Genomic DNA, 57,671 nt, shown 5'->3' with positions numbered 1-57,671 from the left:
ATAAATTAATCAGGAAATACCCTAATGATTAATAAAAATCTTTTAACTCTTTTAAGAAATCTTTAGAAATTTAGGCACAAAGAGAGTTATGCCTAATTTTTAGTCAGATGTGTTTAAGTGTTTGAACTTTGAACACTCCCCTTATTTATCTAATGAAATATATGGTAAAAGGTTATATTATAGATTTAAAGGAAGTTAGAGTTATTTTTAAAACTTACACTTAGTAAATAAAATCTTATATTCATAAGATTATAACTTATTAATCAAGGATTGATTTAAAAAGGGCTAAGATTTGTTTTGAAAACTTATAGCTAGTTTTAAGAAAGAAGGGGATTTTATGAAACTTAAAACACATGATGACAGACTTACTTTAACAAATGGAAGCTATCATGCATTAGTACACGCTAGAAAACCTAAAGGAATTGAAAATAAAAGTGCATATTTAATTGGTACTGGAATAGGTGCATTAGCAGCAGGATGTTTTTTAATTAGAGATGCACATATGGATGGTAGCAAAATAACATTTTTTGAACAATTAGATCTTCCAGGAGGCTCTTTAGATGGAGAAGTACTTCAAAATCTAGGTTATGTAGCTCGTGGTGGACGTGAAATGGGACATCACTTTGAAGTTTTATGGGGTTTATTTAGTTCACTTCCATCTACTGAAGATCCAAATATGACAGTATTAGATCATTTCTTCTACACAAATTATGATGATCCAAACTATAGTAATTGTCGTATAACCCATAAAAATGGAGAAAGATATGACAATGCTAAATTTAATTTAGGACAAGATTTAGCTAAGGAATTAGCAGAGTTTGTTCTTATACCAGATGAAGAACTTCAAGATAAATCAATTGATGAAATATTCTCTGAAGAACTTTTAAATACAGACTTTTGGACATTATGGAGAACTATGTTTGCCTTTGAAAACTGGCATAGTGCTTTAGAAATGAAATTATATATGAATAGATTTATACACCATGTTGGTGGATTACCAACACTTTCAGCACTGCAATTCTCAAGACATGATCAATATACATCTTTTGTAAAACCAATGGTTAAATTCTTAAAAGAAAATGGGGCTAGGTTTGAATATGGAGTACATGTTGAAAATGTAGAATTTGACATAAGCGATGATAAAAAAGTGGCTAAAAAAATAGTTGCTAAGGATAAAAACGGAAAAGATATTTCTGTAAACTTAACTGAAAATGATTTAGTATTCATAACTAATGGTTCTATGACAGAAGGTTCAGGATATGGTGATGATAATACTCCTGCTCCATTTAATAAAGAACCACAAGGATGCTGGGAATTATGGAGAAATATTGCTAAACAATCAGATGAATTTGGACATCCAGATAAATTCTGTACTGACACTGAAAAATCAAACTGGGAATCTTGTACAGTAACTTGTCATGATGAACGTGTACCAAAATACATTGAAAAAATAACTAAACGTTCACCATATGGAGGAAAGACTGTAACAGGAGGAATAGTTACAGCTGTGGATTCTTCATGGCTAATGAGTTGGACTATAAATCGTCAAGAACAATATTATGGCCAACCAGAAAAAGATGTAGTAGTTTGGGTATATGGACTATTCTCAGATGTTGAGGGTGATTATATTAAGAAACCTATGAGAGATTGTACTGGTAAGGAAATTACAAAGGAATGGTTATTCCATATAGGCGTTCCAGTTGATGAAATTGAAGAACTTGCTGAGTCTTGTACAGCAATTCCTGTAATGATGCCATTTATAACTTCACAATTTATGCCTCGTGAATTTGGAGACAGACCTTATGTTGTTCCTAAGAATGCAGTTAACTTTGCTTTCCTTGGACAATTTGCAGAAACTTTAGACGATCCAGGAAGAGATACAGTATTTACTATTGAATACTCAGGACGTACAGCTATGGAAGCAGTATATGTATTAACTGGAGTTGAAAAGGGAGTACCAGAGGTATATGCATCAAGATATGACATTCGTTACTTATTAAATGCTGGAGTATGTTTATTAGATGGTGAAAAACCAAAACTTGATTTACCACCTTTAGCAAAGAGAAAAGTAATGAAACAAATAGCAGGAACTGACATAGAAAAATTATTAAAAGAATATGGAATTATCTAAGTAAAAAGTGCTTATGATTAAAAGCATAATAATCTTAGATTAAAATAAAAATATAGTAAGTATATTTAATAGACCATGATAAATAGCAACCTCTTAAAAGTTGGGGGCAGTTATTATGGTCTATTTTTATTTTAGTATTTTAAATATTTTTAAAATATAATACAAATCAATATTGATAGAATTTAAAATATTATACTATAAATATTAAAAATATATTTTTAGTATAATAATATTTAATAGAACTTATAAATTGAAGATTAAATATATTAATTAAAGAATATGAAAAAAATTAACATATAAATAACTAAAAATACACTTATGAGAAAGAGTTAGTTTTGGTATAATTAATAATTACATTATAAAAATTTTGAGAAAGGGAGGGGTATATAGCAATGAAACTAATACTAAAATATTTAAAGAACTACAAATCAATTTTTATCTTAAATGTTATATCAGTATTTGGGTTTGCTTTAGTTGAGCTTGGAATTCCAACTATTATGGCAAAAGTTATAGATATTGGAATAATAAATAATGATATTTCTTATATCAAAAAAATGGGCCTAGTAATAGTAGTTATTTCTATAGTTGGTGTTATGGGAACAATATTACTTGGATATTGTTCATCTAAGATTTCAACGGGAATAACTAAGGATATTAGAAATGATATATTTAAAAAAGCTCAAGAGTTTTCCCATACAGAGTATGATGAGTTTGGAGTTTCTTCTATGATAACAAGAACTACAAACGATCCTTTTGTTATTTTACAATTTACAAACACACTTCTAAAAATGGCTTTAATCACACCAGTTATGTTTACTATAAGTTTAGTAATGATACTTAAAACAAGCCTTTCCTTATCTTTAGTTTTAGCAGTGGTAATCCCTATAATAATTTTAGGGGTTATATTAATAGCTAAAACTTCTGAACCTTTATCAGAAAAGTTACAAAAAAGGTTAGATAAGTTAAATAGAATATCTAGAGAAAATTTAACTGGTATAAGGGTAATAAGAGCCTTTGGAAATGAAAAGTATGAGGAGAAGAGATTTGATGAAACAAATGAATCCTATGCAGAGGTGGCTAAAAAGTTAAATAAACTTATGGCAATATCTCAACCACTTTTCTTTTTCCTACTTAATATCGCTATTATAGTTATCTTTTGGATATCTAGTAAGATGATAAATGTAGGAACACTTCAAGTTGGTCAATTAGTTGCCTTTATTGAATATCTATTCCATGCAATGTTTTCAATAATGCTATTTTCTATGGTTTTTGTAATGTATCCAAAAGCACAGGTTTCTGCTAATAGAATTATGGAAGTTTTAAATACAGAACCAATAATAAAAAGTCCTAAAAATGGAATAAAGGATACAGAAAACAAGGGAACAATAGAGTTTGAAAATGTATCTTTTACTTATCCAAATGGAGAGGAGCCTGTAATTAAAGATGTATCCTTTAGTGGTAAAAAGGGAGAAGTTATTGCCTTTATAGGAAGTACAGGTAGTGGTAAGAGTACACTTATAAACTTAATTCCAAGATTTTATGATGTTACTAAGGGAAGTATAAAAATAGATGGAGTAGATGTAAGAGATTATGATTTAAAATATCTACGTAAAAAAATAGGTTTCATTCCTCAAAAGACTCTTTTATTTACTGGTAGCATAGCAAATAATATAAAGTTTGGTAAGAAAGATGCAGAGTATAAAGAGGTTGAGGATTCAGCTAAAATTGCACAGGCCTATGAATTTATTTCAAATAAGCCTAACAAATTTGATGAGATAATAACAGAGGGTGGTTCTAACGTATCTGGTGGACAAAAGCAAAGACTTTCCATAGCTAGAGCAATAGTTAGAAAGCCTGATATATATATTTTTGATGATAGTTTCTCAGCTTTAGACTTCAAAACAGATGCAATCTTAAGAAAAGAACTTAGATCTGAAACAAAGGATGCCATTGTATTAATAGTGGCTCAGAGAATAGGTTCTATAATGGATGCAGATAAGATTATAGTTCTAAATGAAGGGGAAGTAGTTGGAATAGGAACTCACAAGGAATTAATAAAAAATTGTCCTATTTATCATGAAATAGCAACATCACAACTTACAGAGGAGGAGTTAGCAAATGAATAAATTTAAATCAGTAGTAAAAAAGATTTCTCCTTTTGTTGGTAAGTATAAGTGGGCTTTTTTAGGAGCTATTTTATTTATAATTTCAGCAGCTGTTTTCACTGCTATAGCACCAAGAACAGAAGGATTAATAATAACTCAATTAACTAAGGATTTTGAGGGAATTATAAGAGGAGTTTCTGGAGCTTCAGTTAACTTTAATTATATTTTTAAGGTATTAATCTTATTATTTTTAGTTTATGCAGGTGGTACAGGATCAACTCTTATAGCAAGTTTCTTATTAACTAATGCAATTCAAAATACCATGAAAAATATTAGAAATGAAGTTGAGAAAAAAATAAATAGACTTCCAATAAGATATTTTGATGGTAATAGTTATGGAGATGTACTAAGTAGAATCACTAATGATGTAGATACCATTTCTAATGCATTGCAGCAAAGTTTTGTACAGGTAATAAATGCATTTTTATCTGTAGGATTAGCTTTGATAATGATGTATTCAATAAATATTAAGCTAGCATTAATTGCAACATTAATAATACCTTTAAGTATTTTAATTACAAAGATAATAGTTTCTAAATCTCAGAAATTATTTAATAGTCAACAAAAGGCCTTAGGAAATCTTAATGGAAAAGTACAAGAAATGTACACAGGCTTTAATGAATTAAAGTTATATGGAAAAGAAGATGATGCCTTAAATGAATTTGTAAAGGTAAATGAAGAGTTAAGAGAAACAGGGTTTAAAGCTCAATTTATATCAGGTATAATGTCACCTTTAATAAGTCTTGTTACTTATTTAGGAATAGCTGTGGTAGGGGTAGTAGGTTCTATAATAGCTATAGGTGGTGGAATTACCGTTGGTAATCTTCAAGCATTTATACGTTATATTTGGCAAATAAATCAGCCTTTATCTCAAGTAACTCAATTATCATCAGCAATACAATCAGCAGTGGCTGCCGCTAATAGGGTTTTTGAATTCTTAGAGGAAGAAGAAGAGGTTAAAGATCCTAATAATGCTATAAAAATTGAGAAGCCAAAGGGAGATGTAACTTTTGACCATGTTAAATTTGGATATAAGGAAGATAAGCCACTTATAAAAGATTTAAGCGTAGATGTCAAAAGTGGTCAGATGGTTGCCATTGTTGGAAAAACTGGAGCAGGTAAAACTACTCTTATTAATCTTTTAATGAGATTTTATGATGTTCAAGGGGGTTCAATTAAAATAGATGGTGTTGATATTAGAGATATGAAACGTGAAGATTTAAGATCTATGTTTGGTATGGTTCTTCAAGATACATGGCTATTTAATGGAACTATTTATGATAATATTAGGTATGGTAGATTTGATGCCACTAAAGAAGAAATAATAGAGGCAGCAAAGGTTGCAAATGTTCATCATTTTATAAAAACATTACCTGGCGGATACAATATGTTATTAAATGAAGAGGCTTCAAATGTATCTCAGGGAGAAAAGCAACTTTTAACTATAGCTAGAGCAATTTTAAAAGATCCAGCTATATTAATACTAGATGAGGCCACAAGTTCAGTTGATACTAGATTAGAATTATTACTTCAAAAGGCCATGAGAAATATAATGAAGGATAGAACTAGCTTTGTTATAGCTCACAGACTTTCAACTATAAGAAGTGCAGATTTAATATTAGTAATGAATGATGGTAATATAATTGAACAGGGAACTCATGAAGAGTTAATGAAGCAAGGTGGTTATTACGAAAGTCTTTATAATAGTCAGTTTGCTAGTAAAGAAGTAAATTAAATAAACTTTAAATACTAGGCTGTATTTTAGGGATATTTATTCTAGATATATATTTAACACTATAGAAAAAGCAATCTAAATTAGTTTAGATTGCTTTTTCCTATTAATACTTTTAATAAATTACCATGTTTTATTTCATCCTTAGCTATTTCTTTAAGTCTAGGGAATTCTTCTCCAAGTTTTTCATATACTGGGCCACCATTAATTTCAGCATTTATAAGCATTTCAAAAACTTTCTCTTTACCTAAGTTTTTATAAGCAGCTTCTATTTCTTCAGATGATTTATTGCAAGGTTTTAAAATCTCTTTTGAATATTCTCTTATTATTGAGGCATGTCTTCCTTCATCTGCTGCTATGCTTAATAAAACATTTTTTTCTTCTTCAGAACTAGCAAGTTCAGCAAGTTTTCTATAAACAAGAACTGCATCTAATTCTCCTTGTTGTAATTTTAATAAAACTTCATTTTCATTTTGTTTCATAATAAAATCCTCCTAAATCTGTTTTGTTAAATTTAATTGTATACAATTAAATTGTATAAATTAATTTTATATCTTTTATAAGCTTCTGTCAAATAATTTTTAAAAATAAAATATAAGTTTACAAATTTTAAGTGACTCACTTTTTATATTATGAAGATAGGGTTTAATAAATAAAAACTTAAAAAGAATAATTAAAGTTATGTAGCTTTAGTAAAGAAAATCATAGAATGTAATATAAAAAAATATACAAAAGAAGGAGTAATTTATGGAAGGAAGAAATAGTAATAATTTAAATGGAATTGATGTGTCAAATTGGCAAGGTAATATAAATTTTAAAAGTGTAAAAAATGAGGGGATTGAAGTAGTTTATATTAAGGCAACAGAGGGAGACTATTTTAAGGATTCATATGCAAAACAAAATTATGAAAGAGCAAAAGCTGAGGGCTTAAAGGTTGGTTTTTATCATTTCTTTAAGCCTAATAAAAATGCAAAAAGACAAGCTAAATATTTTATTGATTATTTAAATGAGATAGGGGCTACTGATTATGATTGTAAATTAGCCTTAGATGTTGAAACTACAGAGGGTAGAAGTGCGTATGAACTAACCACCTTGTGTATAGAATTCTTAGAAGAAGTAAGAAAGATAACAAATAGAGAGGTTGTTGTTTACACTTATACAAGCTTTGCAAATAATAATTTAGATAATAGATTAGGAGTTTATCCCCTTTGGATAGCTGAATATGGAGTAAAAGCACCAAAGGATAATAGAGTTTGGAGTAGTTGGATTGGGTTTCAATATTCAGATAAAGGGAATGTAGCTGGTGTATCAGGAAATTGTGATATGAATGAATTTAAAGAAGAAATATTAGATGTAAAAAATAATTTTAAATTGTATAATGCAACCACTAAGAATGTATCAACTTATCTTAATACAAGAGAAAAAGGGGAGATAGACTCTAAGATTATAGGGAAGATACCAGCCGGAGAGAAATTTATGATAAAGTGGGTAGATTCTAATTATTTAGGATGGTACCTTATTGAATACAAAAATATTACTGGATATGTAAGTTCTAAATATGTAGAAAAATTTCAAATGGCTACCACCTACAATGTAAGTGATTTCTTAAATGTAAGGGAGAGAGGAACTACAGATTCAAAAGTAGTTGCAATTATAGATGATGGAGAAATATTTAGAATTGATTGGGTAGACTCAGATTATATTGGATGGTATAGAATAACAACTAAGTATGGTAAAAACGGTTTTGTTAAGGCTGACTTTGTTAAAAAGATTTAGTTATAGTTCTTATATTAAGAGAAGATGAATCAATAAATATTTAGGGAATTTGATATAAATTTTATGTATTTTTTTGGTATAAGTTCTATTAAGGTGAGAATTAATTAAACTCTTTTAAAAATTTTAAAATGTGATTATGAATTAAATATTATTAGTGAAAGTATATTTGAAAAATAAGGACAATTAAAGAGAATTATAAATATTATATATTGATATAGGTAACAAAAGTTAAATTAAGTTTAAGAGGTATAGTTCTTATGGAGAATATAATAAATTATATAAAGTGGGGGATTGTATCCTTAGGAACTTTATTCACTTGGATATTTGGTGCATGGGATATTCCACTAATAACTTTATTAGTATTTATTTTTTTAGATTATTTAACTGGGGTAATTAAGGGGTGTAAAAGTAAGGAATTATGTTCGAATATAGGATTAAGGGGAATAACTAAGAAGGGTCTTATATTAGTTGTTCTTTTAGTTGCTGTTATGCTAGATAGATTACTAGATAATGGAACTTGGATGTTTAGAACACTTATAGCTTATTTCTATATAATGAATGAGGGTATAAGTATATTAGAAAATTGTGCAGCCTTAGGAGTACCTATACCTGAAAAATTAAAACAAGCGTTGAAACAGTTAAATAATAAAAAATGATATTAAATAAATTATTTTTTAGAAGCTGTATAAATACAGCTTCTTTACTTTTTACTTGAAATTATACTTATACTTTGCAATCTACTTTTTAGAACAATCTTACGTAAAAATCTATTGTACATAAAAGGACATTTAAATAACTTTGAAAATATTTTAAGCCTAATTTTAAAAGTTTTAAATCTATATTTTTTATTAGGGTTTTTACTATTGGAATTTAAAATTTCACTTAGGTAATTTGCGCTATTTATTGCTGAACTTATTCCTTCTAAGGAACTTGGACTAATAAAACCAGCAGATTCACCAATTAAGAAGGCGTTATCTTTTCCACAACAGAAATCAGAATATTTAGAAGGTCTTAAAACTAAACAAGCTTCTGTTTTTAATGGTTCACCAAATTTGAAACCAAGCTTTTCTAACTTTTTCTTTTGGTTTTCAAATTTCTCCCTAGGATTATTTAAAGGATAGGCACCACCAAAAATAAATTGATTATCCTTAGAAATTGACCAAGAACAACAATCAGTATTTTCTTCATCAAATATACAGGAGTAGAAAGGATTTTCATGTTCTTCTGCAAACCATTGTTGGATAGACATATAAGTTCGAATTTTCTTAGTTGGATAAATAGTACGGCGAACTATAGAGTTAGCACCATCAGCTCCAACTAAATATTTAGCTTTTATTATGTGTTCAGATCCATCTTCAAAAAAAGTAATTTTATAGCCATCAGTAACTTTTTCTATTTTTGAACAAGTAGAATTATTATGGATTTCAACATTGCTAGGAATTAAGGATTTTAACCATAAGTCAAATTTATGACGATTAAGATTTAAATAAAATCTTTGATAGTGACGAATTAAGTTACTATCTAAATCTATAGTTTTAACAGCAAAAATTTGAGGATCTACTAAAATATCTTTAGGGATAGTCATATCAAATTTTGCAAAGGCTTCTTGAGCATGGGAGGAAAGTAATCCACCACAAGGCTTTTGAAAACCATTGTTAATAGTATATTTTTTATCTATAGCAATAATCTTAAATTCTTTAGAAAGTAATCGTGCTAATGTAGAGCCTGCAGGGCCAAGTCCTATAATAGCAACATCATACATGGAATTCATAAAATTTTCCTTCCTTTTCATTATATATAATTTAACAATAATTTTTTTGTTTTAGGAAATAACTACTTATTAAATTTAGCATAGTATATCATCAAAAATAAAAATAATCAATAAATATTTATTGTTTTTCGATATAAAGTAATTAATGATTTGGATATAAAAAAGCTGTAACAAAGTTTAAATAATAAAATTTATAAATATACTATTTTAGATTATTTATAAATTTTATATTTAATTTATTTTGTTACAGCTTTAAAAAATTATCTACCAGTTAATCTACTTTCAAATTTTTGTAAGGAATCATTATTACTAACATAAATTCTATCCATGTTAAAATTATTGTCTTTTCTGTCAGTAAAGTTTCCATTTAAATTAAAACCTAATTTATATCCAGCTTTTTCTGCTGCAACTCTAGTACTAGAGTTATATCTTCCAAAAGGATAAGCAACAAAATCTACAGGTTTTCCAATGATTTTTTCTAAAGCTACTTTAGAATCTTTTAGAGTTTCAAGTTGTTTAGCTTCATCTAATGTAGATAAGTCATCATGTTTAAAAGTATGGCTTTCTATTTCTATACCGTTATTAGATATTTCTTTTAATTGATCAGCAGTCATATAATCCTGTGCTCCAACATAATTTGAAATTACAAATATTGTAGCAGGAAATTTAAATTCCTTTAGTAAAGGATAAGCATATTCATAGTTTCCTTTATATCCATCATCAAGAGTTATAACAACAGATTTTTCAGGAATAGGTTTATTATTTCTTAGATAATCATAAAGTTCATCTAAAGTTATAGGTGTATAATTATTATCCTTTAAATATTGAAGTTGTTCTTTGAATTTTTCAGGGTTTACTAAAAGTTCATTATTATTTGGATTGTTTGGAGTTACATCATGGTAACATAAAACAGGAATATTCATATCTTCAGAAGTAGTTTTTAACCCTTCAAATCTATTCTTAGTAGCTTCAGCATTTGAATTTGATTTTTCACTAGTATTATCTGTAGGATTTTCCTTATTGCTAGAAGCTTCATCTTTTTGAGTATTATTTTCTAAATTAGCTTTTTCATTTTCTACATTGCTTTTGTTACCTTTCATGTCACAAGCAATGAAAGATGAACTTATAATTAGTGCAGAAACTAGAGCTATTAGAAATCCTTTGTGTTTTATTTTTTTCATCTTTTAAATCTCCTTACTAATAAATTTTGTTTACAATAATTTAGTATATCATAAAAAAAGTAAAATTTAGGTTACTTTATTATTACGATGACCCTTATTTATTCCTTAATCAATTACAAAAATTTTGGTTTTAATAAGTTTATAATTAAATAATTTAAAGTTTATTATTAGTCTAATTATAAGAAATATTCACTAACAAAAGAACTTTAATAAAGAGTTAAATTTTAAGATATGTTAGGGGGTAAATATTTATTATAAAAATGTACAAATTAGAGTAAATAACCCCTTTTAATAAGTGTTGACATTAGATTTATTAGAGTATATATTACTTAATAATATAATGGGTTTATTGGAGGTGAGTTGTTATTAAAAAATATAAATATATTTTTTAATAACAGAAGTTTATGAGTAAAATAATTGATGGAAGATTTAGTGACAAAGTAATGATTATTACAGGAGCAGCTGGAGGAATAGGAAAGGCTGTGGCTTTAAGAGCAGCTAAAGAAGGAGCTAAATTAGTTTTAGCAGATAGAAAAGAAGAGATGAGTAAAGAAACTCTAAAAGAAATTAGAGAAATAACTTCTAATGTTGAGTTTTTAATATGTGATTTAAGAGAAGGAGAAAATTGTAAGAAAGTAATAGATACTGCTATTAAAAAATTTGGTGGCTTAGATATTTTAATAAATAATGCTGGAATTACAGGAACACCAGCACCAGTACACGAGATGAGTGAAGAGATGTTTAGAAATGTTTTAGATTGCAATATAATGATAGCATTTCATTGTTCTCATTATGGAATTCAAGAGATGATAAAGCAAAATAAAGGAGGAGCTATTGTTAATGTTTCTTCTGTTGCAGGTTTAACTGGATTTCCAGGACATTCTGCTTATGTAACATCTAAACATGGATTAAATGGACTTACTAGAAATATGGCATTGGATTATGCTAGATATGGTATAAGAGTAAATGCAGTGAATCCAGGAACTACAGATACTCCAATGTATCATGAAGCTTTAGAATTTTTGAAAAATAAAAGGGAATCTGCTGAAAAGGCAGGAGTTAAAATTGAAAGGGGAATAGTATCAGGAAAAGTTACTTCTCCTCAAAATAGAGTGGCAAGAGCAGAAGAAGTTGCCGATGTCATATTATTCTTATCATCACCAGAAGCAAGTAATGTAACTGGAATATTTATGCCAGTAGATGGTGGTTTTACAGCATTTTAATAAAAATAAATCCTATGAAATATTATTTCATAGGATTTACTTTTAGGGTGCTGTGTTTCATTGGGAGATAATGCTTATTAAAAATAACTGGAAGTTCTGAATTAGAATATATAGCTTCCTCAATTAAATAAAATTGACTTTCATCTGGAATTGGGTGACGCTTAGTTACAAAGTTACCAGATGTAGTGAATTTAATAGTACTTTTTATCTTTGAGCATTCTTTATAAGATTCTTCTTCAATGAATTTCAACAAATTATTTTTATCTGATAGATCTATATTAAATTTTGAAATTGCTTCAATAGATATTATTGTGTAAGAATAAGCTAGGGCTAAATTATCATCTAAATACCATCTATCAATACAAACCGTTGCTACAGAATTATCTCCTAATATCTTTTTATAATAATCTGAGGGTGGATCTATTTTAAAATCTAATTCAATATTATTTGTCTCTACATCTAAACACTTATATACTGGATGTCCTATTTTTTCTAAACCTGTTGTATCAGTTTTATTTTCTTTAATTATGTAATTTCCTTTACCTCTAATGTTTTTTATTAATCCATCATCTTGAAGCAGGGCTAAAGCTTGTCTAAGTGTACTTCTACTAACACCTAATCTTTTAGCTAGTTCCGGTTCAGAAGGAAGTCTACTATTTTCAGGGAAAGTTCCTTCGTTAATCATCTTAAAAAGTTTATCGTATACGGTAACATATAATAGTTCTTTATGTTTATTTACAGTTAATATTTCCATTTATAATCACCTTCCTAAAAATAGACAAGTTACAAACAAGTTGGGGTAGGACAAAGTATTATTTACTTAAATTATAAAAGATTTTATATTAATAACCAACAAATAATTTAAAAAATTTTCTGTAAACGTTTGATAATTTCTAGAAAGTGTAGTATTATATAAATATAAAATAGACAACTAAGTAGACAAGTTTAAAATTGTTATAAGGAAACAAGTTATTAGGAGGAAATGTAAATGATTTATACACAAGGTTCAGACAAACAATTTCATATAGACGTAGCACCAGGAGAAGTTGGAAAATATGTAATAATGCCTGGAGATCCAAAAAGATGTGCTAAAATAGCAAAATACTTAGATAATGCTAAGTTAGTAGCAGATAAAAGAGAATATGTTACATATACTGGATATTTAGATGGAGAAAAAGTAAGCGTTACCTCAACTGGTATTGGTGGCCCATCAGCTGCAATAGCATTAGAAGAATTAGTTAAATGTGGAGCAGATACTTTCATCAGAGTAGGAACTTGTGGAGGAATAGATTTAAACGTTAAAGGTGGAGATCTTATAATAGCAACTGGATCTATAAGAGCAGAAGGTACTTCAAGAGAATATGCTCCAATAGAATTCCCAGCAGTAGCAAACTTAGATGTAATAAATGCTTTAGTTAAAGGAGCAAAAGAATTAAAAGTTCCTTACCACACTGGTGTAGTTCAATCAAAGGACTCTTTTTATGGACAACACTCACCAGAAACTAAACCTGTAAGCTATGATTTATTAAACAAATGGGAAGCATGGAAAAGATGTGGATGTTTAGGATCAGAAATGGAAGGTGCAGCATTATTTATAGTAGGAAGCTATTTAAGAGTAAGAGTTGGAGCTGTTTTCCTAACTATAGCTAACCAAGAAAGACAAAAAGAAGGACTTGATAATCCTCAAGTACATGATACAGAACTTGCAATAAAAGCAGGAATAGAAGGAATAAGAAACTTAATTAAAGAAGATAAAATGAAAAATAATGCATAGGAGCTTAAGGGACCTATAAATTTTAGTTAAATTTATCTAATAGCTTAGTAATTCTTAGTAAAATCTTTTTGATTTAGCTTTAGAATTACTAGTTATTAGCGAAATTAAAGCTTAATGCATAAGATAAAATCTTAAAAATTATAATAGATACGGAAATACACTTAGGGGGTTTTAACAATGAGCAAATATAAAAGAATTTTTACAATAGTAATAGATTCATTAGGAATAGGTGCAATGAATGATTCAGAAAAATATGGAGATGTTAATGTTGATACATTAGGACACATTGCTGAATCAGTAGACACATTTAATATACCTAATCTTCAAAAAATGGGTATAGCAAACTTACACCCAATAAAACACGTAGCTCCAGTTGAGAATCCAATAGGATACCAAGCTAAAATGGCTGAAGCAAGTGTTGGTAAAGATACAATGACAGGACACTGGGAAATGATGGGTTTACACATAACTAAGCCATTTAAAACTTTCACAGATACTGGATTCCCACAAGAATTATTAGATGAGTTAACAGCAAGAACTGGTCATAAAATAGTAGGAAACAAGAGTGCTAGTGGAACAGAAATCCTAGATGAATTAGGAGAACACCAAATTGCAACTGGAGATATGATAGTTTATACATCAGCAGATTCAGTTTTACAAATTTGTGGTCAAGAGGAAACTTTTGGGTTAGAAGAATTATATAGATGCTGTGAAATCGCAAGAGAATTAACTCTTAAAGATGAATGGAAAGTTGGAAGAATCATAGCAAGACCTTACTTAGGAACTAAAAAAGGTGAATTCAAAAGAACAAGCAATAGACATGACTATGCTCTTAAACCATATGGAAGAACAGTTCTTAATGAATTAAAAGATAACAACTTTGATGTTATTTCAGTTGGTAAAATAAAAGATATATTTGATGGAGAAGGAATAACAGAAGGAAATAAATCTAAGAGTTCAGTTCATGGTATGGAACAAACATTAGAAATAATGGATAGAGACTTTACTGGATTCTGCTTTATTAACTTAGTTGACTTTGATGCTTTATGGGGACATAGAAGAAATCCTCAAGGTTATGCAGAAGAATTAGAAAAATTCGATGTTAACTTAGGAAAAGTATTAGAAAAGTTACATGAAGATGATTTATTAATAATAACAGCTGACCATGGTAATGACCCAACATACACTGGAACAGATCACACTCGTGAGTATGTACCATTCTTAGCTTATTCACCATCAATGAAAGGTCATGGACAATTAGAAACTCCAAAAACATTTGCAACTATTGGAGCAACAATTGCTGATAACTTTGGATTAAAAATGCCAGAAGGAACAATTGGTGAATCAGTTCTAAATAAATTAGTTTAATAATTTGTAAGAATATATGAAAGCTATATCAAATTTTATATTTGATATAGCTTTTTAACGTACTATCTTCTACGTAATAATTTAAATTCTAAAGCTCATCTAGATATTCTCTTCATACTGTTTGTAAGGTTTATTGAAGGTTAAAAAAACACTTTTTTATAACTAATAAGAAGGCTAAAAAGACTTTGGTTCATTTTGAGATATTGATTTATTAATCAAGCTTCAAAATTCACCAAAGTCTTTTAAATTTTGGATAGGGTTTTGATATGTGAGTAGTTTACATAAATTTAAATAAATATACTAAGCCTATTAAGGCAAGTATTATCAAAACTATTGCAAAGTAACGTTCAACTTTAGTAAATTCTTTTTCATTAGGACTAGTTTCACGTCTAGCTTTTATGAATACAGGAATTCCTAAAGCATATATAACTATAGCTATAAGCATATAGTTGATTCCAGCAGCGTAAATTAACCAAACACCATAAATTGATCCCAATATTGCAGTAATCATTGCATATTTTCTTTTGGCAAATATATCTGTTGGATAGTTTTCGTTTTTATATGTTATCTTAAATAAATATAAGGTAGAAACAAGATAACAAGGAAGTGCCATAACACTTGTTATACTAAGCATCATATTCCATGCATTACCTGCAAAATGAACAAGTATTAATATTATTTGCATAATGATTGTTGATGCTAATAATGAAAATGAAGGTGATTCATTTTTATTTTCTTTAGCAAATATTTTTGGAAATGTTCCGCTTTGGGCTGCTGCAAAAGGCAATTGTGAAAGCATTACAGTCCAAATAAGCCAAGAACTCAATATTGCTATAATTACACCAAGGTTCATTATTACACTTCCCCAGTTTCCTATTAAATCCATTAATACTGCAGCTGTTGATGGTGGAGCCATTTTAGAAATTTCTCCTTGTGAATATACACCAAGTGGTAATAATGAAAGTAGTGTATAAATTAAAAGACAAGTAATAAATCCTAAAAATGTTGCTTTACTAACATCTTTTTGAGATTTAGCTCTTCCAGAAACAACAACGGCACCTTCAATACCAGTAAATACCCATAAGGTTACAAGCATTGTGCTTTTTACTTGAGGCAATATTCCTCCTAAGTTTGTATCATGAACTTTTACAACTGTTTTTAATCCCCAGAAGTCAGTAAAGAATGTAGAAAATTTAAATGAGAATAATAAAATTAGTAAGAAAATTGCTAAAGGTAATAATTTCCCTATTGTTCCTATTACATTTAAAGCACTTGCTTGTTTAACACCAGCCAATACTATAAAGAATATAATCCAAAGGACAAGAGATCCACATGCTATTGAAAGCCAGTTATTACCCCCTTTAAAGTAAGGTGGGAAAAAGTAATTTAGTGAATCCATTAAAAGTACGGCATAGCCAACATTTGCAAAAGAGTTACATATCCAATATCCCCAGGCCATTAAAAATCCTGTAAATTTTCCAAAACCAAGTTCACCATAGGTATATATACCTGTTGTGGCATCAGGTCTTGCAGCAGCAAGGATTCTAAAGGTGTTAGCTATGAACCAAATTCCTATCCCAGTTATTATCCAAGATATTAATATTGCACCTGCAGAAGCGGATTGGGCCATGTTTTGGGGAAGGTTATAAACACCTCCACCAAGCATAGCACTAATTACTACTCCAGCAAGAGCAATTACGCCTAATTTTTTATTATCATTCATAATAACTCCTCCTAGAATAATTTTATTTTAAGAAATTATTATTTATTATTTTTTACTAGGATTAACTAAAGAATCAAAATTCATATCATCTAACCATTGAGAAAGAGAAATTCTATTTAAACTTGGGAAACCTTCAGAAGGAATAGCATCTCTTGCTAAAGTTACATAAGGAGCGCAAGTTAAAGCGTTTCCAATTTCACCAGGTTTCATTATTACATAAGCAAAACCTATGTAAGTTCTTTCAAAAACAACATGAGAATCTCTACCACATTCAACTACTGACCAAGTTACAGCTTTTCTATGATCTTCTAAGAATTTCTTTAAATCTTCTGGATTATCATTTTTTGTCCAAAGTCCAGCATCTTCTATGAATAAATCAGCACAGTGATCTCTATCATTTGATAGTGATAAGGCTATAAACGACCATACACCATAAGCTTCTCCTTCTTTTAAAGGTCTATTTTCTTTTGGTCTATAAGCTGTAGCACTCTTATTTGCACATATTACATGGGCACCTGGAGCAGTTGTAAAACGTCTATTTTTTTCTGTACCAAAAAGTTCTATACCAGCGTCTAATAAAGGTTTAGCATCATAAACTTTAAGTGGAGTTCCATCAAATTGTTTTAATTCATATAAAGGTTTGATTTCATTATTAGAATTGAATCATGTATTGCTAAATCATGTCCCCAAACTTGTCCTGCAACCCCACAGAATGATGAAGCTGTAAGCATATTAATTTGTCCAACATAAGCATCATTTATTTCAGCTCTATCATAAGAAACTATACCATCTAATAAAATATCGTCAGTCTTTTTAACTGTACTAACGGAAACCTTAAGAACTGATATATATCCATTACCATAAGCCCCTGGCATTCCGTAGCCATCACAATAACGATCATAAGGACTTATAGCTGTTTTATCAATTTTAGGTGCTCTTACCTTTATATTTTTATGTATTCCTTTAGAAAGAGTCCTGTTTCTGTTTGCTTCAAGATTTTTATTCATTTAAATCACTCCTAAACAATATAAGTTTAACTATTAAATTTTTAGAATAAAAATATATTATTTGGCCAAATAATAATTTACCTTTCATTATGTAAAATTATAGCACTATAAATATTTGTTACAAATTTAATATTTATAGTATTTAAAAGTTTTCATATGAAATTTTTTTAGTTGTGTATAAAAGTGAGTCAAACTTTAAAATATTAACAGATAATGAATTTAATGTATACAAGGTTTATAAATTTCTTTATATTTTTATGAAAAAATTTTATGCTTATTTTAATTAAATATATTTAAAGACTTAAGTAATTATTTGTGATAGAATAAAAATATTTTATAAGATTATAAGTATATAAAATCTTAGAATTTTATAAATTAAAAATAATAAAGAGCCAAATTTAATAAAAATTAATAATATAAATAAAAATATTATTCTGAAATTAATTAAGAGTATAGGTGTGATATTATGGAGATTTTATTAGGCGCATTAGGTATAACCTTAGTAACAGGATTTTTTTATTATGAAAACAATGGAATAAGTACAACTAATTATGAAGTTGATTGTGGAATTGGGAAAGATATAAATGTGGTTCAGTTATCAGATCTTCATGGAAAAGAGTTTGGAAAAAATAATGAAAAACTTAAAATGTTAATATTAAAAGAAAAGCCGGACTTAGTTGTTGCCACTGGAGATATGATAGATTCAAGTCTTAAAAATATGGAGGGGGTAATAGATTTTTTAAGTGACTTAAGTAAGTGTGTTAAAGTTGTTTATATATCAGGAAACAATGAACAGAGGTGCAAAAAAGCTGAATATATCTTTGGAAGTCTAAAGTCAAAGGGAGTTATAGTTTTAAGAAATGAGATTATAACTTTAAGTTTAAGTGGAGTGAAAGTAAATATTTTAGGTATGTTTGAAAAGCCAAAGGGAGATTTACATTCCTCACTTAAAAAAATTAATGGAAGCTATGCATATGAGGATTCCCATAAACTTTTTAAAAGATTAGAAAGCTTAGAGGGATTAAAATTTGTTTTAAGTCATTATCCAGAACTTTTTGAGGCAGAATATTCAAAATATGATTTTCATATAATGTTTTCTGGTCATGCACATGGAGGTCAATTTAGAATTCCTATAGTAAAAAGAGGATTAGTTGCACCTGGACAAGGGTTCTTTCCTAAATACACTGAAGGAATGCACGGAAATAAAAATAAACTTATTATTAGTAGAGGCCTTGGAAACAGTACTAAAATAACAAGATTATTTAATAGACCTGAAATAGTGAATGTTAAGATTAAATAATAGATAATTTAAAAATTAAGTTTTGTTTAGGATATTCAACATAGCTATTTAAACTAGGATGATTTATTTTAAAGAATATATTAAAATTTATTATATATTATGAAATTAAAAGGAGAAATTTGTAATGAACAAGAACATGGAAATGATGAAAAAACTAATAGAAGAAAAAAAGAATAAAGGGAAGAATACTAAATCTAATGTTAGAGCTCAAAAAACTATTGGCTTTGCTCAAGGGGGAAGAAAGAGCAACAATGGTGGAGGCTTATTTGATAAATAAAGTCTAATTAAAGATGTTTTTATTGAAATCTTAAGAGAAATAGGCTGTATGGAAATATAATAATACAGCTTACAAACATATTCCGAGAATTACTAGATTTTAAGTGAAAGTCCAAATTTTAATTTGGAAACTTGAACTTATCCAATGGAACTTTAGTTACATTGGAGTCATTTAAATAATCATTACTTCGAAGATATCACTAAAGCTTCGAAACTTGCTACGCTTCAAACAGTCTCAGCTTTTTAACGTGATATCTTCTGCGTAATAATTTAAATTCTAAAGTTCATCTAGATATTCTCTTCATACTGTTTGTAAGCTGTATAAAAAGTTATTTAGATACACGCTCTTAGGTCTAGAATAAATATAATTATTTATTTTACTATGAAAGACTAAATGCAGGTTGTTATGGTATAGATAAAGTTTTTATAGCTAAATTAAGTGGATTTAATATTAGGAGGAAAGAGTTTATGAAGAAAATAGGTTTTATTGGTGTAGGAATAATGGGAAAATCAATGGTTCGTAACCTTATGAAAAATGACTTTGAGGTTTCTATTTTTGCTAGAAATAAAGAAAAAGTTTTAGATGTAATTTCAGAAGGAGCAAATTTTTATCCCACTATAAAAGAGTGTGTTTCTGGATGTGATGCAGTAATAACCATAGTAGGTTTTCCAAAGGATGTTGAAGAAGTTTATTTTGAAGAAAATGGAATACTTGAAAATGTTAAAGAAGGAACTTATGTTATTGATATGACAACATCAAGTCCAAAGTTAGCAGTTGAAATATTTGAAAAAGCAAAAGAAAAAGGGTTAAAAGCCTTAGATGCTCCCGTTACAGGTGGAGATATTGGAGCTAAAAATGGGACTTTAACTATTTTAGTTGGAGGAGAAGAAGAGGATTATAAAGCTTGTTTACCTATTTTTCAAGCAATGGGAACTAATATTCACTATGAGGGAAAAGCTGGCTTTGGTCAACATACTAAGTTAGCAAATCAAATAATGATAGCAGGGGCTATATCAGGGGTTTGTGAAGCTATGGCATATGCCAAGGATAAAGGATTAGATGTGAAAAAAATGCTTGATTCAGTATCTACTGGAGCTGCTGGAAGTAAGCAACTAGAATTAGTATCTCCTAAAATTTTAGAGGAGGATTTTGCACCAGGATTCTTTATAAAACATTTCATCAAAGATATGAAATTAGCTAAGGAGGAAGCTTTAGCTGATAATGTGAATTTAGATATTTTAAGTAAAGTTTTAGAGAATTATGAGGATCTAGAAAGAGAAGGTTTCGGGGACTTAGGAACTCAAGCTTTAATAAAGCATTATAATAAATAATTTAAGTTTATTTATAAGGATTGTATAAGAACTAAGAAATAAATTGCCTGTATCAAATATAATAATAAAACTTACAAACATATTTGGAGAATTATTAAATATTGTTTTTATAATGTTTGTAAGTTTTATCAAAAATTATTTTGGTATAGCTTCTTTATTTTTAAGGTGTTTTTATACAGTCTTTTTTATTATAATTAACAAAATGAAAACAATATATATATAATGTTAATGAATATTCGTATTTTATTGAAATTGTATAAATATGGTGATATTATAAATTAAAATACATAAATTGAGGGAGACAAAATGGATATAAGGAATGAAATATTAAAGTTAAAAAAAGAGAAGGGGGCTATCATATTAGCACATTATTATCAAATTCCTGAAATACAGGAAATTGCTGATTATGTAGGCGATTCATATTACTTAAGTAAAATAGCAAAGGATTGTGAAGAAAATATAATAGTTTTTTGTGGGGTTAAATTTATGGCAGAAAGTGCAAAGATACTTTCACCAGAAAAAACGGTTATATTACCAGTTATGGAAGCAGGCTGTGTTATGGCAGACATGGCTACAGCAGATGGACTAGCTAAATTGAAAGAGGAACATCCAAATGCCAAGGTTGTTTGCTATATAAATTCTTCAACTGAAGTAAAAGCATTATCTGATGTTTGCTGTACTTCATCTAATGCTGAAAACATAATAAATAATTTAGAAGAAAAAGAAATTATATTTTTACCTGATAGAAATTTAGGGTCTTATATTCAGGAAAAAACACCAGATAAAAAGTTTATATTATGGAATGGCTTTTGCATAGTTCATGAAGCTATTCAAAAAGAAGAAATTTTAAGATTAAAAAGTGAGCATGAAGGGATTTTAACAGTAGCTCATCCAGAGTGTAGCAAAGAAATAAGAGATATTTCGGATTTCATAGGAAGTACTAGTGAAATAATAAATTTTGTAAATAATTCTTCAAATAAAAAATTTATTATAATAACAGAAGAAGGGGTACTTCATCAGTTGAGAAAAAATGGAGAGGAAAAAGAATTTTATATTCCATATGGAAAGATGGTTTGTAGAAATATGAAAATGACTACCTTAAAGGATCTTTATGAAAGTCTTTTAAAAATGGAAAATAAAATTGAAATAGATGAGGATTTAAGATTAAAGGCATATAATTCATTAAAAAATATGCATAAACTTGGGGGCTAAAACTATGAAAAGGGTAGCTGATGTATTGATAGTTGGAAGTGGGGTAGCAGGACTATATGCCTCATTAAACTTAAGAGAAGATTTAGAAATAATTATGGTTTCAAAAAAGTCAGTTAATCTATGCAATTCTTCCCTAGCTCAGGGGGGAATTGCAGTAGCTAGAGGAAAAGAAGATTTTCAGTCATTCATTGAAGATACTTTAAAAGCTGGAAAGTATGAAAATAACATTGATTCTGTTAGGGTTTTAGTTGAAGAATCAATGGATAATATAAATAAACTTATTGATTTAGGGGCTAATTTTGAAAAGGATGAAAATGGAGTTCTTTTTACAAAAGAAGGGGCACATGAAATAAATAGAATTGTTTATCACAAAGACATCACTGGAAAGCATGTTGAAGATATTCTTTTAGAAAATGTTAAAAGAAGAAAAAATATAAAAATAATAGAAGATTGTGAAATGGTTGATATATATCATAGAGGTAATAGATGCATAGGAGCCTTATTCAATAAAGATGGACAGGATTTAAGTATTTATGCTAAAGTGGTGATTTTGGCTACAGGTGGAATTGGTGGTTTATTTAAAAAATCTACTAATGAAAGAATCATAACTGGAGATAGCATAGGGGTTGCAATTAGAAATAATATAGAAATCAAGGACCTTTCTTATATACAAATTCACCCTACTGCATTTTTCTCAAAAAAATCAGAGGAAAAAAGATTTTTAATTTCTGAATCTGTTAGGGGAGAAGGGGGAAAACTCCTAAACTGTAATGGAGAAAGATTTGTAGATGAGTTATTACCAAGGGATATAGTTTCTAAAAAAATATATGAAGAAATGAAAAAAACAAATTCTAATAATGTATTTTTAGATGTGTCCTTTATGGAAAAGAGTTTTTTACAAAATAGGTTCCCTAACATATACAATAAGTGCTTAGAGGAAGGAATTGATATAAGTAAGGAGCCAATACCTGTAGCCCCAGCCCAGCATTATTTCATGGGAGGAATTAAGGTTGATTTAAATGGAAAAACTTCTATGGAAAATTTATATGCTTTTGGTGAGACAAGCTGCACAGGAGTTCATGGTGCTAATAGACTTGCTAGTAATTCTTTATTAGAAGCTTTAGTCTTTTCAAGAAGAGGGTCCTTAGAAATTAATAGTAATATAGATAATTTAGAGCTTATTATAGAAGAGAGAGAATGTGAAGATTTAGATAAATACAGATTGTTAAACAGGAAAATATTAATTGATGAAATCTGTAGGCTGAGAGGAGATATTAAGGATGAATTGGTTACTTGTGGAGGAGAATGTAAAAAGAGCTCTTAATGAGGATTTACAATATGGAGATATAACAACGGAGTCAGTAGTATTAGATCATAAAATAGCTAAGGTTGATATTATAGCTAAGGAAAAAGGGGTAATAGCAGGTACAGAAGTTTTCAAAATGGTCTTTAAGATTTTAGGAGATGTAGAAGTTGATTTTTCAGTAAATGATGGAGAGGAAGTTGAAAAAGGGCAGCACTTTGGTCAGGTTTCTGGAGATGCAAAAAAAATTCTTATGGGAGAAAGGGTAGCTTTAAACTATATGCAAAGAATGTGTGGAATAGCAACTCTTACTAGAGAATTTGTTGAAATATTAGAAGGAACAAAAGTTAAGCTTTTAGACACAAGAAAAACTACTCCTAATATGAGGATTTTTGAGAAATATGCAGTGAAGGTTGGGGGAGGAACTAACCATAGGTTTGGATTAAATGATGGTGTTATGATAAAGGATAATCACATAGAGGCAGCAGGTGGAATAAAGAATGCAGTTTCCCTAGCAAGAAAAAATTCTCCTTTTGTTAGAAAAATAGAAGTTGAAGTTGAAAGCATTGAGCAATTAAATGAGGCTTTAGAAGCAAAGGCAGATATAATAATGTTAGATAATATGGACATAAAAACCTTAAAAGAAGCTGTAAAGTTAATAGACAATAGAGCAGAGGTAGAAGCTTCAGGAAATGTAACCTTAGATAACATTATGGAAATAGCTGAAACAGGAGTTGATTTTATATCAACAGGGTCAGTTACCCATTCCTTTAAAGTATTAGACATAAGCATGAAAAACTTTAGATATATAGATTAAAAACTTGTTTATATTAAAACTAAAATAAAACTTATAAATAATATGAAGAGAATATCTGAATGAGCTTTAGAATTTAAGCTATTACGTAGAAGATTTTACCTTAAGAAGCGAAACTGTTTGACCGAAGGGAGTTTTTCGCTTTAGTAAAATCTTCGGAGTAATTGCTATAAATTCTTAGCGAAATTCAGTAATTCTCGGAATTTATTTATAAGTTTTATTTGTATATTATGTAATAAAAATATATTTAGTTTTAATTAGATTTTATTTATTAATAGTGAATAGTTAAGATTATTATATTTATTAACTTTAAAACTTTTTAACTAGCCTTTGTTTCTTCATCATACATATTTTCAAATTCCATTGATGTTGGACTTTCTTTTAATACTGCATTTAGGATTAGGGCAGCTATTGTTCCAGTTGAGATTCCAGAAGAGAAGATCATTCTAATTGCTTCTGGAAGGTTATGAATTACATCAGGTCTAAATGTAACTCCTAGTCCAAGTCCCATAGAAATAGCTATTATTAAAAGATTACGCTCTGTAAGTTTTATATTACTTAGTGTTCTAATACCAGCTGCCGCAACTGTTCCAAACATCATTATACCTACGCCACCTAGAACTGGATTTGGTATCCCTGTTATTATGGCAGCCACTTTAGGTAAGAATCCAAGGATAACTAATAGTATCCCAGCCATTACAGCCACATGACGGCTAGCTACCTTAGTTAGAGAAATAATACCTATATTTTGACTAAAAGAAGTATTAGGACAAGAACCTACTAGTCCACCTAAGGCACTTCCTACACCATCAGATAATACTCCAGCAGCCACTCTTTTATCACCAATATCAATATTAGATGTCTCTCCAATAGCCTTTAAACATCCTACAGTTCCTATTGTGGCTACAAAGTAAGCAGGTATAAAGGCCATAACTGCTTTAGCATCAAAAGTTACTCCGAATTCAAGGATCTTAGGGAATGATAGCCAACTTGCTTCCTTTACAGGAGTAAAGTCAACTAGTCCAAGAGGAATACAAACTATATATCCTACAACTATACCTATAAGTATTGAGGCGCTACTAATCATACCTTTTCCGTAGTTATTAAGTAAAAGAGTTATTACTAATACAAACATAGCCACAGCTAAGTTTTCTAAACTAGCATAATTAGCTGAACCAGCACCACCTGCGGCCCAATCAATTGATACAGGAAGTAGAGTTAATCCTATTAAGGCAACTACGGTACCTGTAACAAGTGGTGGGAAAAATTTCATTAAAGGTTTTATAAAGAAACTTAAAATAACTTCAAATAAAGATCCGAGTATTGTAGCTCCAATTATTCCAGGTAATCCAAGAACTGAACCAACTGAAATTGCAGGGGATACAAAGGTAAAATCAGTACCCATAATACAGGCAACTCTTGCTCCAACTTTTCCAACTCCTTTAGCTTGAATAATGGTAGCTAGTCCAGAACCAAGTATAGAAGCACTTATTAAGGCTGTTGTTACTTTACTATCAAAGCCAAGAGAAGTTGCAATAACTAAGGGTACTACTATAATTCCACCAAAAGCAGCAAATATATGTTGAAGTCCAAAGAGAACTTTTTTGGGCAAATCTAAATCATCATCTACTCCATAGATTAAGTTAACTTCCGTGTTTTTTAAGTTTTGCTTTTCCATAATTTCATCTCCTTATAGTTTTTTAGAATTTACATATTAAGATTTAAATTTATATCCAAAATAAAAATTCCCTATAAGTTTTAAAATAAAAAATATGAGTTCTATTAAAAGTATTTTAAGAGAATTTTTTATTGGAATAATATACTTTAAATCTTAAAACTCATATAAAGAAAGGTTTCTTATAACTTTTAGGAAGTTATACTTAATAAAAAAACAACACCTTTTTAGAGGTGTTGCTTTAAAACTAGAATTACTAGAATTTATAGTACAACTCCTCGTAGTCTGCTATTTTACGGTTAGCAGGTAGAAACTTTCGGACCATATTACCGATTATATACGAGTTAAAATTTAATACACTTATTATATCACGAAAAATTCAAATATCAATAGTTTATATTGTTCGCTATAATAAATTTATTTTATTTTTAAATTATTTTTAATGGAAGTATATGTAAGGATTTTACTTTGTATTAAGAAATTTTAAAATAAGTATAAGAAAAAAAGAAATATCTCTTATTTCTAAGGATTTTTTATTAATTTAAAAATACTTTTAGTTTGAAAGGTATATTTTTTAGTATAAAACCTATATGAAAGTCTTGGACAAATGTCCCTGAAAACATTTACTTAATATTTGATAATAAGCTTGTAAGAAATACATTGAGAGGAGAATTTAAAATGAACTTATCAAAAGAAATTAAAGAAGCTTATGAATATATAAAATCTAAAAGTAAATATTCTCCTAAAATAGGCTTAGTTTTAGGAAATGGATTAGGAGATTTGGCAAATGAAATAGAAGAGGCAGAATATTATAGATATATGGATATACCTAATTTCCCGGTACCTACTATTGCTGGGCATGAAGGAACTTTAATAATTGGAAAGTTACATGGTAGAGAAGTTATTGCTATGAAAGGAAGATGCCATTATTATGAGGGGCACTCAATGCAAAGGATAACATTACCTATTAGAGTAATGAAACTTTTAGGAGTTGAAACTCTTGTAGTAACTAATTGTTCAGGACAGGCTAAAGAATCTATTGAAGCTGGAGATTTAGTTGTAATAAGAAATCATATAAACTTCACTGGAGATAATCCTTTAAGAGGAGAGAATTTATTAGAGTTTGGTGAAAGATTTCCAGACTTAGCTTATCCTTATGATAAAGATTTAAGAGAAGAAGTTAAAAATATTGCTAAAGATTTAGATATAAATTTAAAAGAGGGAGTATATGCAATGTTTTCAGGTCCAAGTTATGAAACAGCAGTGGAAACCTTAATGGCTGCATCCTTAGGAGCAGATGTAGTAGGAATGTCTACAGTTCCAGAAGTTATAGTAGCTAATCATTGTGGAATAAAAGTATTAGGTTTTTCTGGTGTACCTTGTTTAGCTGCCGCTTATTCAGAAGCTGAAATAACTCATGAAGAAGCTATGGCAAATTTCCAGAGTATTACAGAGAAATGTACAAGTATAGTAAAAGAATTTTTAAAGAGATATTAGATAAAAAATATTTAGTATTTTGCTATCAAGAACAAATGATTATAAAGAATTTTTAAGAGAAATATTTTAAATTTAGGAGGATATTATTTATGGAATTAATGAAAAAATTCACTTCATATACTTGTAGCCCAATATTCGTTGTAGTAGCATGTGCTATATGTTTATTAGTGGGATTTTCAATAAACTCAAGTATTATAGAAATTTTTGCTTCAGTAATGGGAATAATAAATGTTTGGTTATTATCTAGAGAAAAAGTGTCCAATTTTATATTTGGGATAATAACAGTAGTAGCATATTTATACATATATTACAATACTGGATTATATGCATTAGCTGTGTTAGCATGTTTCCAAGTTGGATTCAACATATTTGGTTGGTACTATTGGGTTAAAAATTCAGATCAAGAGGACAATGTAGTAACATCAGGGTTAACTAAAAAGGGACAGATATTATGGACTATAATTATATTGGCAGCTTGGGCAGTTTGGGGATATGTAGAAATAAATATATTACATGCTCAAAATGCAATTCTAGATAGTTTAACTGCAGTACTTGGATTAGTAGCCCAATATTGGTTAAGTAAAAAGTTATATGAAAATTGGATTTTATGGATATTAAGTAACATATTATTTATAATTATATATATACTAAATGGATACTATGTAATGTTAATTTTAGTTGCTATTCAATTAATATTATCAATATCAGGTTTATTAGAATGGTATGCAAGCTTTAAGGAGCAAGGAGAAAATAAATTAACACTATAATAGATAAAACTATTTTTATGGGTGTGATTATGTATGAAGAGTTATGAATTAATAGAGTTTATAAATAACTGTCCAAAGGAAATTAAAAAAGAATTAAAGAATAGAAGTTTTAAATATGGAGAAAAGTTATTAGTTCAAAATGAGAATTGTGATTTTGTATATATCTTATTAAAGGGAAAAATTAAAACATATCATTGTGATTTTACAGGAGCTATATATCTAGAAGATATTGATAGTGAAGCTACAATATTTGGTGAACTAGAAGCCTTAATTAATAAGGAAGTAGTTACTACAGTGGAGGCTCTATCACAATGTGAGACCTTAGAGATAAGCAAAGAGTCTTTTATTAAGTGGATAGAATTAGATAATAAATTTTCATTATTTATAAGTAAGCTTATAGCAGAGAGAAATTATGAATGTTGCAAAAGAGAACGAGTTAATGCCTTTTATAATTTAAGATATAGGGTAATGTACATAATATTAAATACACTTCATAAAAATAATTTAGGAATTACTAAGGATTTATTAGTTGAAGGGGTAGGTTCTAATATTAGAAGTATAAATAGAATAATAAATCAATTAATAGAAGAAGGAATTCTTGATTATAATTCAGGTAAAATAAAAGTTAAATCAATAGAAAAACTTAAAGAAGAAGTTAATTATTATAAGCCTTAAGAGATATAATATTAAAAAAAGGTGCATAAAATCTTACATTATTAAGATTTTAGATGCACCTTTTTCATTTTTTTATAATTAGTATATTATAGACCATAAAAGAAGTTTTATAAAAAAAGTAAATTGTACAATCCATTTTATTACAAAAAAGTTTTAAAAGTATATTATAATAAAAATATGTATAAATTATTATAAAATGTTAGTGGTATTGAGAGGAGGATAAAAATGCAAATTACAGATGAAAAAGTTAAAAAGAATTTTGTAATAAGAGCTCTTAAACAAATAGGAACTTTCTTTATTTTTACTATGGTTTTTGCTATTGTATTTAGTTTTTTACAGCCACGAGTTTATAAAACACATAGTGAATATCTTTCTATTAAAGAGAAGTATGATAATCTTCAAAAAGAGTATGATTCCTTAAATGAAAAAATAAGTAATGATACCAATGCTTTAAATTCTAAAAAAGAAGATTTAACTAAAAGCAATGAAGATTTACAAAATAAATTAAATTCATTAAATAAAGAAATACAAAGTTTGAATTAGGAGTAGGAGCATATGATAAAAGAAATTATAAAATTTATAAAAACTCATAAAATAGCTCTTATATTAGCATTGATTTTAGGGATTTCGCCTAATCTTATGGTTAAAGATTATTCAAAGGAATTTAATGAAGTAGCTCCTAAAGTTGATGAGTTAGAGTATAAAATACCTGCCTTAAAAAATAATACAGAGCTTAAATCAATTCAGGAAGAAGTAGATAAATTACAAAATGAAAATAACACCTTAAGTAAAGAGGTAGAAGATAAACAAAAAGAGTTAGATAATTTAAGAGCTAAAAAAGAGGAACAAGCTAAAATCGCACAGGAAGAATCAAAAAAATCAGAAGAGAACTCTAAAAATAAAGCGGTTGAAAATAGTAATAGTACATCAGATAATAACAGTAAGAATACAAACAAATCCTCTGGTGATCCATCAAATTTAGCTAATTCTTCAGGAGATTCAACACCTAAAACAGCTGGTTCAGGAGAAATAGTTTATTGGACAAGTGGTGGAAAAAGCTATCATAAAAGATCTAATTGTACAACCTTAAAAAGAAGTAAAAAAATATACAGTGGAACACAGGCTGAAAGTGGTAAAAGTGATCCATGTAATGTTTGTTGCAGGTAATACATAATTATCTTAAAAGAAATTTAAGATAAACTTATAAATATTATGAAGGGAATATTTAAAAAAGCTTATATAATTCTCTAGATGTATTTATAGGTTTTCTTTTTACATATTTTTTATTTAACTTTATGATTTTTGTATTTATTACTTTTATATATTTTGATAAAATATTCTACATATACTAATGGAAGAGGTAAGGAGCAAGGAATGAGTGACAAAAAATTATTCACAATAAAGACATCTATAAATAAAAAAGATTATAGTAGATTTTTGTACATAGCAACTTTCTTAAGAAAGAAATTTACAATCCCTGCTATTATAGTAATTACAGCTTTAATGGCTGGATTTGTTTCTTATAATAATAGGATTTTTGAATTAAAAAGCTTTTTAATTTATTGGTTAATATTATTAATCATAACTTTATTTGCAATAGTTGTGAAAATTGAATTTCAAAGTAGGGAAAGGGAAAAGGCTGATAAAGCTGGCGTTTTAAAATCCATAGAAACTTTAGAATTTTTTGATGATATTTTAGTGATTAAAAGCACAGCATTTAAAGGTAAAAGCAAGATTAAATATTATAAATTTTATGAGGTAATAGAGACTAAAAACTATTTTATAATATATTTCAACAGAAGACAGGCTTCAATAATAAGAAAGATTGATTTAGAGGATTCATTGGTAGATGAATTAAGAGATTTATTAACAGGAAAAATAGGTCATAAATATAAAAAACTTTTTAAATAATATATTAAAATATAAGCTATAAAAGGTATGTATGAAAAGATAGTAATAAACTTATTTTTATACAGTACCTTTTATTTTTTATATTTTATAAGGGAGAGTTTAAAATAAATATTCCACGAAAATATTTATTATTTTCATGTATTAATATAATTTTAGAAAAAAATTTTTAGTTAAATTTTATTTTAAATTGGAAAAGAAAATTCGGTATAATTTATTTTTTATTAATGTATTATGGGAAAAAATGAAAAATAAATAAAAAATACACTTAAGGTTGACAGCTGGAAAAATAAGAGATAATATACTTATAAATTCAAAATTAAATTCTATGAAGAGAAAAAGTAGGGCATATTTATTGATCCACAGAGAGTTGACAAGTTGCTGAAAGTCAATGTTCAAGGTATATCTGAAAATCATCTCGGAGAAGTAAAGCTGAAGCTATATTTTAGTAAGTTTTATCGGATTTTCACCGTTATAGGAAAAGCGTATTATTTAGTACGTATTTTAAGAGTGCTATAAATTAAATCTATTTTTTTAGGTTATATTTATAGAATTAGGGTGGTAACGCGATTAAACCTCGTCCCTTTTATAGGGAAGGGGTATTTTTTATTTTTAAAGGAGGTTTTTTCATGGACACAGAAGGAGAAATTATAATTTTTTATAGCGATTAAATAATTAAAAACTATATTTTTACGGAAAAAATATAGTTAATAAAAAAGAAATGGGGTCATTGTTTATGAAAGATTTATCAAGAAAAGATTTATTATTAGTAAGTTTAATGTTATTTTCATTATTTTTTGGAGCAGGGAATTTAATTTTTCCACCATTCTTAGGGCAAGCGGCTGGAAGTGCTACTTGGGTTACTATTTTAGGATTTTTTGTTACGGCAGTAGGATTTCCAGTACTAGGGGTAATTGCTGTGGCAAAATCAGGAGGATTACATGTATTAGCAAGTAGGGTAAATCCTGTCTTTGCAACGTTTTTCACAGTTCTTATCTATATTTCAATAGGACCTGGCTTAGGAATACCTAGAGCAGGAAGTCTTCCCTTTGAGATGGCAGTTGCGCCATTTTTACCAGAAGGACTTATATCTAATAATTTAGCATTATTTATATATACTTTTGTATTTTTCGCAGTTGCATACTGGCTATCTTTATCACCAGCAAAGTTAGTAGATAGAATGGGGAAAGTATTAACTCCAAGTTTACTTGTATTAATAGGATTAATTTTCGTAGCAAGTATTTTTAAACCTTTAGGAGCATATGGAGAAGTTACAGGAGTTTATAAAGAATCACCATTTATAAGTGGATTTTTAGATGGATATATGACTATGGATACAATAGCTGCCTTAAACTTTGGAATTGTAATAGCTCTTGTAATAAAGTCTAAGGGAGTAAAAGAAGAAAAATTTGTTGTAAAAACCTCTGTAAAAGCAGGAATAATTGCTGGAGGATTATTAATAGTAATATACTCAATGCTTGCTCATCTTGGAGCAACTAGTGGTGGAAGATTTGGTTTAACTGAAAATGGAGCACAAACTCTTAGTAATATAATCACTTATATTTTTGGAAAACCAGGAGCTATTTTGTTAGCAGTAATATTTACATTAGCTTGCTTAACAACTTGCGTAGGTCTTATTACATCTTGTAGCCAATACTTTCAAACTTTGACTAAAAAAATAAATTATCTTTCTTGGGTTAGAATATTAACATTAACAAGTATGGTTTTAGCTAATATGGGATTAAATAAAATATTAGCAGTATCAGTTCCAGTTTTAAATGCAATTTATCCTATGGCAATAGTGCTTATTGTCTTAGCAATGTTAGATAAATATATAAAAGGAAACTCAGTGGTTTATACTACAACTATAGCATTTACAACAATAGTTAGTGTTATTCATGCTTTAAGTGGTACAGGTATTAATATAGAATTTTTAAACAGGATTTTTGAAAATTTACCTTTCTATTCAGAGGGGTTAGGATGGGTATTACCAGCCCTATTTGGTTTAGGATTAGGTTTAGTTTTAAAATCATTCTTTGAAAAGAATAAAGAAGAAGTTTTAGAAGTTAGTTAAATAAAATAGAGAATAATTCACTTTGTTTCGTAAATTTTTTCTTTAGATACAAATAATAAACTAGTATCGAATATTAATATTTAAACTTAAATGTATATAAAATAACAAATAGATATTAAAAAGCACAAAATATCATAAATTGCAAAAAGAGTAAATAAAACACTTTAAAAGAATTTTATTGGTGATATAATAAATTAAGCAAAATCACAAGCAATAATTTACAATGAAAAAATAATTTTGAACGGAGTGAATTCAGTGAATAAAAAGAACGGAAGAATTTATCAGGTAGCCTACAGAATTACTGCTATAATTCTTTTTGGGGCTTTAGCTGGAATTGGGGTTAACTTTTTCTTAACACCTGCACATATTTATTCATCAGGTGTTACAGGAGTATCACAGCTATTATCATCTATTGGTGGAGATTTTTTCAATATAAACATTGATATTTCAACATGGGTTTTAATTTTAAATCTACCACTTGCTTATTTATCCTATAGAAAATTAGGAAAGAAATTTACCCTTTATAGTTTTCTTTCTATAATTTCATTATCATTTTTTATAGGGGTTATTCCAACAAGAGCGGTTACTAATAACCAACTTTTAAATTCCATATTTGGAGGAGTTCTTATGGGAGCTGGAGTTGGAATGTGCTTTAGAGCAGGCTTCTCTACTGGAGGTACAGATATTATAGTTTTAGTTGTTCAAAAAATGACAGGAAAGTCAGTTGGTCAACTAGGATTTATAGTAAATGGAATAATATTATTAGTTGCAGGATTAGTTTATGGATGGGAATTAGCTTTATATAGCTTAGTTTCAATTTACGTAACTACTAAGGTTATAGACTTATTTTACATTCAACAATACAAGCTTACAGTAACAATTTATACTAAAAAAGAAAAAGAGGTTGTTGATAGTTTAATTAAGAGTCAAATGAGAGGAGTTACAATTGGTAGAAATCTTTATGGTGGATATACTAATGAACCATTAAGCTCAATTACCACAGTAATTTCAAAGCATGAATTATTAATTGTTAAGAAAAATGTTATGGATATAGACCCAGAAGCATTTGTAAATATACAACCAACTGTTGAGGTTATGGGAAACTTTTATGATAATTCATTAATATAATTAGGAAAAGAGTTGCATAAAAAACTAGAAAATAAGCTTTATTTACTAGTTTTTATGTGGCTCTTTTTTGTTTTAGTGTTTATTTAAATTGAACGATAATTTAGTAAGCTCAAATAATAATTATCTTAATTTAAAATATAAATACCCTCAAATTAATATTACTTTATTATTAAAGTAGATGAAATATCTAAGTGTTTTTTGAAAATAATTAGGTATTTATAAAAATAAATACTTTATTGACAAAAAATTCACTAAAAAGATATAATAGTCTTGTTACATTTATAAACGTTTACAAAAATAAGGGGGAGATTTTATGAAAGAATCTAGAAAAAAACTTAACAGACTTATATCAACGGCAATTGTAAGTTGTATGGTTATGGGAGCTTCCTATGAGAATGTTTTGGCACTTGAAAATAAGAGTCAAAATAATTCTGAAAAGGTAGTGAAATATGACAACGAAGCTGAGTATATTAAAAACATTAGATTAAGATGGAAGGAGGATTTAGTAGGTAATTCTTCTTTAGATACAAGTAATGCTACAATATCTAAGAAGATAATAAGTTATACAAATAATACAGACAAATTAGTAGCAAAACTTAATATGGATCCTAACGCTCAATGGCTTTGGGAAGATTTAAAAGATTATAAACAAAATCCAGCTAGAATAACATCTATGTTCAATAACTTAGTAACAATGTCTATGGCATATAGCTTACCTAATAATAAGTATTACAAAAATGAAGATTTGAAAAATAAGATAATATATTCCTTAGACTGGATCAATAAAAATGCTTACAATGAGAATATTGACCAGTATGGCAACTGGTGGGATTGGATGATTGGAATACCAGCAAGATTAAATAATATTGTTGTTTTAATGTATGATGATTTAACTGAAGAACAAGTTAAAAATTATATGAATGCAATACAAAAATTCTTACCAAGTATTGAGCCTGGAAGTAAATATCATACAGGAGCAAATTTAGCAGATGTATGTATGAATAAGTTATTGCAAGGTGTCAATGAGAATGATCCAGAAAAAATTAAAGAAGCATCAGAGGATATAGTTGGAGTTTTTGATTATGTAACTAGTGGGGATGGATTCTATAAGGATGGTTCATATCTTCAACATGGAATGGTAGCATACACAGGTTCATATGGAAATGTTCTTATTGAGAAAATATCTAATATAATGTTTTTATTAGAAAAAACTCCATGGTCAATAAAATCTGAAAGTAAAGATAACGTTTATAAGTGGATTTTTGAGAGTTTCAATCCAATTATATATAAAGGATACGTTATGGACATGGTTAGAGGAAGAGCAATATCAAGATATAATGCTAATGGATACTTACAAGCATCTGGAATTATTGAAGGTATGATTAAAATTGGAATGATTTCTGATGGAGATAAGGCTAGTGAAATAAATGCTCTAGTTAAAAAATGGGCTACAGAAGCTAAGAGTGTATTAGATTTTGGAGCAAGATTTAAGTCAATTAATGTAATAGGTGAATTCTATGGAATTATGAATAATGACAATATAAAACCTTTAGAAGAAGGTGATAAGCATTATGCATTAAATAGTATGGACAAGACTGTTCATAAAAGAGAGAACTTCGCTTTAGGTATATCAAGAAGTTCAAGTAGAATTAGTAAATATGAATTCATGAACAAGGAAAATTTAACACCATGGTTCCAAGGGGATGGAATGACTTATTTATTCAATAATGATTTAAATCAATTCTCAGGAAATTTTTGGGCTACAGTAGATCCATATAGAATGCCAGGTACAACTGTAGACACTAGAAAAAGAGAACCAAAAGAAATATTACCAGGGTTAGATCCAGGAGCATCACAACAAAATGAAATTTATTATGAATTAGGAAAGAGTAATTGGTCTGGTGGAAGTAAGTTAGGAGCTTACGGAGTAGCTGGAATGGAAATAGATAATAAGTACGATTCCTTAAAAGCTAAGAAATCTTGGTTTATGTTTGATGATGAAATAGTTGCCTTAGGTTCAGGAATAACTAATCCAGAAGATTTTGAAACTGAAACAATAGTTGAAAATAGAAAGATAAAAAGTGATGGATCAAATAAATTTATAGTAGATGGAAAAGAAAGAGTAAGTAAATTAAAAGAAAAAGATAAAGTTGATAATGCAAAATGGGCTTACTTAGAAGGAAATGTAAGTGGATCAAATATAGGATATTATTTCCCAGAGGGAGCAAATATTAATTTAATAAAAGATGAAAGAGAAGGTAATTGGATTAATGTAAACTCTTCTAAACCAGAAGCAGATAAGGTGGTTAAAGATAATTACTTAACTATGTATATAGATCATGGAAAAGCTATAAAAGATCAAAAATATAGTTATGTATTATTACCAAATAAGACTGAGGATAAGGTAAAAGAATATTCTGAGAATCCAAATGTTGAAATTATTCAAAATGATGATGTAGCTCATAGTGTTAAGCATAAAAAATTAAATATTGAAGCAGCTAACTTCTGGAAAGAGGGAAAAAATACTGCTGGAAATATAACATCAACAGGAAAATCATCTATAATAATAAAAGAAAATAAAGATAATACCTTAAGCATAGCTGTGTCAGATCCAACTTTCTTAGAAAAAAATCTTTCTATAGAAATAAATAAACCAGCAATGGAAGTAATAAAATCAGATAAAAGAATATCAAATATAAATTTAGAAAATGGAAAAATAAAATTTGATGCAAACACAGAAAACCTTTCAGGGGCACCTTTAGAGCTTCTTGTAAAATTAGGCGACAAAAATAATGGAAACAATGAAAATAATAATGAAATTAAAAATGAAGCTCCTGTAATAGAAGGAGAAGATGCTAATTTATTTGTAGGAGATAAGTGGGATAAATCTCTTCACAAACTTAAGGCTAAAGATAAGGAGGATGGAGATTTAACTAAAAATATTAAGATTAAGGATAATCAAATTCCTTTAAATGATCAATTTGAAGTTACAAAGCCTGGGACATATCCAGTTACTTTTGAAGTAAGTGATAATAATGGGAAAAAAGCAGAGAAAAAGCTTAATGTTTTAGTTAAAGAAAAGGAAGAGAACAAGCCAGAAAATAAACCGGAAAATCAAGAGAATAAACCAGAGATTAAACCAGAGGATCAAGAAAATCAATCAACAAAACCAGAAAGTGAAGAAAATAAAGGGGAAAATCCACAAGCAAATAATAATACTGAAAAGCTACCTAACACTGGAGGAGCAAGTAATCTAAGCCTTGGAGCAATAGGTGTTCTTCTAGCTACTGTTGGAACAATGTTTACTAAGAAAAGAAAAAAATAATTTATAGTGATTAAAGGCGTTGACAATATAAGTAAGGAATTATATAATTAACGTAAGGTTAGTAAACCAGTTTATATAAAACGTTTTAACAATAGGAGGAGAGTTTATGAGGAATAGATATGCTAATAACCCAAAGGATTCAAAAAGATATGATACTGAGGAATTAAGAGAAAATTACTTAGTTAAAGACATATTTAAAGATGATCAAATAGAACTTGTATATAGTCATGTAGATAGAATAATTTTCGGAGGAATAAAACCGGTTTACAAAGAATTAAAATTAGAAGCCGGCAAAGAGATGGGGGTTGATTATTTCTTAGAAAGAAGAGAGCTAGGAATAATCAATATAGGCGGAAAAGCTATCGTAACTATTGACGGAACTGAGTATGAATTAAAAGAAAAAGATGGTTTATATGTTGGAAAAGGAAATAAAGAAGTAAGCTTTAAATCGGTAAATCCAGAAGAACCAGCAAAGTTATATGTTAACTCAGTACCAGCTCATAAGGAATATGAAACCGTTAAGATTGATATAGAAAAGGCTAATCCAGTTAGATTAGGAGACAACAAAACATTAAACAAGAGAACAATATATCAATATGTACATCCAAATGTATGTGAAAGTTGTCAATTATTAATGGGATTAACAATGTTAGAACCAGGAAATGCTTGGAACACAATGCCTTGCCATACACATGAAAGAAGAATGGAAGTTTACTTCTACTTCGATATGGACGAAGACACAAGAGTATTCCACTTAATGGGAGAACCTACAGAAACAAGACATTTAGTTGTTAAGAATGAAGAGTGTGTAATATCACCAAGTTGGTCAATACATTCTGGAGTAGGTACAAGCAATTACACATTTATATGGGGTATGTGTGGAGAAAATAAAACTTTTGATGATATGGATCATATCTCAATGGATATTTTAAGATAAAAGGAGAGGATTAAGATGAATATGGAGAAATTTTCTTTAGACTTTTTTAAATTAGATGGTAAAGTAGCTATAGTAACTGGTGGAAACACTGGATTAGGAATGGCTTATGTAGAAGCTCTTGCAGCAGCAGGTGCTGATGTTTTAGTAACAACTTTTGATAACAATACTGAAGAGGTAAAAAATATTGTTGAATCATTAGGAAGAAAAATTGTATTTGTACAAGGAGATTTAACTAAAAAAGAAACAAGAGATAAGGTTGTATCAACTTGTTTAGAGGAATTTGGAAAAATAGATATATTAGTAAATAATGCAGGAACAATAAGAAGAGCACCATTACTTGAGTACAAAGATGAAGATTGGCAAGCTGTAATGGATATAAACTTAAATTCAGTTTACTATTTATCACAAGCAGTTGCTAAAGTAATGGCTAAGCAAGGATATGGTAAGATTATAAACATAGCATCTATGTTATCATTCCAAGGTGGAAAATTTGTTCCTCCATACACTGCAAGTAAACATGGAGTTGCAGGAATAACAAAGGCATTTGCTAATGAATTAGCAGATTTAAATATACAAGTAAATGCTATTGCACCTGGATATATAAAAACTGCTAACACTGCACCAATTAGAGCAGATAAAGCTAGAAACCAAGAAATTCTTTCAAGAATACCAGCAGGTAGATGGGGAGAAGTTTCAGATTTAATGGGAACAGTTGTATTCTTATCAAGTAAAGCATCTGATTACTTAAATGGACACATATTAGCTATAGACGGTGGGTGGTTAGTGAGATGATAAAGAAAATAAAAACATTAACAAATTTAATAAATGAAGCTTTTGTATTGGTTCTTAGAACCAATACAAAAGATGAAGGTATAGAAACTGCAAAGGCTGCAATAAAGGGAGGATGTAATATTATAGAGGTTACATTTACTATTCCAAATGCAGATAAGGTGATTGAAGAGCTTATTAAAGATAAGAATGAAGAAGTAGTTATTGGAGCAGGTACTGTTTTAGATGCTGAAACAGCTAGAATTGCAATACTTGCAGGTGCAGAATTTATTGTTAGTCCAAGCTTTGATAAAGAAACAGCTACACTATGTAATAGATATGGAATTCCTTATATTCCAGGATGTTTTACACCAAGAGAAATTAAGGAAGCTAGAGAATGTGGATCAGACGTAATAAAATTATTCCCAGGATCAGCTTTCAAGCCAACTATAGTAAAAGATTTAAAGGCTCCTATAAAAGGTATTGCAGTAATGGCATCTGGTGGAGTTAGCTTTGAAAATATGGATGAATGGTTTAATAATAGTTGCGATATAGTTAGTATTGGAAGTGCTATTATAAAACTAAAAGATCCTGCAAAAATAGAGGCAGAAACTAGAAAATATATAGAGCGTGTTAAAAAATTACGTATGCAACGAGGTTAGAGAATGAAGAAAGTTTTAGTATTGGGAGAAATGTTAATGAGGCTAACTCCTCCAAACAACAATAAAATAGGACAAGCAAATAGCTTTAATGTGTGTTTTGGTGGAGCCGAAGTAAATGTGGCAGTAGGATTAAGTAATTTAGGAATTGAAACTAGAGTATTAACAGCTTTACCTGATAATGAAATTGGAAACTTTGCGAAATCTTTTTTGAAATCACAATATGTTGATTGTGATTTCATAATTTCAAAAGGGGATAGGCTTGGACTATACTATTATGAGGAAGGATGTTCTGCTAGAAAAGCTAAGGTTGTTTATGATAGGAAACATTCTTCAATTACTGAGTTACAATATGAAGATATAGATGTTGAAAGCTTATTTAAAGATGTTGAGTTATTACATATATCTGGAATAACTTTTGGTTTATCTGAAGAAGTAAGTGAAGTTGCCCTTAAATTAGTTAATGAGGCTAAAAAAAGAGGTATAAAGATAAGTGTTGATTTAAACTATAGATCAAAATTGTTTGAAAGTTATGAGGAGTTTGTTAGAATAATGAAGCCTGTAGTCCAAGATGCCTATTTATGCTTTGGTTGGTTAAATAGAGAGGATGAGCCTTTTAAGGTTTTAGATGCATCAACTACAGAACTTTCAGATGAGGATTTTATTGAAAGATTTAGATATACAATTGAAGATTTAAAAGTTAAAAATATAGTAACTACCTTAAGGTCTGGAACACCATATAATTATCATACTTTACAAGGCGTGTTTTATGATGGGGAAAGAGTATATAAATCCTCAAAATATGATTTTAGTATGATTTCAAGAATTGGTGGAGGAGATGCTTTTGCCGCAGGGGTTATAAGAACTCTAATTGAAAATAAAGGGGAGGACTTATCCCATGTTATAGAGTTTGGAACAGCTGCTGCAGTATTAAAACAAACTCAGCTTGGAGATGTAAGTATTTCTTCAAAGGAAGAGGTTTTAGATCTAATTAATAATAAGAATTTAGGTAGTGTAAATAGATAAATTTTCTATAAATGTAATTAAATATTATTGAAGTATAAATGTTGTAAAAAAACTATAAAAAGAAAAAGAAAACGTTGACAATAATATTTTAGGATAATATAATAAAAATATAAGTTAGTAAAACAGTTTATGTAAAACGTTTTAATAAAAGGTGGGAGGAAATTATGAGAACTAGATATGCTAATAATCCAAGGGACTCAAAAAGATATGATACTGAGGAATTAAGAGAAAATTACTTAGTTGAAGACATATTTAAAGATGATCAAATAGAACTTGCATATAGTCATGTAGATAGAATAATTTTCGGAGGAATAAAACCGGTTTATAAAGAGCTTAAATTAGAAGCTGGTAAAGAGATGGGTGTTGATTATTTCTTAGAAAGAAGAGAGCTAGGAATAATTAATATAGGCGGAAAAGCTATCGTAACTATTGATGGAACTGAGTATGAATTAAAAGAAAAAGATGGTTTGTATGTTGGAAAAGGAAATAAAGAAGTAAGCTTTAAATCAGTAAATCCAGAAGAACCAGCAAAGTTATATGTTAACTCAGTACCAGCTCATAAGGAATATGAAACCGTTAAGATTGATATAGAAAAGGCTAATCCAGTTAGATTAGGAGACAACAAAACATTAAACAAGAGAACAATATATCAATATGTACATCCAAATGTATGTGAAAGTTGTCAATTATTAATGGGACTAACAATGTTAGAACCAGGAAATGCTTGGAACACAATGCCTTGCCATACACATGAAAGAAGAATGGAAGTTTACTTCTACTTCGATATGGACGAAGACACAAGAGTATTCCACCTAATGGGAGAACCTACAGAAACAAGACATTTAGTTGTTAAGAATGAAGAGTGTGTAATATCACCAAGTTGGTCAATACATTCTGGAGTAGGTACAAGCAATTACACATTTATATGGGGTATGTGTGGAGAAAATAAAACTTTTGATGATATGGATAATATTCCAATGGATGTCTTAAGATAATTTGAGAGGGGTATTTATGATTAAGGAAATAAGAGTTGAAGAGATTGCAAAGAAAGATGAATTTCTGAAAACTAAGTTATTAACTAGAGCTGAGGTTAAAAATGCTATTGATTTAGTTATAAAACAAATAGATGCTAATATGGAATATTTCAAAGAAAAATTTCCATCATCAGCAACAAAAAATAATCAGTATGGAATTATAGAAAATATAGAGTGGACTGATGGATTCTGGACAGGCTTATTATGGCTTGCTTATGAGTACACAGGAGATGAAAAATATAGAGAGTTAGCAGATAAAAATGTTGCATCTTTTAAAAACAGAGTGGAAAAAGATATAGAATTAGATCATCATGATTTAGGATTCTTATATTCATTAGCTACAGTAAGTGGTTATAAATTAACAGGCTCTGAGGATGCAAGAGAAGCTTCAATAAAAGCTGCAAATAAACTTATTTCTAGATACCAAGAAAAAGGTGAGTTTATTCAAGCTTGGGGAGAGCTAGGTAGCAAAGATCACTACAGATTTATAATAGATTGTTTATTAAATATACCATTATTATACTGGGCTAGTGATGAAACAGGAGATGCAAAGTATAGAAACATAGCAAATAAACATTTTGTTACATCTTGTAATAATGTTATAAGAGATGATGCATCTGCATTCCATACATTCTATATGGATAATGAAACTGGAAAACCTTTAAGAGGAGTTACTAGACAAGGATATAGTGATGATTCAGCTTGGGCTAGAGGACAAGCTTGGGGAGTTTATGGTATTCCATTAAATTATAGATATACAAGAAATGAAAGTTGTTTTAATCTTTATGAGGGGATGACTAATTATTTCTTAAATAGATTACCTAAGGATAACGTTTGTTATTGGGATTTGATTTTCAATGATGGTGATGATCATTCAAAGGATTCTTCAGCAGCAGCAATAGCTGTTTGTGGTATGCATGAAATGAATAAATATTTACCAGAAGTTGACGAAAATAAAGAAGTATATAAATATGCAATGCATAATATTTTAAGATCATTAATGGAAAATTATATGAATCCTGAAATAGAACCTGGAAAACCGGTTTTATTACATGGAGTATATTCATGGCATTCAGGAAAAGGTGTAGATGAAGGAAACATATGGGGAGATTATTTCTTCTTAGAAGCCTTAATAAGATTTTATAAAGATTGGAACCTTTATTGGTAAAAAGGAGTGTTGAAAAATGGGCGTAAATATTGAAATGATGAGAATTGATGAAAGATTAATTCATGGACAAGGACAAATGTGGTTAAATTCATTAGGAGTTAATACTGTAATAGTTGCAAACGATATTGCTAGTGAAGATAAAATACAACAAACATTAATGAAAACTGTTGTACCAAAATCAATAGCTATGAGATTTTTCTCAATACAAAAAACTTGTGAGTTAATACACAAAGCATCACCACAACAAAAAATCTTCTTAGTTTGTAAAACTCCAGAGGATGCATTAAAACTAATTGCAGGTGGAGTACCAGTTAAAGAAATAAACATAGGAAATATACACAATGCTGAAGGTAAAGAGCAAGTTACTCGTTCAATTTTCTTAGGAAAAGAAGATAAAGATGCATTAAGAGAATTATCAGAAAAGTATAATGTTAAGTTTAATACAAAAACAACACCTAGAGGTGACGATGGAGCAATGCAAGTAGATATAACTAAATATCTATAGTAAATAAATTTAATAAGGGTTATTAGAAAAAGCGGAGGTAATATTATATGGAAATTACATTAATTCAATGTATTTTAATAGGGTTATGGACAGCCTTTTGTTTAGCAGGTATGTTACTTGGACTTTATACAAACCGTTGTATTATCCTAGCTTTTGGAGTTGGAATAATTTTAGGTGATATTCCAACTGCATTAGCTATGGGGGCGGTTTCAGAAATAGCTTTCATGGGCTTTGGAGTAGGAGCTGGTGGAACAGTGCCACCAAACCCAATGGGACCAGGAATTATAGGTACATTAATGGCAATTACTATGAAAGGTCAAGGAATGGATCCAGCAACTGCACTTGCTTTATCATTTCCATTCGCAGTAGCTTTCCAATTCTTAATTACAGCAACTTATACATTTGCAACAGGTTTAACTCAATTTGCAAATAAGGGTATTGAAGAAGGAAACTGGATTAAATTTAAAATAGGTGCTAATGCAACTATTTGGGTATTCGCTATAGTAGGATTTATTATTGGATTTGCAGGAGCATTTAGTACAACTGGATTACAAGCAGCAGTAGAAATGATACCAGCTTGGTTAATAGGTGGATTATCAGTAGCGGGTAAAATGTTACCAGCAATAGGATTTGCAATGATATTATCAATAATGGCAAAAACAGAACTTATACCATTTGTATTATTAGGATATGTATGTATAGGATACTTAAACTTACCAGTAATGGGAGTAGCTTTTGTAGGAGCAATATTCGCTTTAATAGAACATTTCAGAGGAAATAATTCTAACAATTCAAGCGATAGTAATGATGAGGAGGTTGTATTTGAAGGTGGAATCTAGAGTATTAACCAAAAGTGATTATATAAAAACATCTCTTAGAGCATTCTTTTTACAGAATGGATTTAACTATGGTAACTATCAAGGATTAGGATATGCAAATATACTATATCCTGCTTTAAAGAAAATTTATAGAAATAATGAAGAAGGCTTTAAGAAAGCATTAGGTGAAAACGTAGAATTCTTTAACTCTAACCCTCACTTTCTTCCTTTCATCACAAGTTTACATTTAGTAATGCTTGACTCAGGAAGATCATCTGAAGAGGCTAGAACAATAAAACTTGCATTAATGGGACCTCTAGCAGGAATAGGTGATTCACTTTCACAATTCTGTTTAGCACCATTATTCTCAACAATAGCAGCTAGTTTAGCTCAAGATGGTTTAATAGCTGGACCAATATTATTCTTTGTAGCTATGAACGCTATATTATTAACAATTAAATTATTAACAGGTATATATGGTTATAAATTAGGAACTAGTATTATAGATGTTTTAAGTGAAAAAATGGCTCAAATCTCTGCTGTAGCTAGTATGATCGGTGTTACTGTTATATCAGGATTAGCAGTTTCTTTCACAAAAATACAAATTGCTTATAAATACACAGCTCAAATGCCAGATGGAGCTGAAAAAGTTGTATCAATACAAGAAATGTTAGATAAAATAGCACCAGCTCTTTTACCAGCATTATATACAATACTTATATTCTACCTTATAAAGAAACGTAAATGGACAACTTACCATTTAGTTATCTTAACAATAGTAGTAGGTATTTTAGGATCAGTTTTAAAAATTTTAGCTTAGTAAATGTGTAGAGGGTAGTATTTTAAAATACTACTCTCTAAAATAAATTAAGATTAGGAGTATTAAGAGATGAAAATATTAGTAGTAGGACATGGAGAATATTCAACTGGGATAAAATCAGTAATAAAATTACTAACTGGAGTAGAAGAAAATATTGATGCAATAAATTTAAATGGAGAATTAACTCATGATGAGTTTACTGTTAAAGTTAAAAACTACATAGAAGATAATAATGATCTAATTGTTTTTGCAGATATAACAGGGGGAGCACCTTTCCAAATAACATCAAGAGAAATATTATTAAATGAAAAATCAGAAAATCAATATGTTGTTGGTGGAGTTTCAGTAGCTTGTATTTTAGAAGTTGTTATGAATACATTAGTATTAGAAAACAATGAAAATCATAGAGGAGTTATTGAAGAAGCTTTAAATAAATTACCTGAAATGTCATCAGTTATTTGTAGAAAGGACTTAGTTGGTTAACTATGAATGATAGAGTGCTTTGGTTAATAATATTAGTACTGGCTACATATACTATTATAATATCTTTTGTTTCACCAATGATACACAAAAAAAGAATGAAAGAGCAAGAAAAGGCTAGAGACATTTATTTATCAAAATTAAAACCAGGAGACAAGGTTATTATTATATCAGGCATATATGGGATAATTAAAGGAATAAACAATAATATAGTTAAATTAGAAATTTCAAAGGGCGTTATAATAGAAATCGATAAAGAAAGTATTATGGGCGTTTTAAATTAAAAGCAGAATATTTAATAAAAATAATACTTATTAGAGTAAGTGGCATAAATGCCGAATTTCATGGATAATAAAATATTAATTTGAAAAGAAGACTACTTAATATAAGTGGTCTTTATTTTATTTATAAGGTGGAGATATTATGAGTAATTATTCTAATAAAATAGAGGGATTAAAAGCAAAGGTTAATGAGTATATGCAAGTATATGATGCTGAGTTTGTAAGGTATTATATAAATCATAATTGTAAGAATGAAGTAGATAAAAAGTTAATAGGTTCTAATTTAATTCTTAATAATTCTTTTATATTTGATGATGAATGGGATATGGAACAATGTAAAATTCCATATTTAAATAGAGATTTAGATTGGAACTTTACTCCTAATGGAGATGAGGAATGGGTATTTATGCTTAATAGACATGAATACTTTGAAAAATTAATTGCAGCCTATTATTTTAGTAATGATGAAAAATATTTAGATAAGTTAAAGGAATTAATATTTAATTGGATTGAAAAGAATGAAATAAAGGAGTGTGGAGGACCAACAATAAGAACAATAGATACTGGAATAAGATGTTTTAGTTGGATGAAGTCTCTTTTACACTTGATTCATGAAAATAAATTAGAAGATGAAGAAATATTAAAAATAATTTCTAGTATAAAAGAACAATTAGAGTATTTGAAAAAATCTTATATTGATAAATATGTTCTTAGCAATTGGGGAGTATTACAGACAACAGCAATAATTACTTGCTCACTATGGTTAAAAGAATTTATTGAGGATGAGGAATTATATAAGTGGGCACTTGAGGAACTATACAGGGAAATAAATCTTCAAGTTTTAGAAGATGGTTCACATTGGGAGCAGTCTGTAATGTATCATATTGAAGTACTAAATTGTTCTATGGCAACTATACACTATGTTAAGTATTTTAATGTTGATTTAGATGAGGAGTTCTTAGAAAAAATACATTCTATGGCTAAATATTTAGTTTACTGTGGAGATTCAAATTCAATTCAAGTTGCTCAAGGGGACAGTGACAGAAGTGATATTAGAGATGTTCTTCTTAGGGCATCTATATTATTTAATGATCCTCATTTAAAATTTAGAGCATATGAAACTATGGATTTAACCAGTATATTATTGTTTGGAAGAGATGGATTTTTAAAATATACAAATATGGATGCAGAGGAAATTACAAAGCTTAATAAGTCCTTTATAGACTCTGGTAATATTTATATAAGAAGTGGATGGGACAAAGAGGCAAGTTTTACTTATTTACAAAATGGTACTCTTGGAAGTGGACATGGACATTCAGATTTATGCCATTTTTCAATTCATTATGGTGGAGAACCATTTTTAATAGATTCAGGTAGGTATACCTATGTTGAAAGTGATCTTTTAAGAGAATATTTAAAATCTGTTAAGGCTCATAATGTATCTGTAATTGATGATTCTCCTTTTGCTATTCCTAAGAATTCATGGAAATATAATAAATATCCAGATGTTATGAAAAATTATTTTAATGAAAAAGATAATATAGCTTATGCTGAAATGGCTTATTTAGCAACTTTAAGTGATGGAACACCATATACGGTTATTAGAAAGGTGTTAGTTATATCTCCAGATATATGGGTAATAGTTAATGATATAAGATGTAGTGGAAAGCATATATGCAAAAATTATTATAATTTAGATTATAAGGTTAAGGTGATTAAAGAAGAGGGTTATTTTAGATGTGTAAATAAAGAAAGTGAAATTAAGATTTATAATAACAATGTAGATAAGAAATATATAGAAAATACTTTAATTTCAACAAATTATAATAGTATAAATAATAGTAAAAAGATAGTAACACAAGGTACTTTTGAAAATAATTTTGTGAACTATGATATAATTTTAGGGCAGAATTTAAAAAGTATAGAAATAAAGGATCCTAGTATTGTACAATATAATTCAAAAGAAAAGATTGATACAAGTGTGGCAATAACTAAAGAATTTGTAATAAACGAAAATGAGAGTTATACTGTTATAATATTTAATAAAGAAACATTTAAAGGGGCTAAGGTATATATGTATGACGATTTGGCTTTATATGGTAAGGTTATTGTTGTGCATAGAGTTAAAGACAAGAGAGAAATAATTCGTTTGAAAGCATAAGATAAATAACTATTTTTTATAAGGAGGTAAATTGTGGTAAATGAAGGCGCTAAGTTAACCATAAATGATATTGCTAAAAAAGCTAAAACTTCAAAAACTACGGTATCATTTTATTTAAATGGTAAATTTGATAAAATGTCCCCGGATACAAAAAGAAGAATAGAACAGGTTATTGAAGAAACAAATTATAGTCCAAACATAATGGCAAGAAGTTTAAAATTAAAAAAATCAAATTTAATAGGTGTTGTAGTTGCAGATATAACAAATCCTTTTAGTAGTAATATAGTTAAAGGAATTGGGGAGATTACTAGAAGAAAGGGTTATCAAATATTAGTAGGTAGCACTAATTTAGATTATTACAATGAAGAAGAGTATTTTAAAAAGATGCTAGATATGGGGGTTGATGGCTTTATAGTTCAACCTACTAAAAATTTTGACAAGTTATATCCAGCAATAAAAAATAAGGGTAAGAAAATCGTAGTATTAGATAGTGTTTCTTCAAGGTACACTGGAAAATGGGTGAAAACCAATAACTACGAAATAGTCTATGAAGCAGTTTTAAAGTTAGCTGAAAAGGGATATGAAGAGTTTATTTTAGTAACAGAAGCTCCAGATAAATTAGCAGCAAGAATGGAAAGAAAAACTGGTTTTGAAGATGCTGTAAATAAGATAAATTGCAAAAGTTTTATTGAAATTATAAATGAAAATACAGAGGTTGATGAAATTGCTGAGATGCTTAAAATAAATATAAGCAATAATAAGAAAACTGTTATATTTGCTATAAATGGTAAAATACTTCAAAAGGTTTTTAAGGCTGTAAAAATGGAAGGATTTGATGTTCCAAATCATGTTGGAATAATTGGATTCGATAAATGGGATTGGACAATGTATGCAAGTCCATCTGTAACTACAATAGATCAACCAACTTATGAAGAGGGAAAATATGCTGCTAAAATGCTTATTGAAATGATTGAGGAAAATGATGATTTTTATAAATCAGAGGTATTTGATTGTAATATAAACTGGGAAGAATCAACTGATTTATAATTAATTTTATAATTTGTGGGAATGATTAACTTGTAATAATAAACATATGATGATAAAGGAAAGAATTTTTTAGGTTAACTATAAGAGTTCTTAGAAAAACATAAGAAGTTTAATTACATGGTTATAGATAACAAATATATTCAAATGAAATCTCTCTTATATAAATTAAGTTGTGAAGGATTAATTTAGTTAAATTAACTAAAGTTATAATCTTTCACTTATTTTTTTTATTTTATAAATAAAGAACTTATGATATCATCATTAAATAGAGTATTTATTATAGAAGGTGAGAGTATGGAAAAGGTTGATTTTTCTAAATTTACTGGTGATTTAGTAACTAGAGAAAATATAGAGTATGAAAAAAGTATAGAATCTTGGAATAGAGCTATAAAAAAATATCCTTTAGGGATAGTTTTTTGTAATAATATTGATGATGTAAAAAATGCTTTAGAATGGGCTAAAGAAAATAATATTCCATTTAGAATAAGAGTTGGACGTCATAACTATGAAGGATACTCCATAGGAAATGATGTATTAGTAATAGATTTAAGTAAAATGAATAATATAATCATTGATGAAGAAAATATGAAAGTTACTATAGAAGGTGGCGTTAAAAATGAAGAAATATATGAAGCCTTAGGTGTTTTAGGATATCCATTTCCAGGAGGGGGATGCCCTACAGTTGGTGTTGTAGGCTTTGCTCTTGGTGGAGGTTGGGGATATTCAAGTAGATTACTTGGGCTTGGATGCGACAATCTTCTAGAAGTAAAGTTTATAAATAGCAAAGGGAAAATTGTTATAGCTAATGAATATGATAATTCTGATTTATTCTGGGCTGCCAAAGGGGGTGGAGGTGGAAATTTTGGAGTAGTTATTTCAATGACCTTTAAAATTCCTCAAAAAATAGAAATGGCAACTTTAATAGATATAGATTACCCTAATGCGGAAAAAGAAGAACTTGTTTATGTAATAAGAACATTACAAAAAAAGTTCAAGAACTTAGATAGGAGAATGAACTTAAAAACAGCTATCTACAATTCAAAGGATAAGGGAATTGGAGTTAAGATTACAGGATTATTTTATGGACATAAAGAAGAAGCTAATGAAATATTACTTCCATTTAAATTGCCAACAAGGGTTAATTTTAATTTAAGTTACATGAGAGTTTTAGAAGCTAATAGAAAGATTGAATATAGTCATCCTCCTTATGAAAAATATAAATCAACAGGAAGATTTGTATTTAGAGATTATGATAATTCTGAAATAGAAAAACTTATAGATATAGTTTCAAATAGAGCAGAGGGAGCATATTATACTGCCATATCCTTTTATGGACTTGGTGGAGCAGTAAAAGATGTTTATAAGAATTCATCAGCTTTTTACTATAGGGATGCAAGGTTTATTATGGGAATACAATCTGTTTGGGAAGATGATATTTTTGCAGAAGAAAATATAAAATGGATTAAAAATAATTTTAAATACATAGAAAGCATAACTACTGGATCATTTATAAACTTTCCTTTTAAAGACCTTAAGGATTATGAAGAAGAATATTATGGAGAAAACAAGGACAAGCTAAGAGAGATTAGAAAAAAATATGATGAAAATAGATTTTTTGCTTTCGAGCAGGGAATAAAATAACATTAGACAAATGGGTAGCTGTGGATAGTGTACTCCAAGTTGCATAGAAATAAAATAATATTATATAAAGAAGCATAGAGAACTTAAAAAGTTTTCTATGCTTTTTACATATATGCATTAATTTTAAGATATTGATTAATATTTAATTATATATTTTTCATATGATTTATATTTAAATCTATTTTAGAAATATTGATAATTAGACTTTATTGATAAGTTTTCTAAATAAATTATAATATATTTAGAAAATCTGGAAGTTTAGGTAAGGAAGAATATTAATGAAGGAAAGGAGAATTAAAATGGCCTATAAATCATCAATTATTTTAAATAAAGAAAAATATGACTCATATTTTGATAATACATTTAAAAATTCAATTGTTCATCATTTGAAATGTTTATTATTAGGAATATTAACTTTAGGATTGGCATACCCATGGATTATTTGCATGAAGTATGAAGCTACTTGTAAACATACAGTTATTTGTGGGAAAAGATTAAAATTTATAGGTAATCCTAAGGAATTAATAGGACATTGGATATTTTGGTGGATACTTATTGTAATAACTTTTGGTCTATATGGGCTTGTAGTAAAGATTAGATTTCAACAATGGACAAGTGCAAATACAATTTTTGAAGATGTGGAAATAAAATAAAAATATTTAAAGCCTAAAAGCATAGAATTTTCAATAATTTCTATGTTTTTTATATAATCAATTTATTTTTATTATTAAATATATAAGTAAAATATTATTATAATTATAAAAAACAAGTATTTAACTTATTTAGGTCATAGATTTATAATAAAAATGCAGAAAGAAATAATATACAAAAGAAAGAAGTGTTTAGTATGAGTATAAAATTAATATGCATTGATATGGATGGTACTTTACTTATGGATCAGCAAAATATTGCAGAAGAAGATAAAAATGCAATAAAAGAAGCTGTAGAAAAGGGAGTGATAGTAGCCATAACTACAGGAAGAATTTATGATTGTGCAAGAATGTACTCAGACACAATAGGTTTAAAAACTCCAATTATAGCTAGTAATGGAGCTTATATTGGAGGAGTAAATGACGAAGAAATATATAATAACCCTCTTAAACAAAGTGATCTAGAGGATTTTAATATAATAACTAAGAAAAATAATTTATTTACATATGTAACTACAAACTGGGGAATTGTCTCAACAGTAGAATTACCAGAAAATCATGTTTATAAGGTTTTAAATAAAACTTTACCTAAAGATAAACAAGTGAGATTAGAGGTTGTTAAGGATTTAGATGAAGCATTCAAAAAGTATAACGGAGAAATATTAAAGGGTGTTTGTGTAGAAAAAGAATTTAAAGATAAATTAAAAGAAGCAAAAGAAGAATTAATTGCTTGTACAACTGATTTAGAAGTTGTTTCTTCTTGGGATGATAACTTTGAAATAATGAAAAAGGGAAGTTCAAAGGGGGAAGCTGTTCAAATGCTTGCTAAACATTTAGGTGTTTCTCAAGAGGAAGTAATGTGTATAGGTGATAGCGAAAATGATTTATCAATGATAACTTGGGCTGGAACTGGTGTTGCCATGGGAAATGCTATAGATTCAGTGAAAGATGTTGCAAATTATGTAACATCAGACAATAAGCATGGGGGAGTTGCAGAGGCTATAAGAAAATTTGTACTTTAAAATTGTGGAGTCTCTTAATATATTTTATTAAATTCTGTTTAAAAGTAGGGAGAGCTTTAGTTAGATATAAAGTTATTAGTAAAAGTGTTGTTAACTTGGAAAATATAATCTTTTATTAAAGTAAAATTTGTTTTAAAAGGAGATACGGTATGAGAGATATTATATTAATAGGGGCTGGAGTAGTTGGATGCTCTATAGCTAGAGAATTATCAAAATATAACTTAGATGTCTTAGTGGTTGAAAAAAATAGTGATGTATCAGAGGGAGTATCAAAGGGAAATAGTGGTATAGTACATGCAGGTTATAATGAAAAAATAGGTACTTTAAAAGCTAAATTAAACATAGAAGGAAATAAAATGTTTGATGATTTATCAAGAGATTTACAATTTCCTTTTAAAAGAAATGGTGCATTTATCTTAGCTTTTTCAGATAAAGATATGAAGACATTAGAAAGCTTAAAGGAAAAGGGAGAAAAGCTAGGCATTGAAGGACTTGAAATATTAACTAGAGAAGAAGCTTTAAACATTGAACCTAATTTAAATAAAGAAATAGTTGGAGTTTTAAATGTAAAAACCTCTGGAATAGTTAGTCCATATGAAATGACAATAGCTTTAGCAGAAAATGCTGCAGAAAATGGAGTTGAATTTAAATTAAACTCAAAGGTAACTAGTATAGAAAAAATATCTGAAGGATATAAAGTAACTTTAAATAATAAAGAAATAGTAAATGGAAAACTTATAATAAATGCATCAGGATTAGAAGGAGCTTTCTTAAATAATCTTGTAAGCATGAGTAAGAGAGAAATAAATCCTGTAAAAGGTGAATATTGTTTGTTTGATAAAGTAGCAGGAGCTATGATTAATAAAACTTTATTCCAAGTTCCAAGTAAATTAAGTAAGGGAGTTTTAGTAACTCCAACGGCAGAAGGAAATCTTTTAGTAGGTCCTAATGCAGTAGAAGGAAAAACATTAGAAACATCTAGAGAGGGTATAGATGAAATTTTAGATAAGAGCAAAAAATCAGTTGAAGAATTACCATTAGCTAGAATTTTAAATACATTCTCAGGAATAAGACCTAAGACTAAAGGTGGAGATTTCATAATAGAAGAAGTAGAGGATGCTAAAAACTTTATTAATGTTATAGGAATAGATTCACCAGGATTAACTGCAGCTCCAGCAATAGGAGTATATGTAGTTAATATGATTAAAGACAAATTAGATTTAATTGAAAAGAAAAATTTCAAAAAAACTAGGGAGAAGATAGCTAGATTTGCAGAACTTTCTTTAGAAGAAAAAAATAGATTAATAAAGGAAAAACCTGCATATGGACATATGGTTTGTAAGTGTGAGTTTGTCACTGAAGGTGAAATAGTAGAAGCTATTCATAGACCTATACCAGCTCTTACAGTTGATGCTATTAAGAGAAGAACTAGAGCTTCAATGGGAGGATGTCAAGGGATTGGATGTACACTTCCTATAAGCAAAATACTAAGTAGAGAACTAGGAATAGACATAAGTGACATAAATAAAAATAGTGAAGGTTCACCAGTAATTGGTTTTAAGGAGGATTAAGACTATGAGAGAATATGATTTAATTATAATTGGGGGAGGAGCATCAGGCCTTCTTTCAGCTATTAATGGTAAAAAAGATGGAATAAAAAATATTCTTCTAGTAGAGAAAGATCCAGTTTTAGGTGGAGCTTTAAATTCAGCTGATTACAATATAAGCGAAAAGGGTAATTTAACAGGTATAGAATATAAGGAAAGTTTATTAAAAGAATTTAATGAGCTTAATGTTGATGTTAAATTAAATACTATGGTTTTAAAAATAGAAGATTCAAATGAAATACTTTGTACAAGTAGTGAATGTGGTGTAGAGAAAATAAAAGGTAAAAACATAATAATTGCTAATGGTGGAAAAGAAAAAAGTAGAAATGCAGTTCAAATTCCAGGGGATCGTACAGCGGGAGTTTTAACTGTAGGAATGGCTAAAAAGATTTTTGGAATTAAAAATATGATTCCGGGGAAAAATATCTTCATAGTAGGAGATACCACTCTTTATATGATTCAAGAGGATTTGAAAAAACATAATATTAAGGTTTCTGGAATCATAACAGATAAAAATAAAAATGAAGTTTTTGATTTAAGTGAAAATTTATACTCTGGATATGAAATTATTGCAATACATGGAGAAGGAAGAGTAAGTTCTGTAACTATAAAAAATGGTGATGAAAAGAAAAAAATAAAATGTGATACAGTAATTTTTGCTTATCCAATGATTTCAGATGGATTAGTTGCATTAAGAAGTGGACTTAAATTAAATCCAAATACAACTGGTCCAGCTGTAGATGAAAATTTAGAAACTTCAAGTAAAAATATATATGCTTGTGGAAATGCAATCTACATTCACAAATCAATAGAAGAAATTGAAGATGAGTGTAAAAAGCTTATTAGCACTATAAGTTAAAAATTATATTACTATTTTATGTATTTAAAAATATTAGAATAGGAATATAAATTATATATTAAATCTATTAAGAAGTAATATTTGGCAATATTACATGGATTTTTACAAAATAAAGAAATTAACTCTACTGAAAATTAATTTTTGGTAGAGTTAATTTACTATATTATGTTAAAATTAATTAACGCATTATAGGTGTTATGGAATAATATGTAATAAAGATGAAGAAAAGGTGGAGAGTATATGGTTTATTTTGCTTATGGAAGTAATCTATGTTTAGAGCAAATGAAAAAAAGATGCCCAGAAGCTATTCCTATGATAAGTGTACATCTTAATAATTATAAATTAGTTTATAATAAATATGCAGATATAATACCTTGTGAAGGTGAAAAGGTTTATGGTGCAATTTATGAAATTTCTCTAAATGATTTAAAGAATTTAGATAAATATGAAGAATATCCAGATTTATATGAGAAGATTGATCTTATTGTACAAGATATAAATGGAATTTCTTATAAAGCTTTTGCTTATGTTATGAATGAAAAAGGAGATAAAGCTCCAGAAAAAAGATATCTAGATATAATAAATAAGGGATATGAGGACTGGGGTATTATTTATTAATATTAAACAATAATAGACAAGTTAATATATTCAACTTGTATAATTAAATGAAGATAAAAAGTGATAAAGAGAGAATTTTTAAGTGGGTTTAGAGTAAAGACTTTAAATCAATTTTTTTATATAAAAAGTTTTTTAGGATATAATTAAATCTTTGTGGTATAGTAGTATAAATAATTAATTTAAAAGAATAATAAATATTATTTAGAGGTATTTAGTATGGAAAAGAATGTGAGAAGACTAGAAGAAATTTTAGAATTTAATAAGAGTTTTGTGGAAAATAAGGAATATGAGAAATATAAAGCAACTAAAAAGCCAGAGAAAAAATTAGTGATTTTATCTTGCATGGATACTAGGCTTACTGAGTTATTACCAAAAGCCATGAACATAAAAAACGGAGATGCCAAGATAATAAAAAATGCTGGGGCTACAATAATGCATCCCTTTGGAAGTATTGTTAGAAGCATACTTGTTGCTATCTATGAATTTAATGCAGAAGATGTTTTAGTTGTAGGACATCATGGGTGCGGTATGAGTAATTTAAATTCTAAAGATATGATTAAGAAAATGGAAGATAGGGGAATATCAGAGGAGACTATATTAACTATCAAACATTGTGGAATAGATGTGGAAAAATGGCTTCATGGATTTGGATGTGTAGAAGAATCTGTAAAAGAAAGTGTGACATCATTAAAAAATCATCCCTTAATGCCTAGTGATGTAAATATTCATGGCCTTATAATTGATCCACACACAGGAGAAATTAAGGTTGTAGTAAATGGATATGAATAAAATAAAAATTAAAAAACACTTACTTTAATTTATTTAAAGCAAGTGTTTTTTTGGACGGTTAATTAATACTTAATATCACTTATAGATAAATTTTTTATGGAAGTTATATTATTATATAAATTAATATAGGGGGAGATAGTATGGATATTAGTAATACCATAAATATTTATAAAATAATATGGATATTTACCATTGGATCTATTTTAGGATATTGTGTAGAAATGATTTGGTGTTATGTAAGAAATGGACACTTTGAAAGTAGAAAAGGATTAATTTATGGAACTATTAGTCCTGTATATGGCATAGGAGGAGTTGCTCTTACACTATTGCTTTATAGATTTATTGATTATAATGGAATAATAATATTTTTTATAAGTGCAATTATTGGGGGAGCCTTTGAATATTTATGCTCATGGGTTCAGGAAAAGGTATTTGGTAGTGTTTCTTGGGAGTATAGTAGTAAAGCTCTAAGTATACATGGAAGAACAAGTGTTGAATATTCTGTCTTTTGGGGAATTCTTGGAGTATTTTTCTTAAAGGATATTTATCCATTATTTGATAAGTTTATGGGGCTATTTTCTTTTCAAACAATAAAAATAATCACAGTAATATTTTTAGTACTTTTAATACCAGATATCATAATATCATCTTTAGCTGTAAGGAGAGAAGTAGCAAGGATGAGGGGAATAAAAGCTAAAAATGCATTAGATAGGTTTCTTGATAAGAAATATACAGATGAATTTTTGAAAAAAATATATCCTAATATGATATTTAAGTAATAATAAAATTTATAGGAGAATGGCATGTTTTTTATTGGTATATTTGGAATTGAAAATAAACAAAAAGAAATAAAACAATTAGAAAATATATATTGCAAAACTTGTTCAACAAGAACTATGGGAACTTTAATAAAGAGTTATGAGTATTTTCATATATTCTTTATTCCTATTTTTAGATGGAATGAAAAATATTATGTTATGTGTAAAAGATGTAACTCAATATATGAAATTTCAAAGGAAAGGGGAAAAGTCATAGAAAATGGAGAAATTAATGAAGTTAATCTAGAAGATATGACTCTTATTCAAGAGGGGCAAGTTTATGGAAAAAGAGCAGTGAAAAAAGTTTGTCCTAATTGTGGAAAAACTGTAGAGGGAGATTATAATTATTGTCCTTATTGTGGAAGTAAAATTTAAGTGCATATCAATTTGATAAGTACATATTTAAATATTTAAGACTTTTTATTTGAAAATTAAATATATATGAGTTTGGTTTAAATTTTATGGGTGTATTAAATTAACTATAAAACCTGAAGAAGTATTATTTTTATAATCTTTGTAGGGGGAATAAAGTTAATTTTATACACCTATTTTGCTATTAAAAATAATATTAAAAAGGTTAAAATTTCATTTTGGATTGAATATTGACATTAATTTCAAAAAGTGTTATATATAAAAATAGAGATTAGCACTCAAGTTATTAGAGTGCTAACAAAGAAGTTTTTTGTTTTGGGAGGGAATAATTCAAAATGGAAAAAAGAGAATTTAAAGCAGAATCAAAAAGACTATTAGACATTGTAATTAACTCTATTTATACAAACAGGGAAATATTTCTAAGAGAATTAATTTCAAATGCTAGTGATGCAAT

General features: G+C 28.4%; 52 protein-coding genes, 1 pseudogene, 1 riboswitch and 1 other annotated feature (1 of these 55 only partly in view). Of the genes and pseudogenes, 46 read left to right on the top strand and 7 right to left on the bottom strand.

Annotated features, from left to right (window positions below; genetic code table 11):
- Positions 1–337 precede the first annotated feature (337 nt).
- The 3 genes from I6G60_RS14550 to I6G60_RS14540 all read left to right on the top strand — a co-directional run bounded on the left by I6G60_RS14550 (position 338) and on the right by I6G60_RS14540 (position 6,031).
- Entirely contained in the window at positions 338–2,131 is a 1,794-nt protein-coding gene (locus I6G60_RS14550) for an oleate hydratase (protein WP_003450039.1), read from the top strand.
- A 392-nt stretch (positions 2,132–2,523) separates the two neighbouring features.
- Positions 2,524–4,257 carry an ABC transporter ATP-binding protein gene (locus I6G60_RS14545; protein WP_003450134.1) on the top strand — a complete coding sequence of 578 codons (1,734 nt, stop codon included), beginning with the start codon at positions 2,524–2,526 and terminating at the stop codon, positions 4,255–4,257.
- The gene (locus I6G60_RS14540; RefSeq protein ID WP_003450049.1) at positions 4,250–6,031 is read left to right on the top strand and encodes an ABC transporter ATP-binding protein; all 1,782 of its coding nucleotides are present in this window, start codon (positions 4,250–4,252) and stop codon (positions 6,029–6,031) included. Before I6G60_RS14545 ends, I6G60_RS14540 begins: the two co-directional genes overlap by 8 nt.
- 80 nt (positions 6,032–6,111) lie before the next feature.
- Here I6G60_RS14540 and I6G60_RS14535 read toward each other — a convergent pair whose 3' ends face one another.
- The gene (locus I6G60_RS14535) at positions 6,112–6,510 is read right to left on the bottom strand and encodes a ferritin family protein (RefSeq protein WP_011590163.1); all 399 of its coding nucleotides are present in this window, start codon (positions 6,508–6,510) and stop codon (positions 6,112–6,114) included.
- Positions 6,511–6,775: 265 nt separating this feature from the next.
- Here I6G60_RS14535 and I6G60_RS14530 point away from each other — a divergent pair, with 265 nt between their 5' ends.
- Together I6G60_RS14530 and I6G60_RS14525 are read left to right on the top strand one after the other, a co-directional pair.
- Complete coding sequence (locus tag I6G60_RS14530; protein ID WP_011590164.1) at positions 6,776–7,804, top strand: GH25 family lysozyme; 1,029 nt, start codon at positions 6,776–6,778, stop codon at positions 7,802–7,804.
- 257 nt (positions 7,805–8,061) lie between these two features.
- Positions 8,062–8,460: a phage holin family protein gene (locus tag I6G60_RS14525; RefSeq protein ID WP_011590165.1), complete on the top strand. Its 399-nt coding sequence runs from the start codon at positions 8,062–8,064 to the stop codon at positions 8,458–8,460.
- Between the two features lie 44 nt (positions 8,461–8,504).
- Here I6G60_RS14525 and I6G60_RS14520 read toward each other — a convergent pair whose 3' ends face one another.
- Together I6G60_RS14520 and I6G60_RS14515 are read right to left on the bottom strand one after the other, a co-directional pair.
- Positions 8,505–9,575, bottom strand: coding sequence for an FAD-binding protein (locus I6G60_RS14520; RefSeq protein WP_003455655.1), 1,071 nt, complete (start codon positions 9,573–9,575; stop codon positions 8,505–8,507).
- A 260-nt stretch (positions 9,576–9,835) separates the two neighbouring features.
- Entirely contained in the window at positions 9,836–10,756 is a 921-nt protein-coding gene (locus tag I6G60_RS14515; protein ID WP_111744017.1) for a polysaccharide deacetylase family protein, read from the bottom strand.
- A 404-nt stretch (positions 10,757–11,160) separates the two neighbouring features.
- Between I6G60_RS14515 and I6G60_RS14510 the strand changes: the two genes are divergently transcribed.
- Entirely contained in the window at positions 11,161–11,979 is an 819-nt protein-coding gene (locus I6G60_RS14510) for an SDR family NAD(P)-dependent oxidoreductase (RefSeq protein WP_197925497.1), read from the top strand.
- A 22-nt stretch (positions 11,980–12,001) separates the two neighbouring features.
- Here I6G60_RS14510 and I6G60_RS14505 read toward each other — a convergent pair whose 3' ends face one another.
- Positions 12,002–12,733, bottom strand: a complete 732-nt coding sequence (locus I6G60_RS14505; RefSeq protein ID WP_003455373.1) for a GntR family transcriptional regulator — start codon at positions 12,731–12,733, stop codon at positions 12,002–12,004.
- 234 nt (positions 12,734–12,967) lie between these two features.
- On the opposite strand from I6G60_RS14505, the gene udp reads away from it, so the two are divergent.
- Both udp and I6G60_RS14495 read left to right on the top strand, forming a co-directional pair.
- The gene (gene udp, locus I6G60_RS14500) at positions 12,968–13,753 is read left to right on the top strand and encodes a uridine phosphorylase (RefSeq protein WP_057230623.1); all 786 of its coding nucleotides are present in this window, start codon (positions 12,968–12,970) and stop codon (positions 13,751–13,753) included.
- Positions 13,754–13,930: 177 nt separating this feature from the next.
- A complete protein-coding gene (locus I6G60_RS14495; RefSeq protein WP_003455388.1) occupies positions 13,931–15,121 on the top strand; it encodes a phosphopentomutase in 1,191 nt (396 codons plus the stop codon).
- A gap of 277 nt (positions 15,122–15,398) precedes the next feature.
- Here I6G60_RS14495 and I6G60_RS14490 read toward each other — a convergent pair whose 3' ends face one another.
- Together I6G60_RS14490 and hdcA are read right to left on the bottom strand one after the other, a co-directional pair.
- Positions 15,399–16,844, bottom strand: coding sequence for a basic amino acid/polyamine antiporter (locus I6G60_RS14490; protein ID WP_164809225.1), 1,446 nt, complete (start codon positions 16,842–16,844; stop codon positions 15,399–15,401).
- Positions 16,845–16,889: 45 nt separating this feature from the next.
- Positions 16,890–17,851: pseudogene (gene hdcA / locus I6G60_RS15500) on the bottom strand (histidine decarboxylase, pyruvoyl type).
- 466 nt (positions 17,852–18,317) lie between these two features.
- Between hdcA and I6G60_RS14480 the strand changes: the two are divergent.
- From I6G60_RS14480 to nadC, 6 genes are all read left to right on the top strand, one after another.
- Positions 18,318–19,151, top strand: a complete 834-nt coding sequence (locus I6G60_RS14480) for a metallophosphoesterase (protein WP_164809145.1) — start codon at positions 18,318–18,320, stop codon at positions 19,149–19,151.
- A 124-nt stretch (positions 19,152–19,275) separates the two neighbouring features.
- Positions 19,276–19,428 carry a hypothetical protein gene (locus I6G60_RS14475; protein WP_003455666.1) on the top strand — a complete coding sequence of 51 codons (153 nt, stop codon included), beginning with the start codon at positions 19,276–19,278 and terminating at the stop codon, positions 19,426–19,428.
- 467 nt (positions 19,429–19,895) lie between these two features.
- Positions 19,896–20,759: an NAD(P)-dependent oxidoreductase gene (locus I6G60_RS14470; RefSeq protein WP_049040046.1), complete on the top strand. Its 864-nt coding sequence runs from the start codon at positions 19,896–19,898 to the stop codon at positions 20,757–20,759.
- Positions 20,760–21,065: 306 nt separating this feature from the next.
- Positions 21,066–21,971, top strand: a complete 906-nt coding sequence (nadA, locus tag I6G60_RS14465) for a quinolinate synthase NadA (RefSeq protein ID WP_004457430.1) — start codon at positions 21,066–21,068, stop codon at positions 21,969–21,971.
- 4 nt (positions 21,972–21,975) lie between these two features.
- Positions 21,976–23,295, top strand: coding sequence for an L-aspartate oxidase (locus tag I6G60_RS14460; RefSeq protein WP_057258099.1), 1,320 nt, complete (start codon positions 21,976–21,978; stop codon positions 23,293–23,295).
- Positions 23,252–24,091: a carboxylating nicotinate-nucleotide diphosphorylase gene (nadC, locus tag I6G60_RS14455; RefSeq protein WP_057258100.1), complete on the top strand. Its 840-nt coding sequence runs from the start codon at positions 23,252–23,254 to the stop codon at positions 24,089–24,091. The genes I6G60_RS14460 and nadC overlap by 44 nt, the downstream gene beginning before the upstream one ends.
- 316 nt (positions 24,092–24,407) lie before the next feature.
- On the opposite strand, the gene I6G60_RS14450 is transcribed toward nadC, so the two are convergent.
- Complete coding sequence (locus tag I6G60_RS14450) at positions 24,408–25,766, bottom strand: uracil-xanthine permease family protein (RefSeq protein WP_003455285.1); 1,359 nt, start codon at positions 25,764–25,766, stop codon at positions 24,408–24,410.
- A gap of 258 nt (positions 25,767–26,024) precedes the next feature.
- Positions 26,025–26,126: riboswitch (purine riboswitch) on the bottom strand.
- 315 nt (positions 26,127–26,441) lie between these two features.
- Between I6G60_RS14450 and I6G60_RS14445 the strand changes: the two genes are divergently transcribed.
- The 32 genes from I6G60_RS14445 to htpG all read left to right on the top strand — a co-directional run.
- Positions 26,442–27,260 carry a purine-nucleoside phosphorylase gene (locus I6G60_RS14445; protein ID WP_197925495.1) on the top strand — a complete coding sequence of 273 codons (819 nt, stop codon included), beginning with the start codon at positions 26,442–26,444 and terminating at the stop codon, positions 27,258–27,260.
- Positions 27,261–27,349: 89 nt separating this feature from the next.
- Positions 27,350–28,027, top strand: a complete 678-nt coding sequence (gene pnuC / locus I6G60_RS14440; protein WP_003461084.1) for a nicotinamide riboside transporter PnuC — start codon at positions 27,350–27,352, stop codon at positions 28,025–28,027.
- 33 nt (positions 28,028–28,060) lie between these two features.
- On the top strand, positions 28,061–28,702 hold the full coding sequence (locus I6G60_RS14435; RefSeq protein ID WP_003455357.1) for a Crp/Fnr family transcriptional regulator: 642 nt from the start codon (positions 28,061–28,063) through the stop codon (positions 28,700–28,702).
- Between the two features lie 225 nt (positions 28,703–28,927).
- On the top strand, positions 28,928–29,245 hold the full coding sequence (locus I6G60_RS14430) for a coiled-coil domain-containing protein (protein WP_003455561.1): 318 nt from the start codon (positions 28,928–28,930) through the stop codon (positions 29,243–29,245).
- A gap of 12 nt (positions 29,246–29,257) precedes the next feature.
- A complete protein-coding gene (locus tag I6G60_RS14425) occupies positions 29,258–29,869 on the top strand; it encodes a coiled-coil domain-containing protein (protein ID WP_003455315.1) in 612 nt (203 codons plus the stop codon).
- Between the two features lie 207 nt (positions 29,870–30,076).
- Positions 30,077–30,613, top strand: coding sequence for a YcxB family protein (locus I6G60_RS14420; RefSeq protein WP_003455538.1), 537 nt, complete (start codon positions 30,077–30,079; stop codon positions 30,611–30,613).
- 316 nt (positions 30,614–30,929) lie between these two features.
- Positions 30,930–31,198: a binding site (T-box leader), on the top strand.
- Between the two features lie 148 nt (positions 31,199–31,346).
- On the top strand, positions 31,347–32,684 hold the full coding sequence (brnQ, locus tag I6G60_RS14415; protein WP_003455554.1) for a branched-chain amino acid transport system II carrier protein: 1,338 nt from the start codon (positions 31,347–31,349) through the stop codon (positions 32,682–32,684).
- Positions 32,685–32,939: 255 nt separating this feature from the next.
- A complete protein-coding gene (locus tag I6G60_RS14410) occupies positions 32,940–33,812 on the top strand; it encodes a YitT family protein (protein WP_003455426.1) in 873 nt (290 codons plus the stop codon).
- Between the two features lie 313 nt (positions 33,813–34,125).
- Positions 34,126–37,137, top strand: a complete 3,012-nt coding sequence (locus tag I6G60_RS14405) for a polysaccharide lyase 8 family protein (protein ID WP_003455341.1) — start codon at positions 34,126–34,128, stop codon at positions 37,135–37,137.
- Between the two features lie 106 nt (positions 37,138–37,243).
- Positions 37,244–38,074 carry a 5-dehydro-4-deoxy-D-glucuronate isomerase gene (kduI, locus tag I6G60_RS14400; protein WP_003455501.1) on the top strand — a complete coding sequence of 277 codons (831 nt, stop codon included), beginning with the start codon at positions 37,244–37,246 and terminating at the stop codon, positions 38,072–38,074.
- A 15-nt stretch (positions 38,075–38,089) separates the two neighbouring features.
- The gene (kduD, locus tag I6G60_RS14395; protein WP_003455308.1) at positions 38,090–38,866 is read left to right on the top strand and encodes a 2-dehydro-3-deoxy-D-gluconate 5-dehydrogenase KduD; all 777 of its coding nucleotides are present in this window, start codon (positions 38,090–38,092) and stop codon (positions 38,864–38,866) included.
- Positions 38,863–39,504, top strand: a complete 642-nt coding sequence (locus tag I6G60_RS14390) for a bifunctional 2-keto-4-hydroxyglutarate aldolase/2-keto-3-deoxy-6-phosphogluconate aldolase (protein WP_011590177.1) — start codon at positions 38,863–38,865, stop codon at positions 39,502–39,504. The genes kduD and I6G60_RS14390 overlap by 4 nt, the downstream gene beginning before the upstream one ends.
- Positions 39,505–39,507: 3 nt before the next feature.
- Entirely contained in the window at positions 39,508–40,527 is a 1,020-nt protein-coding gene (locus tag I6G60_RS14385) for a sugar kinase (RefSeq protein ID WP_003455275.1), read from the top strand.
- A gap of 164 nt (positions 40,528–40,691) precedes the next feature.
- Positions 40,692–41,522, top strand: coding sequence for a 5-dehydro-4-deoxy-D-glucuronate isomerase (gene kduI / locus I6G60_RS14380; protein WP_197925493.1), 831 nt, complete (start codon positions 40,692–40,694; stop codon positions 41,520–41,522).
- 16 nt (positions 41,523–41,538) lie between these two features.
- Positions 41,539–42,729, top strand: a complete 1,191-nt coding sequence (locus tag I6G60_RS14375; protein WP_003455311.1) for a glycoside hydrolase family 88 protein — start codon at positions 41,539–41,541, stop codon at positions 42,727–42,729.
- A 16-nt stretch (positions 42,730–42,745) separates the two neighbouring features.
- Positions 42,746–43,234, top strand: coding sequence for a PTS sugar transporter subunit IIB (locus I6G60_RS14370; RefSeq protein WP_003455664.1), 489 nt, complete (start codon positions 42,746–42,748; stop codon positions 43,232–43,234).
- Positions 43,235–43,281: 47 nt separating this feature from the next.
- Positions 43,282–44,073: a PTS mannose/fructose/sorbose/N-acetylgalactosamine transporter subunit IIC gene (locus I6G60_RS14365; protein WP_003455334.1), complete on the top strand. Its 792-nt coding sequence runs from the start codon at positions 43,282–43,284 to the stop codon at positions 44,071–44,073.
- Complete coding sequence (locus I6G60_RS14360; RefSeq protein WP_011590178.1) at positions 44,063–44,872, top strand: PTS system mannose/fructose/sorbose family transporter subunit IID; 810 nt, start codon at positions 44,063–44,065, stop codon at positions 44,870–44,872. The genes I6G60_RS14365 and I6G60_RS14360 overlap by 11 nt, the downstream gene beginning before the upstream one ends.
- 69 nt (positions 44,873–44,941) lie before the next feature.
- On the top strand, positions 44,942–45,355 hold the full coding sequence (locus I6G60_RS14355; RefSeq protein ID WP_003455482.1) for a PTS sugar transporter subunit IIA: 414 nt from the start codon (positions 44,942–44,944) through the stop codon (positions 45,353–45,355).
- Positions 45,356–45,357: 2 nt separating this feature from the next.
- Positions 45,358–45,636 carry a preprotein translocase subunit YajC gene (gene yajC / locus I6G60_RS14350; RefSeq protein ID WP_003455254.1) on the top strand — a complete coding sequence of 93 codons (279 nt, stop codon included), beginning with the start codon at positions 45,358–45,360 and terminating at the stop codon, positions 45,634–45,636.
- A gap of 139 nt (positions 45,637–45,775) precedes the next feature.
- A complete protein-coding gene (locus I6G60_RS14345; RefSeq protein ID WP_003455377.1) occupies positions 45,776–47,794 on the top strand; it encodes a heparinase II/III family protein in 2,019 nt (672 codons plus the stop codon).
- Between the two features lie 33 nt (positions 47,795–47,827).
- Positions 47,828–48,841, top strand: coding sequence for a LacI family DNA-binding transcriptional regulator (locus tag I6G60_RS14340; protein WP_003455628.1), 1,014 nt, complete (start codon positions 47,828–47,830; stop codon positions 48,839–48,841).
- 294 nt (positions 48,842–49,135) lie between these two features.
- Positions 49,136–50,482, top strand: a complete 1,347-nt coding sequence (locus I6G60_RS14335) for an FAD-dependent oxidoreductase (protein ID WP_111744019.1) — start codon at positions 49,136–49,138, stop codon at positions 50,480–50,482.
- Positions 50,483–50,781: 299 nt separating this feature from the next.
- The gene (locus I6G60_RS14330) at positions 50,782–51,135 is read left to right on the top strand and encodes a hypothetical protein (protein WP_003455446.1); all 354 of its coding nucleotides are present in this window, start codon (positions 50,782–50,784) and stop codon (positions 51,133–51,135) included.
- A gap of 194 nt (positions 51,136–51,329) precedes the next feature.
- Positions 51,330–52,154, top strand: coding sequence for a Cof-type HAD-IIB family hydrolase (locus I6G60_RS14325; RefSeq protein WP_096071701.1), 825 nt, complete (start codon positions 51,330–51,332; stop codon positions 52,152–52,154).
- A 149-nt stretch (positions 52,155–52,303) separates the two neighbouring features.
- A complete protein-coding gene (locus I6G60_RS14320; RefSeq protein WP_096071700.1) occupies positions 52,304–53,725 on the top strand; it encodes an NAD(P)/FAD-dependent oxidoreductase in 1,422 nt (473 codons plus the stop codon).
- 4 nt (positions 53,726–53,729) lie between these two features.
- A complete protein-coding gene (locus I6G60_RS14315) occupies positions 53,730–54,620 on the top strand; it encodes an NAD(P)/FAD-dependent oxidoreductase (protein ID WP_096071699.1) in 891 nt (296 codons plus the stop codon).
- 240 nt (positions 54,621–54,860) lie between these two features.
- Positions 54,861–55,238 carry a gamma-glutamylcyclotransferase family protein gene (locus tag I6G60_RS14310; RefSeq protein WP_096071698.1) on the top strand — a complete coding sequence of 126 codons (378 nt, stop codon included), beginning with the start codon at positions 54,861–54,863 and terminating at the stop codon, positions 55,236–55,238.
- Positions 55,239–55,454: 216 nt separating this feature from the next.
- The gene (locus I6G60_RS14305; RefSeq protein ID WP_096071697.1) at positions 55,455–56,027 is read left to right on the top strand and encodes a beta-class carbonic anhydrase; all 573 of its coding nucleotides are present in this window, start codon (positions 55,455–55,457) and stop codon (positions 56,025–56,027) included.
- 140 nt (positions 56,028–56,167) lie between these two features.
- A complete protein-coding gene (locus I6G60_RS14300) occupies positions 56,168–56,806 on the top strand; it encodes a putative ABC transporter permease (RefSeq protein ID WP_096071696.1) in 639 nt (212 codons plus the stop codon).
- 24 nt (positions 56,807–56,830) lie between these two features.
- On the top strand, positions 56,831–57,220 hold the full coding sequence (locus I6G60_RS14295; RefSeq protein WP_111744020.1) for a zinc ribbon domain-containing protein: 390 nt from the start codon (positions 56,831–56,833) through the stop codon (positions 57,218–57,220).
- A gap of 332 nt (positions 57,221–57,552) precedes the next feature.
- Positions 57,553–57,671, top strand: the start of a protein-coding gene (htpG, locus tag I6G60_RS14290; protein ID WP_003455303.1) for a molecular chaperone HtpG. The gene runs 1,753 nt beyond the window's last position; only the first 119 of its 1,872 coding nucleotides appear in the window; its start codon is at positions 57,553–57,555; its stop codon lies off the right edge, out of view.

The organism is Clostridium perfringens (genome assembly GCF_016027375.1).
GTDB classification, from domain to species: Bacteria; Bacillota; Clostridia; order Clostridiales; family Clostridiaceae; genus Sarcina; species Sarcina perfringens.
The sequence above is the reverse complement of the archived record's forward strand: the minus strand, read 5'-3'. Positions and strand labels throughout refer to the sequence as shown.

Coding starts and splice junctions, on each gene's coding strand:
- I6G60_RS14550 (WP_003450039.1), top strand. CDS start 338: ATGAAACTTAAAACACATGATGACAGACTTACTTTAACAAATGGAAGC.
- I6G60_RS14545 (WP_003450134.1), top strand. CDS start 2,524: ATGAAACTAATACTAAAATATTTAAAGAACTACAAATCAATTTTTATC.
- I6G60_RS14540 (WP_003450049.1), top strand. CDS start 4,250: ATGAATAAATTTAAATCAGTAGTAAAAAAGATTTCTCCTTTTGTTGGT.
- I6G60_RS14535 (WP_011590163.1), bottom strand. CDS start 6,510: ATGAAACAAAATGAAAATGAAGTTTTATTAAAATTACAACAAGGAGAA.
- I6G60_RS14530 (WP_011590164.1), top strand. CDS start 6,776: ATGGAAGGAAGAAATAGTAATAATTTAAATGGAATTGATGTGTCAAAT.
- I6G60_RS14525 (WP_011590165.1), top strand. CDS start 8,062: ATGGAGAATATAATAAATTATATAAAGTGGGGGATTGTATCCTTAGGA.
- I6G60_RS14520 (WP_003455655.1), bottom strand. CDS start 9,575: ATGAATTCCATGTATGATGTTGCTATTATAGGACTTGGCCCTGCAGGC.
- I6G60_RS14515 (WP_111744017.1), bottom strand. CDS start 10,756: ATGAAAAAAATAAAACACAAAGGATTTCTAATAGCTCTAGTTTCTGCA.
- I6G60_RS14510 (WP_197925497.1), top strand. CDS start 11,161: ATGAGTAAAATAATTGATGGAAGATTTAGTGACAAAGTAATGATTATT.
- I6G60_RS14505 (WP_003455373.1), bottom strand. CDS start 12,733: ATGGAAATATTAACTGTAAATAAACATAAAGAACTATTATATGTTACC.
- udp (WP_057230623.1), top strand. CDS start 12,968: ATGATTTATACACAAGGTTCAGACAAACAATTTCATATAGACGTAGCA.
- I6G60_RS14495 (WP_003455388.1), top strand. CDS start 13,931: ATGAGCAAATATAAAAGAATTTTTACAATAGTAATAGATTCATTAGGA.
- I6G60_RS14490 (WP_164809225.1), bottom strand. CDS start 16,844: ATGAATGATAATAAAAAATTAGGCGTAATTGCTCTTGCTGGAGTAGTA.
- I6G60_RS14480 (WP_164809145.1), top strand. CDS start 18,318: ATGGAGATTTTATTAGGCGCATTAGGTATAACCTTAGTAACAGGATTT.
- I6G60_RS14475 (WP_003455666.1), top strand. CDS start 19,276: ATGAACAAGAACATGGAAATGATGAAAAAACTAATAGAAGAAAAAAAG.
- I6G60_RS14470 (WP_049040046.1), top strand. CDS start 19,896: ATGAAGAAAATAGGTTTTATTGGTGTAGGAATAATGGGAAAATCAATG.
- nadA (WP_004457430.1), top strand. CDS start 21,066: ATGGATATAAGGAATGAAATATTAAAGTTAAAAAAAGAGAAGGGGGCT.
- I6G60_RS14460 (WP_057258099.1), top strand. CDS start 21,976: ATGAAAAGGGTAGCTGATGTATTGATAGTTGGAAGTGGGGTAGCAGGA.
- nadC (WP_057258100.1), top strand. CDS start 23,252: ATGAATTGGTTACTTGTGGAGGAGAATGTAAAAAGAGCTCTTAATGAG.
- I6G60_RS14450 (WP_003455285.1), bottom strand. CDS start 25,766: ATGGAAAAGCAAAACTTAAAAAACACGGAAGTTAACTTAATCTATGGA.
- I6G60_RS14445 (WP_197925495.1), top strand. CDS start 26,442: ATGAACTTATCAAAAGAAATTAAAGAAGCTTATGAATATATAAAATCT.
- pnuC (WP_003461084.1), top strand. CDS start 27,350: ATGGAATTAATGAAAAAATTCACTTCATATACTTGTAGCCCAATATTC.
- I6G60_RS14435 (WP_003455357.1), top strand. CDS start 28,061: ATGAAGAGTTATGAATTAATAGAGTTTATAAATAACTGTCCAAAGGAA.
- I6G60_RS14430 (WP_003455561.1), top strand. CDS start 28,928: ATGCAAATTACAGATGAAAAAGTTAAAAAGAATTTTGTAATAAGAGCT.
- I6G60_RS14425 (WP_003455315.1), top strand. CDS start 29,258: ATGATAAAAGAAATTATAAAATTTATAAAAACTCATAAAATAGCTCTT.
- I6G60_RS14420 (WP_003455538.1), top strand. CDS start 30,077: ATGAGTGACAAAAAATTATTCACAATAAAGACATCTATAAATAAAAAA.
- brnQ (WP_003455554.1), top strand. CDS start 31,347: ATGAAAGATTTATCAAGAAAAGATTTATTATTAGTAAGTTTAATGTTA.
- I6G60_RS14405 (WP_003455341.1), top strand. CDS start 34,126: ATGAAAGAATCTAGAAAAAAACTTAACAGACTTATATCAACGGCAATT.
- kduI (WP_003455501.1), top strand. CDS start 37,244: ATGAGGAATAGATATGCTAATAACCCAAAGGATTCAAAAAGATATGAT.
- kduD (WP_003455308.1), top strand. CDS start 38,090: ATGAATATGGAGAAATTTTCTTTAGACTTTTTTAAATTAGATGGTAAA.
- I6G60_RS14390 (WP_011590177.1), top strand. CDS start 38,863: ATGATAAAGAAAATAAAAACATTAACAAATTTAATAAATGAAGCTTTT.
- I6G60_RS14385 (WP_003455275.1), top strand. CDS start 39,508: ATGAAGAAAGTTTTAGTATTGGGAGAAATGTTAATGAGGCTAACTCCT.
- kduI (WP_197925493.1), top strand. CDS start 40,692: ATGAGAACTAGATATGCTAATAATCCAAGGGACTCAAAAAGATATGAT.
- I6G60_RS14375 (WP_003455311.1), top strand. CDS start 41,539: ATGATTAAGGAAATAAGAGTTGAAGAGATTGCAAAGAAAGATGAATTT.
- I6G60_RS14370 (WP_003455664.1), top strand. CDS start 42,746: ATGGGCGTAAATATTGAAATGATGAGAATTGATGAAAGATTAATTCAT.
- I6G60_RS14365 (WP_003455334.1), top strand. CDS start 43,282: ATGGAAATTACATTAATTCAATGTATTTTAATAGGGTTATGGACAGCC.
- I6G60_RS14355 (WP_003455482.1), top strand. CDS start 44,942: ATGAAAATATTAGTAGTAGGACATGGAGAATATTCAACTGGGATAAAA.
- yajC (WP_003455254.1), top strand. CDS start 45,358: ATGAATGATAGAGTGCTTTGGTTAATAATATTAGTACTGGCTACATAT.
- I6G60_RS14345 (WP_003455377.1), top strand. CDS start 45,776: ATGAGTAATTATTCTAATAAAATAGAGGGATTAAAAGCAAAGGTTAAT.
- I6G60_RS14335 (WP_111744019.1), top strand. CDS start 49,136: ATGGAAAAGGTTGATTTTTCTAAATTTACTGGTGATTTAGTAACTAGA.
- I6G60_RS14330 (WP_003455446.1), top strand. CDS start 50,782: ATGGCCTATAAATCATCAATTATTTTAAATAAAGAAAAATATGACTCA.
- I6G60_RS14325 (WP_096071701.1), top strand. CDS start 51,330: ATGAGTATAAAATTAATATGCATTGATATGGATGGTACTTTACTTATG.
- I6G60_RS14320 (WP_096071700.1), top strand. CDS start 52,304: ATGAGAGATATTATATTAATAGGGGCTGGAGTAGTTGGATGCTCTATA.
- I6G60_RS14315 (WP_096071699.1), top strand. CDS start 53,730: ATGAGAGAATATGATTTAATTATAATTGGGGGAGGAGCATCAGGCCTT.
- I6G60_RS14310 (WP_096071698.1), top strand. CDS start 54,861: ATGGTTTATTTTGCTTATGGAAGTAATCTATGTTTAGAGCAAATGAAA.
- I6G60_RS14305 (WP_096071697.1), top strand. CDS start 55,455: ATGGAAAAGAATGTGAGAAGACTAGAAGAAATTTTAGAATTTAATAAG.
- I6G60_RS14300 (WP_096071696.1), top strand. CDS start 56,168: ATGGATATTAGTAATACCATAAATATTTATAAAATAATATGGATATTT.
- I6G60_RS14295 (WP_111744020.1), top strand. CDS start 56,831: ATGTTTTTTATTGGTATATTTGGAATTGAAAATAAACAAAAAGAAATA.